Annotated in this window: 53 protein-coding genes, 2 tRNA genes and 1 pseudogene (1 of these 56 running past the window's edge); 21 read left to right on the top strand and 35 right to left on the bottom strand. The window is 57.3% G+C overall.

Going from position 1 to position 56,747, the window contains the following annotated elements:
• Positions 1-383, top strand: partial view of an exodeoxyribonuclease X gene (exoX, locus tag RTE01_RS09600; protein WP_041146220.1) — the 3' portion only. The gene continues 277 nt to the left of window position 1, outside the view; 383 of the gene's 660 nt are visible here — the last part of the coding sequence; its start codon lies off the left edge, out of view; the stop codon is at positions 381-383.
• 9 nt (positions 384-392) lie between these two features.
• Here the strand turns inward: exoX and ptrB are convergent, their stop codons facing one another.
• From ptrB to RTE01_RS09585, 3 genes are all read right to left on the bottom strand, one after another.
• On the bottom strand, positions 393-2,453 hold the full coding sequence (ptrB, locus tag RTE01_RS09595) for an oligopeptidase B (protein ID WP_134526704.1): 2,061 nt from the start codon (positions 2,451-2,453) through the stop codon (positions 393-395).
• Positions 2,454-2,720: 267 nt separating this feature from the next.
• Positions 2,721-3,380: a tellurite resistance TerB family protein gene (locus RTE01_RS09590; protein ID WP_134526707.1), complete on the bottom strand. Its 660-nt coding sequence runs from the start codon at positions 3,378-3,380 to the stop codon at positions 2,721-2,723.
• A 96-nt stretch (positions 3,381-3,476) separates the two neighbouring features.
• On the bottom strand, positions 3,477-3,866 hold the full coding sequence (locus tag RTE01_RS09585) for a YebG family protein (RefSeq protein WP_141334945.1): 390 nt from the start codon (positions 3,864-3,866) through the stop codon (positions 3,477-3,479).
• Between the two features lie 138 nt (positions 3,867-4,004).
• Here RTE01_RS09585 and purT point away from each other — a divergent pair, with 138 nt between their 5' ends.
• On the top strand, positions 4,005-5,183 hold the full coding sequence (gene purT / locus RTE01_RS09580; protein ID WP_141334943.1) for a formate-dependent phosphoribosylglycinamide formyltransferase: 1,179 nt from the start codon (positions 4,005-4,007) through the stop codon (positions 5,181-5,183).
• A 51-nt stretch (positions 5,184-5,234) separates the two neighbouring features.
• Here the strand turns inward: purT and RTE01_RS09575 are convergent, their stop codons facing one another.
• The 3 genes from RTE01_RS09575 to zwf all read right to left on the bottom strand — a co-directional run bounded on the left by RTE01_RS09575 (position 5,235) and on the right by zwf (position 9,423).
• Positions 5,235-5,876 carry a bifunctional 4-hydroxy-2-oxoglutarate aldolase/2-dehydro-3-deoxy-phosphogluconate aldolase gene (locus RTE01_RS09575; protein ID WP_134526712.1) on the bottom strand — a complete coding sequence of 214 codons (642 nt, stop codon included), beginning with the start codon at positions 5,874-5,876 and terminating at the stop codon, positions 5,235-5,237.
• Between the two features lie 39 nt (positions 5,877-5,915).
• Positions 5,916-7,727: a phosphogluconate dehydratase gene (gene edd / locus RTE01_RS09570; RefSeq protein ID WP_041146226.1), complete on the bottom strand. Its 1,812-nt coding sequence runs from the start codon at positions 7,725-7,727 to the stop codon at positions 5,916-5,918.
• Positions 7,728-7,947: 220 nt separating this feature from the next.
• Positions 7,948-9,423: a glucose-6-phosphate dehydrogenase gene (zwf, locus tag RTE01_RS09565; protein WP_041146227.1), complete on the bottom strand. Its 1,476-nt coding sequence runs from the start codon at positions 9,421-9,423 to the stop codon at positions 7,948-7,950.
• A 320-nt stretch (positions 9,424-9,743) separates the two neighbouring features.
• Between zwf and RTE01_RS09555 the strand changes: the two are divergent.
• Together RTE01_RS09555 and pyk are read left to right on the top strand one after the other, a co-directional pair.
• Positions 9,744-10,648: pseudogene (locus RTE01_RS09555) on the top strand (MurR/RpiR family transcriptional regulator).
• A gap of 125 nt (positions 10,649-10,773) precedes the next feature.
• Positions 10,774-12,216 (top strand): pyruvate kinase, encoded by a 1,443-nt coding sequence (gene pyk, locus RTE01_RS09550; RefSeq protein ID WP_041146228.1) that lies wholly within the window; start codon positions 10,774-10,776, stop codon positions 12,214-12,216.
• A 101-nt stretch (positions 12,217-12,317) separates the two neighbouring features.
• Here pyk and RTE01_RS09545 read toward each other — a convergent pair whose 3' ends face one another.
• The gene (locus RTE01_RS09545; protein ID WP_041146229.1) at positions 12,318-13,652 is read right to left on the bottom strand and encodes a 2-hydroxycarboxylate transporter family protein; all 1,335 of its coding nucleotides are present in this window, start codon (positions 13,650-13,652) and stop codon (positions 12,318-12,320) included.
• A 417-nt stretch (positions 13,653-14,069) separates the two neighbouring features.
• Between RTE01_RS09545 and RTE01_RS09540 the strand changes: the two genes are divergently transcribed.
• The 3 genes from RTE01_RS09540 (at position 14,070) to dcuR (ending at position 17,576) form a co-directional block, all read left to right on the top strand.
• A complete protein-coding gene (locus RTE01_RS09540) occupies positions 14,070-15,017 on the top strand; it encodes an AEC family transporter (protein ID WP_134526715.1) in 948 nt (315 codons plus the stop codon).
• Positions 15,018-15,101: 84 nt separating this feature from the next.
• On the top strand, positions 15,102-16,787 hold the full coding sequence (locus RTE01_RS09535) for an NAD-dependent malic enzyme (RefSeq protein WP_134526718.1): 1,686 nt from the start codon (positions 15,102-15,104) through the stop codon (positions 16,785-16,787).
• Positions 16,788-16,856: 69 nt separating this feature from the next.
• A complete protein-coding gene (gene dcuR, locus RTE01_RS09530; protein ID WP_134526721.1) occupies positions 16,857-17,576 on the top strand; it encodes a two-component system response regulator DcuR in 720 nt (239 codons plus the stop codon).
• 51 nt (positions 17,577-17,627) lie between these two features.
• Here dcuR and lpxM read toward each other — a convergent pair whose 3' ends face one another.
• From lpxM to znuA, 3 genes are all read right to left on the bottom strand, one after another.
• Positions 17,628-18,602: a lauroyl-Kdo(2)-lipid IV(A) myristoyltransferase gene (lpxM, locus tag RTE01_RS09525; RefSeq protein ID WP_041146233.1), complete on the bottom strand. Its 975-nt coding sequence runs from the start codon at positions 18,600-18,602 to the stop codon at positions 17,628-17,630.
• Positions 18,603-18,730: 128 nt separating this feature from the next.
• On the bottom strand, positions 18,731-20,050 hold the full coding sequence (gene mepM, locus RTE01_RS09520) for a murein DD-endopeptidase MepM (protein ID WP_141334940.1): 1,320 nt from the start codon (positions 20,048-20,050) through the stop codon (positions 18,731-18,733).
• A gap of 15 nt (positions 20,051-20,065) precedes the next feature.
• Positions 20,066-21,010: a zinc ABC transporter substrate-binding protein ZnuA gene (znuA, locus tag RTE01_RS09515; RefSeq protein ID WP_041146235.1), complete on the bottom strand. Its 945-nt coding sequence runs from the start codon at positions 21,008-21,010 to the stop codon at positions 20,066-20,068.
• A gap of 78 nt (positions 21,011-21,088) precedes the next feature.
• Between znuA and znuC the strand changes: the two genes are divergently transcribed.
• Complete coding sequence (gene znuC / locus RTE01_RS09510; RefSeq protein ID WP_041146236.1) at positions 21,089-21,841, top strand: zinc ABC transporter ATP-binding protein ZnuC; 753 nt, start codon at positions 21,089-21,091, stop codon at positions 21,839-21,841.
• Complete coding sequence (znuB, locus tag RTE01_RS09505; protein ID WP_041146237.1) at positions 21,841-22,626, top strand: zinc ABC transporter permease subunit ZnuB; 786 nt, start codon at positions 21,841-21,843, stop codon at positions 22,624-22,626. Before znuC ends, znuB begins: the two co-directional genes overlap by 1 nt.
• A 60-nt stretch (positions 22,627-22,686) precedes the next feature.
• On the opposite strand, the gene ruvB is transcribed toward znuB, so the two are convergent.
• From ruvB to aspS, 6 genes are all read right to left on the bottom strand, one after another.
• On the bottom strand, positions 22,687-23,697 hold the full coding sequence (ruvB, locus tag RTE01_RS09500; protein WP_041146238.1) for a Holliday junction branch migration DNA helicase RuvB: 1,011 nt from the start codon (positions 23,695-23,697) through the stop codon (positions 22,687-22,689).
• Positions 23,698-23,705: 8 nt separating this feature from the next.
• Positions 23,706-24,317 (bottom strand): Holliday junction branch migration protein RuvA, encoded by a 612-nt coding sequence (gene ruvA, locus RTE01_RS09495; protein WP_041146239.1) that lies wholly within the window; start codon positions 24,315-24,317, stop codon positions 23,706-23,708.
• An 80-nt stretch (positions 24,318-24,397) separates the two neighbouring features.
• Positions 24,398-24,919 (bottom strand): crossover junction endodeoxyribonuclease RuvC, encoded by a 522-nt coding sequence (ruvC, locus tag RTE01_RS09490; protein ID WP_041146240.1) that lies wholly within the window; start codon positions 24,917-24,919, stop codon positions 24,398-24,400.
• A 154-nt stretch (positions 24,920-25,073) separates the two neighbouring features.
• Positions 25,074-25,814, bottom strand: a complete 741-nt coding sequence (locus RTE01_RS09485) for a YebC/PmpR family DNA-binding transcriptional regulator (RefSeq protein ID WP_041146241.1) — start codon at positions 25,812-25,814, stop codon at positions 25,074-25,076.
• Between the two features lie 61 nt (positions 25,815-25,875).
• Positions 25,876-26,319, bottom strand: coding sequence for a dihydroneopterin triphosphate diphosphatase (gene nudB, locus RTE01_RS09480; RefSeq protein ID WP_041146242.1), 444 nt, complete (start codon positions 26,317-26,319; stop codon positions 25,876-25,878).
• A 1-nt stretch (position 26,320) separates the two neighbouring features.
• Positions 26,321-28,108, bottom strand: coding sequence for an aspartate--tRNA ligase (aspS, locus tag RTE01_RS09475; RefSeq protein WP_076947323.1), 1,788 nt, complete (start codon positions 28,106-28,108; stop codon positions 26,321-26,323).
• A gap of 265 nt (positions 28,109-28,373) precedes the next feature.
• Here aspS and RTE01_RS09470 point away from each other — a divergent pair, with 265 nt between their 5' ends.
• Genes RTE01_RS09470 through cmoB form a run of 5 tightly spaced genes read left to right on the top strand, consistent with a single transcriptional unit; the run spans position 28,374 to position 31,988 of the window.
• Positions 28,374-28,940 (top strand): hydrolase, encoded by a 567-nt coding sequence (locus RTE01_RS09470; RefSeq protein WP_041146244.1) that lies wholly within the window; start codon positions 28,374-28,376, stop codon positions 28,938-28,940.
• The gene (locus RTE01_RS09465) at positions 28,937-29,755 is read left to right on the top strand and encodes a DUF72 domain-containing protein (RefSeq protein WP_115192379.1); all 819 of its coding nucleotides are present in this window, start codon (positions 28,937-28,939) and stop codon (positions 29,753-29,755) included. Before RTE01_RS09470 ends, RTE01_RS09465 begins: the two co-directional genes overlap by 4 nt.
• 53 nt (positions 29,756-29,808) lie before the next feature.
• The gene (locus RTE01_RS09460) at positions 29,809-30,204 is read left to right on the top strand and encodes an MAPEG family protein (RefSeq protein WP_041146246.1); all 396 of its coding nucleotides are present in this window, start codon (positions 29,809-29,811) and stop codon (positions 30,202-30,204) included.
• A 39-nt stretch (positions 30,205-30,243) separates the two neighbouring features.
• Complete coding sequence (cmoA, locus tag RTE01_RS09455) at positions 30,244-30,987, top strand: carboxy-S-adenosyl-L-methionine synthase CmoA (protein ID WP_115192378.1); 744 nt, start codon at positions 30,244-30,246, stop codon at positions 30,985-30,987.
• The gene (gene cmoB, locus RTE01_RS09450) at positions 30,984-31,988 is read left to right on the top strand and encodes a tRNA 5-methoxyuridine(34)/uridine 5-oxyacetic acid(34) synthase CmoB (protein ID WP_134526724.1); all 1,005 of its coding nucleotides are present in this window, start codon (positions 30,984-30,986) and stop codon (positions 31,986-31,988) included. The genes cmoA and cmoB overlap by 4 nt, the downstream gene beginning before the upstream one ends.
• 196 nt (positions 31,989-32,184) lie before the next feature.
• Here the strand turns inward: cmoB and cutC are convergent, their stop codons facing one another.
• Complete coding sequence (gene cutC, locus RTE01_RS09445) at positions 32,185-32,919, bottom strand: copper homeostasis protein CutC (protein WP_134526727.1); 735 nt, start codon at positions 32,917-32,919, stop codon at positions 32,185-32,187.
• Between the two features lie 76 nt (positions 32,920-32,995).
• Positions 32,996-33,565, bottom strand: a complete 570-nt coding sequence (locus tag RTE01_RS09440) for a VOC family protein (RefSeq protein WP_041146250.1) — start codon at positions 33,563-33,565, stop codon at positions 32,996-32,998.
• A gap of 229 nt (positions 33,566-33,794) precedes the next feature.
• On the opposite strand from RTE01_RS09440, the gene argS reads away from it, so the two are divergent.
• Complete coding sequence (gene argS, locus RTE01_RS09435) at positions 33,795-35,528, top strand: arginine--tRNA ligase (RefSeq protein ID WP_041146251.1); 1,734 nt, start codon at positions 33,795-33,797, stop codon at positions 35,526-35,528.
• 96 nt (positions 35,529-35,624) lie between these two features.
• On the opposite strand, the gene bglB is transcribed toward argS, so the two are convergent.
• The 3 genes from bglB to RTE01_RS26145 all read right to left on the bottom strand — a co-directional run bounded on the left by bglB (position 35,625) and on the right by RTE01_RS26145 (position 38,634).
• A complete protein-coding gene (bglB, locus tag RTE01_RS09430) occupies positions 35,625-36,764 on the bottom strand; it encodes a beta-galactosidase BglB (RefSeq protein ID WP_141334938.1) in 1,140 nt (379 codons plus the stop codon).
• A 4-nt stretch (positions 36,765-36,768) separates the two neighbouring features.
• Positions 36,769-38,352: an MFS transporter gene (locus tag RTE01_RS09425; RefSeq protein WP_041146253.1), complete on the bottom strand. Its 1,584-nt coding sequence runs from the start codon at positions 38,350-38,352 to the stop codon at positions 36,769-36,771.
• A 111-nt stretch (positions 38,353-38,463) separates the two neighbouring features.
• Positions 38,464-38,634, bottom strand: a complete 171-nt coding sequence (locus RTE01_RS26145; protein WP_155397521.1) for a hypothetical protein — start codon at positions 38,632-38,634, stop codon at positions 38,464-38,466.
• Between the two features lie 78 nt (positions 38,635-38,712).
• On the opposite strand from RTE01_RS26145, the gene uspC reads away from it, so the two are divergent.
• A complete protein-coding gene (gene uspC / locus RTE01_RS09420; RefSeq protein ID WP_045859253.1) occupies positions 38,713-39,141 on the top strand; it encodes a universal stress protein UspC in 429 nt (142 codons plus the stop codon).
• A gap of 27 nt (positions 39,142-39,168) precedes the next feature.
• Here uspC and otsA read toward each other — a convergent pair whose 3' ends face one another.
• From otsA to RTE01_RS09395, 5 genes are all read right to left on the bottom strand, one after another.
• Complete coding sequence (gene otsA / locus RTE01_RS09415) at positions 39,169-40,593, bottom strand: alpha,alpha-trehalose-phosphate synthase (RefSeq protein ID WP_041146255.1); 1,425 nt, start codon at positions 40,591-40,593, stop codon at positions 39,169-39,171.
• Positions 40,568-41,371 (bottom strand): trehalose-phosphatase, encoded by an 804-nt coding sequence (gene otsB / locus RTE01_RS09410; RefSeq protein WP_115192373.1) that lies wholly within the window; start codon positions 41,369-41,371, stop codon positions 40,568-40,570. The genes otsA and otsB overlap by 26 nt, the downstream gene beginning before the upstream one ends.
• Positions 41,372-41,530: 159 nt before the next feature.
• Complete coding sequence (gene araH / locus RTE01_RS09405) at positions 41,531-42,511, bottom strand: L-arabinose ABC transporter permease AraH (protein ID WP_041146257.1); 981 nt, start codon at positions 42,509-42,511, stop codon at positions 41,531-41,533.
• Positions 42,512-42,526: 15 nt separating this feature from the next.
• The gene (gene araG, locus RTE01_RS09400) at positions 42,527-44,041 is read right to left on the bottom strand and encodes an L-arabinose ABC transporter ATP-binding protein AraG (RefSeq protein ID WP_134526730.1); all 1,515 of its coding nucleotides are present in this window, start codon (positions 44,039-44,041) and stop codon (positions 42,527-42,529) included.
• Positions 44,042-44,101: 60 nt separating this feature from the next.
• Positions 44,102-45,082, bottom strand: coding sequence for an arabinose ABC transporter substrate-binding protein (locus RTE01_RS09395; RefSeq protein ID WP_041146259.1), 981 nt, complete (start codon positions 45,080-45,082; stop codon positions 44,102-44,104).
• Positions 45,083-46,003: 921 nt separating this feature from the next.
• Here RTE01_RS09395 and RTE01_RS09390 point away from each other — a divergent pair.
• Both RTE01_RS09390 and RTE01_RS09385 read left to right on the top strand, forming a co-directional pair.
• Positions 46,004-46,507, top strand: coding sequence for a non-heme ferritin-like protein (locus tag RTE01_RS09390; RefSeq protein ID WP_123551619.1), 504 nt, complete (start codon positions 46,004-46,006; stop codon positions 46,505-46,507).
• A gap of 457 nt (positions 46,508-46,964) precedes the next feature.
• Positions 46,965-48,482 (top strand): MFS transporter, encoded by a 1,518-nt coding sequence (locus tag RTE01_RS09385; RefSeq protein WP_041146261.1) that lies wholly within the window; start codon positions 46,965-46,967, stop codon positions 48,480-48,482.
• 38 nt (positions 48,483-48,520) lie between these two features.
• On the opposite strand, the gene RTE01_RS09380 is transcribed toward RTE01_RS09385, so the two are convergent.
• On the bottom strand, positions 48,521-48,772 hold the full coding sequence (locus RTE01_RS09380) for a DUF2766 family protein (protein WP_041146262.1): 252 nt from the start codon (positions 48,770-48,772) through the stop codon (positions 48,521-48,523).
• 79 nt (positions 48,773-48,851) lie between these two features.
• The gene (gene azuC, locus RTE01_RS09375; RefSeq protein ID WP_113771133.1) at positions 48,852-48,935 is read right to left on the bottom strand and encodes a stress response protein AzuC; all 84 of its coding nucleotides are present in this window, start codon (positions 48,933-48,935) and stop codon (positions 48,852-48,854) included.
• Positions 48,936-49,134: 199 nt separating this feature from the next.
• Here azuC and RTE01_RS09370 point away from each other — a divergent pair, with 199 nt between their 5' ends.
• Positions 49,135-50,556, top strand: a complete 1,422-nt coding sequence (locus RTE01_RS09370) for an MFS transporter (protein WP_041146263.1) — start codon at positions 49,135-49,137, stop codon at positions 50,554-50,556.
• 38 nt (positions 50,557-50,594) lie between these two features.
• Here the strand turns inward: RTE01_RS09370 and RTE01_RS09365 are convergent, their stop codons facing one another.
• Complete coding sequence (locus RTE01_RS09365) at positions 50,595-51,233, bottom strand: RpiB/LacA/LacB family sugar-phosphate isomerase (protein ID WP_041146264.1); 639 nt, start codon at positions 51,231-51,233, stop codon at positions 50,595-50,597.
• A gap of 435 nt (positions 51,234-51,668) precedes the next feature.
• On the opposite strand from RTE01_RS09365, the gene ftnA reads away from it, so the two are divergent.
• Positions 51,669-52,166 carry a non-heme ferritin gene (gene ftnA / locus RTE01_RS09360; RefSeq protein WP_041146265.1) on the top strand — a complete coding sequence of 166 codons (498 nt, stop codon included), beginning with the start codon at positions 51,669-51,671 and terminating at the stop codon, positions 52,164-52,166.
• A 36-nt stretch (positions 52,167-52,202) separates the two neighbouring features.
• On the opposite strand, the gene RTE01_RS09355 is transcribed toward ftnA, so the two are convergent.
• The gene (locus tag RTE01_RS09355; RefSeq protein ID WP_134526733.1) at positions 52,203-52,442 is read right to left on the bottom strand and encodes a YecH family metal-binding protein; all 240 of its coding nucleotides are present in this window, start codon (positions 52,440-52,442) and stop codon (positions 52,203-52,205) included.
• A gap of 192 nt (positions 52,443-52,634) precedes the next feature.
• Here RTE01_RS09355 and tyrP point away from each other — a divergent pair, with 192 nt between their 5' ends.
• The gene (gene tyrP, locus RTE01_RS09350; protein ID WP_041146267.1) at positions 52,635-53,846 is read left to right on the top strand and encodes a tyrosine transporter TyrP; all 1,212 of its coding nucleotides are present in this window, start codon (positions 52,635-52,637) and stop codon (positions 53,844-53,846) included.
• A 29-nt stretch (positions 53,847-53,875) separates the two neighbouring features.
• Here the strand turns inward: tyrP and RTE01_RS09345 are convergent, their stop codons facing one another.
• The 5 genes from RTE01_RS09345 to RTE01_RS09325 all read right to left on the bottom strand — a co-directional run bounded on the left by RTE01_RS09345 (position 53,876) and on the right by RTE01_RS09325 (position 56,707).
• Complete coding sequence (locus RTE01_RS09345; RefSeq protein ID WP_041147683.1) at positions 53,876-54,544, bottom strand: YecA/YgfB family protein; 669 nt, start codon at positions 54,542-54,544, stop codon at positions 53,876-53,878.
• A gap of 86 nt (positions 54,545-54,630) precedes the next feature.
• On the bottom strand, positions 54,631-55,206 hold the full coding sequence (locus RTE01_RS09340; RefSeq protein WP_041146268.1) for a DUF805 domain-containing protein: 576 nt from the start codon (positions 55,204-55,206) through the stop codon (positions 54,631-54,633).
• Positions 55,207-55,393: 187 nt separating this feature from the next.
• Positions 55,394-56,329, bottom strand: coding sequence for a metallophosphoesterase (locus RTE01_RS09335; protein WP_134526736.1), 936 nt, complete (start codon positions 56,327-56,329; stop codon positions 55,394-55,396).
• A 205-nt stretch (positions 56,330-56,534) separates the two neighbouring features.
• Positions 56,535-56,620 (bottom strand) — tRNA-Leu (locus RTE01_RS09330).
• A 13-nt stretch (positions 56,621-56,633) separates the two neighbouring features.
• Positions 56,634-56,707: transfer RNA gene (locus RTE01_RS09325), tRNA-Cys, on the bottom strand.
• Between the last annotated feature and the right edge of the window lie 40 nt (positions 56,708-56,747).

The following is a 56,747-nucleotide window of genomic DNA, read 5'->3' as shown; positions in this document are numbered from 1 at the left end:
ACGGCGACTGGATTTGCACCATGAAGCTGGCGCGCCGCCTGTGGCCGGGGATTAAATACAGCAACATGGGGCTTTATAAGTCGCGCAAGCTGAACGTCGCCACGCCCGCCGGCCTGCACCACCACCGCGCGCTGTATGACTGCTATATCACCGCCGCGCTGCTGCTTGATATTATCAACGTCTCCGGCTGGTCGCCTGACGATATGGCGACCATCACCGGCCGTCCGGCGCTGTTGACCACCTTTACCTTTGGTAAGTATCGCGGCAAGCCGGTGGCGGAAGTGGCGGAAAACGATCCGGGCTATCTTCGCTGGCTGTTCAACAATCTGGATCGGATGAGCCCCGAGCTGCGCTTAACCCTCAAACACTATCTCGGGGACTAAGCGCCGGTCCTAGACGTCGGCCTGGCCTGGCAGCGTGCCCTGCGCCAGGCCTATCAGAAACGCGTACTCGAGAGCCACGCCCTCATAGCTTTTAAAACGCCCCGATTTCCCGCCGTGCCCTGAGTCCATATCGGTACACAGCAGCAGCAGATTATCGTTCGTCTTCAGCTCACGCAGCTTCGCGACCCATTTTGCCGGTTCCCAGTACTGCACCTGGGAGTCGTGTAGCCCGGTGGTCACCAGCATATGCGGATAGGCCTGAGCCGTTACGTTATCGTAGGGGCTGTAGCCCTTCATATAGCGATAATAGGTCTCATCCTGCGGGTTGCCCCACTCTTCAAACTCCCCGGTCGTTAGCGGAATGGACTCGTCGAGCATGGTGGTGAGCACGTCAACAAAGGGGACCTGCGCCACCACGCCGTGAAACAGCTCCGGGCGCTGGTTGATGGCCACGCCCATTAGCATTCCACCGGCGCTGCCGCCCATACCGTAGCACAGCTGCGGGTCGCCGTAGCCCTGCTCGATCAGCGCATCGCAGACGTCGAGGTAATCGTTGAAGGTATTGTTCTTACAAAGAAACTTGCCGTCTTCGTACCACTGCTGCCCCAGCTCGCCGCCGCCGCGCACGTGGGCGATGGCGAAAACGAAGCCGCGGTCGAGCAGGCTCAGGCGACTGGCGCTGAAATCCGCATCCTCGCTGGCGCCGTAGGACCCGTAGGCGTAGACCAGCAGCGGGCTGGCGCCGTGGCGGAAATATTCGTGTCGGTAGACCAGCGAGACCGGAACCTCAACGCCGTCACGGGCCTGAATCCACAGATGCTCGCTGCGGTAATGGCTGGCATCGAAACCTTTGACCTCCTGCTGCTTGAGAACGCGGCGTTCACCGGTATCCATATCCAGCTCAAACAGCGTATCCGGCGTGGTCATCGAGGAGTAGCCGTAGCGTAAGCGCGCGGTTTCCGGCTCCGGATTATAGGCAAGCCAGGTGACGTAGGCCGGGTCATCAAAGGCAATCCCCACCACTTCCCAGGTCTTGCGGTTGATCTGCCGCAGGCTGGTAAGCCCGTGCTGACGCTCCTCCACCACCAGCCAGTCGGTAAACAGGGTAAAGCCTTCCAGCATCACGTCATCACGCGGCGGGATCAGAGCCTGCCACTGCTGCTCGTCGCGCTGATGCGTGCGGTAGAGGCCGAAGTTTTTGCCTTCCCGATTTGAGCGCAGGTAGAACGCGTGCTGATAGTGATCGAGGCTGTATTCATGATCTTTGCGCCGCGGCAGAAAGCACACCGGCTCGGCGTCGGGCATTTCAGCATTCAGCAGCCGCACTTCGCTGGTGGTCGCGCTGGCAAGGTAGATAACCACGAACTGCTGCGAGGTGGTCTTGTGCACGCTGACGTAAAAGGTTTCATCCTGCTCTTCGTACACCAGCACGTCCACATCCGTCGGGGTGCCGACGGTATGTCGCCAGACCTGATACGGCAGCAGCGTGGTGGGGTGTTTACGGACGTACCACAGCGTGCATGAATCGTTGCTCCAGGCGAATTCCGGGGAGACGTTCTCCAGCACTTCGGGATACCAGCTGCCGTCGGAGAGGTTGCACAAACGCAGGCTGTACTGCCGCCGGGAGAGGTAATCTTCCGCCAGCGCCATCAGCGCGTTGTCCGGGGAGATCCCCAGCCCGCCGAGAGTGTAGAACTCGCTTTTCGCCGCGCGCTGATTGCTATCGAGCAGCAGATCCCACGGGTCCCACTCCTCTTTCAGCACCGACTGGCGCTGGTAAATGGCGTATTCGCAGCCCGGCTCATAGACCTGACGATAGCGATAGCCATTTTTACTGTAAGGCGCGGAGACTTCGCGCTGGGGGATGCGATCGATGATCTCCTTCAGCACCCGGTCCTGCAGGCTGCGCTGGGTCTCCATCACCGCTTTTCCGTAGGCATTCTCCTCGCGCAGATACTCCAGAACCGCCGGCTGCGCGCGCTCGTCATCACGTAGCCAGAAGTAGTTATCAATACGCGTATCGCCATGTAAGGCCATAGCGTGGGGGATCCGTTTCGCTTTTGGTAGCATCTCTTTGTTCTTCTTCGGCTTAATTTATGCGCACAACGTTAATCGACGCGCGTCCGGACGGCAAGACAAGAAATCTTCCCGGCATCAATCGCTCTGTCCGAAGGGTTGAAAACGGCCACGGCGCTGTGACGCCCGGCCGCGGGGCAACCGCGGGTGAGATAACGCCGGAGAGAGAGTCATCTCCGGCCTGCGCGAGGTCAGGCCAGGAGATGACTGGTATATAAAGGGTGGCAAAAGTCGCCGGCGATGCAAGCGGAACGTGATGATTTAAGAGGAAAGAGCCTGCTTTTGTGCCTGAATATCCTGTTCGATCTCAGCGCGTACCTCCGCAGGGATCTTCAGCGCTTCGCCCAGCGCGTTGAGGTAGCTGCGCTCCATAAAGTGGTCGATATCAATCACCGCGCAGCTCAGATAGTAGACCTCCAGCGCGTCCTGCTCGCTGCTGATGCCCTGCGCCAGCCGCTGCGGATCGAGGGGCTGGGTGAGCGCGCGATCGATAAGCACCCGTCCCTGCACGTCGATATTGGCCGCGCGCAGCTGCTCTTCGATACTCGCCCGCTCGTTTTCATCAATATGCCCGTCGCTTTTGGCCGCAAAAACCAGCGCCTGAATCAGCCGCTCGCTGCGGGCATCAGGCTCAGGTGCAGCCGGAACCAGCCCGGCCGGCTGTGGCGAAGCGGCGCGCATCTTCTGCTGATACTTGTTCCACAGCACGCTTCCTGCCACCGCGCCGCCGCCAACCAGCAGCGCGCTGGTGCCGTATTTCGCCAGCAGCTTACGCGACGATTTACTGGCGACCAGCAGCCCCGCCAGGCCGCCCAGCGCGCCAGGCAGCAGCAGATTTTTACCGCCAGAGCGATCGTCAGATGAAGAAGATTGACCCTGCTGACCCAGCAGAGACTGAAGTTGATTAAGCCAGTTAGCCATAATTTCCTCGTTGCACAATAGGCGATGTCATCAGCCTAAACGACGAGATGTCAGGAAATGTTATCCATGGCTAAAGATGCGCAAATTCCGGGTGGCTCAGGCCGCTTTCGCCTTGCGCGGTTTGGCCACCGCTTTTTCCGCCGCGCCGTCGTCTATGCCGTCGTCCGCGCGGGCGCTGATGGCGTCATCGCTGGCGTCAGACGACGCCTGCTCTTCGTCATCCCCCTGCCCGGCGGCGTGCTCTTCCGCTTCGGGGAGTTTTCCGGACTTCATAATGTGATGTAAGGTGTCTTTACGCTCTGCCAGCCACATCGCCATTTCGTCACGCTGGGCTTCATCAAGCGTTAGCGGGCAGTCTACCAGCCAGTCGTTAAGGACCTCGGCAAGATCGAGCATTTTGTCGTAAGCATCGGCCTCTTTTTTGCTGGTAAAAGACATTTTTTCCTCACCTTCGCGAATCACCACATATTTGATTTCAACCGCCATTGTGCAGCCCCTTCTTTATACTGTGTTTATATACAGTATATCAAATTTAGGGCCAGGACTCAACTCACACGCATAAAGACAGACGCAAACGTTTTCGTTTATACTGCGGCGCATGTTTTTTTACTGCGGAAGAGAGTCATGACTGTATTAGGCACAGCGCTGCGCCCTGCGGCGACGCGAGTTATGCTGTTAGGTTCCGGCGAGCTGGGTAAGGAAGTCGCCATCGAGTGTCAACGTCTGGGCATTGAGACCATCGCCGTCGATCGCTACCCTGACGCGCCGGCCATGCAGGTTGCGCACCGTTCGCATGTCGTTAACATGCTGCACGGCGATGCCCTGCGCGCCCTAATTGAACAAGAAAAACCCGACTTTATCGTGCCGGAAATTGAAGCCATCGCCACCGATACGCTGGTCGAGCTGGAGCAGTGTGGGCAAAAAGTCGTTCCCACCGCGCGGGCCGCAAAGCTAACCATGAACCGCGAAGGCATTCGCCGCCTGGCCGCTGAAGAGCTGCAGCTCCCAACCTCATCCTATCGTTTTGCCGACAGTGAAGCCGCCTTTAACGACGCGGTGAGCGAAATTGGCCTGCCGTGTATCGTCAAGCCGGTGATGAGCTCTTCCGGCAAAGGACAAAGCTTTATCCGCCGTCACGAACAGCTGGCCGAAGCGTGGCAGTACGCCCAGCAGGGCGGCCGCGCCGGCGCAGGTCGCGTTATTGTCGAGGGCGTAGTGAACTTCGATTTTGAAATCACCCTGCTCACCGTCAGCGCGATCGACGGCGTGCACTTCTGCGCCCCGGTCGGCCACCGTCAGGAAGACGGCGACTACCGCGAATCCTGGCAACCCCAGCAGATGAGCGAGCTGGCGCTGGCGCGCGCGCAGGAGATTGCCCGCAACGTGGTGCTGGCGCTCGGCGGCTACGGCCTGTTCGGCGTCGAGCTGTTCGTGTGCGGTGATGAGGTGATTTTTAGCGAAGTCTCGCCGCGTCCGCACGATACCGGAATGGTCACGCTCATTTCGCAGGATCTGTCGGAGTTCGCCCTCCACGTCCGCGCCTTCCTCGGCCTGCCGGTAGGGGCGATTCGCCAGTATGGCCCGGCGGCTTCGGCGGTGATCCTGCCGCAGCTCACCAGCCGCGACGTCACCTTCGGCAACCTGCAGGCCGCGGTCGGCGCGGGCCTGCAGGTGCGCCTGTTCGGTAAGCCAGAAATTGACGGCTCCCGTCGCCTGGGCGTCACGCTGGCGGTGGCGGAGAGCGTGGATGAGGCGGTGGCGCGCGCCAAAGCCGCGGCGTCAGCGGTGGTGGTTGAGGGATAAAAAAAACCCGGTAGCGTTGCCGCTTACCGGGTCAGAACTGAGGCGCGAAAATTACTTCGCGCCTTCTACCGCTTCACGAGCCAGAGTGGTGATGCGGTCGTAATCGCCTGCTTCCAGCGCATCCGCCGGTACCAGCCATGAACCACCGATACACAGGACGCTGTTCAGCGCCAGGTAGTCGCGGTAGTTAGCCGGAGAGATCCCGCCGGTCGGGCAGAAACGAATGTGGGCGAACGGACCACCAATCGCCTGCAGCGCCTTCACGCCGCCGTTGGCTTCAGCCGGGAAGAATTTAAACTCTTTCAGGCCGTACTGAATGCCCAGCATCAGCTCGGATACGGTGCTGATACCCGGGATCAGTGGAATCGTCCCCTCTTCCGTTGCCGCCTTGAGCAGAGAATCGGTCAGGCCCGGGCTGATCGCAAACTGCGCTCCCGCCTCGGTCACTTCTTTCAGCTGTGCCGCGTTAGTTACGGTACCGGCGCCGACAATCGCGTCCGGGACTTCTTTAGCGATAGCGCGGATGGCATCCAGCGCGCATTCGGTGCGCAGGGTCACTTCCAGTACGCGTACGCCGCCTGCAACCAGCGCTTTTGCCATCGGCACGGCGTGTTCCAGCTTTTTCACCACGATCACCGGGACAACCGGGCCGGAGGTGAGGATTGCTTCTGCAGTTGTTTTCCAGTTTTTCATCAGAGTTTCTCTCTCGCCAGATCTACAAATTGTATGGTCTTAAAAAGTGATGCAGGTTGCGCCCTGTTCGGCTCCGGAGAGTTTCTCCCGCAGCGCAGAGAACATTTCACGACCGGTCCCGACGCGCGAACCGCTCAGGTCAGGAATATGCGGCTGCCGCGCGGCCAGTTCGGCATCGTCCACCAGCAGCGTCAGCTCGCCGGTCTGGCCGTTGACGCGGATGATATCGCCATCGCGGACCTTCGCCAGCAGCCCGCCGTCGTAGGCTTCAGGCGTGACGTGGATGGCTGACGGAACTTTGCCTGATGCGCCAGAGAGTCGCCCATCGGTGACTAGCGCTATTTTGAAACGGCGGTCCAATAATACACCAAGTGGCGGCATAAGTTTATGTAATTCTGGCATGCCGTTCGCTTTTGGCCCCTGATGACGAACCACCACCACGCAATCTTTGTCCAGCATCCCGGCCTCAAAAGCAGGCAGCACGTCGTGCTGGCTCTCAAAAATAACCGCCGGTGCTTCGATAACCTGGTTTTCCACCGGCACCGCCGAGGTTTTCATCACCGCGCGGCCAAGGTTACCGCTCAGGACTTTGGTGCCGCCGTGGCGAGAGAACGGCTTGTCGAAGGTCGCGATAACCTGGTCGTCGAGCGGCGCGCTTGCCCCTTCACGCCAGTCCAGCTCGCCGTTGTTCAGCCATGGCTCCATGGTGTAATGCGACAGCCCAAAGCCGGCCACGGTGTTGACATCTTCGTGCAGCAGCCCGCCTTTCAGCAGTTCGCGGATCAGCACCGGCACGCCGCCTGCAGCCTGGAAGTGGTTGATATCCGCCGGACCGTTCGGATAGAGGCGCGCCAGCAGCGGCACCACGTCCGACAGATCGGAGAAGTCATCCCAGTTGATGATGATGCCCGCGGCGCGCGCCATGGCCACCAGGTGCATCGTATGGTTTGTTGAGCCGCCGGTCGCCAGCAGCGCCACGATGCCGTTAACCACCACTTTCTCGTCGAACATTTTGCCCAGCGGCATCCACTCGTTGCCGTTGCCGGTCAGGCGGGTGACCTGGCGCGCGGCGGCGACGGTCAGCGCTTCGCGCAGTTCGGCATCCGGATGCACGAACGAGGAGCCCGGGAGCTGCATGCCCATAAACTCCACCACCATCTGGTTGGTGTTAGCCGTGCCGTAGAACGTACAGGTGCCCGGCGCGTGGTAAGAGGCGGCTTCGGACTCCAGCAGCGCCATGCGATCGACCTTACCTTCAGCGTACAGCTGGCGAATACGCACCTTCTCTTTATTCGCCAAACCGCTGGCCATCGGGCCGGACGGAATGAAGACGGACGGCAGATGACCAAAGGAGAGCGCAGCCATCGTCAGGCCGGGGACGATTTTGTCGCAGACGCCAAGATACAGCGCGCCGTCGAACATATTGTGCGACAGGCCGATGGCCGCAGACATGGCGATCACTTCGCGGCTCAGCAGCGAGAGCTCCATGCCGTCCTGCCCCTGCGTGACCCCGTCGCACATCGCCGGCACGCCGCCGGCAACCTGGCCAACCGCGTTCACCGAATGCAGCGCCTTGCGGATGATATTTGGATAGGACTCATAGGGCTGATGCGCGGACAGCATGTCGTTATAGGAGGTGATGATGGCAATATTGTTACGCAGCATGCTCTTCAGCGAGGCTTTATCATCCGACTGACAGGCAGCAAAACCGTGGGCCAGATTACCGCACGCCAGCTGGGCGCGATGGACGGTATCCGTTTTGGCCTGGTTAATCCGTGCGAGGTAGGCAGCACGGGTATCGCGCGACCGTTCGATAATGCGATTTGTTACCCGTAACATTGTCGAATTCATAAAGGCTCCTAAAAATTTATCTGTCCGGCCGCGGCATTTTTACGATGTCAGAAGATGTAAAAGGCACCAATGCTGCAGCTCAGAGGCAAAATGTCTGCCCGCAGTGTAATAAAAAAAGCTCCGGGGGTGAATCCTCCCGGAGCTTAAAAGATTATAAATTATGCGACTTTCTGCGTCAGATCATGTTACCGGTAAAATAACACCTCCGGATAACGAGCGCTTACTCGAATTCGTTCCACGAACGCCCGTCACGGGTGATCATCGCCACCGAGGCAACCGGTCCCCAGGTCCCCGCCTGATAAGGCTTCGGCGCATCGCGGTCGGCGGCCCAGGCTTCGGTAATGGAGTCAACCCACTTCCACGCCTCTTCCACCTCATCCCGGCGCACGAACAGCGCCTGGATCCCACGCATGGTTTCCAGCAGCAGACGCTCGTAGGCGTCGGCGAGGTGCGTTTGATTGAAGGTTTCCGAGTAGCTCAGATCCAGCTTGGTGATCTGCAGATTATGCTTGTGGTCAAGGCCCGGCACTTTGTTGAGCACCTGGATATCGACGCCTTCATCCGGCTGCAGGCGAATGGTCAGCTTGTTCTGCGGCAGCTCCTGCCAGTTCTCTTTGAACAGGTTCAGCTCCGGCGTCTTGAAGTAAACCACGACTTCAGAGCATTTGGTTGGCAGACGTTTACCGGTACGCAGGTAGAACGGTACGCCGGCCCAGCGCCAGTTGTCGATATCAACGCGGATCGCCACGAAGGTTTCGGTATTGCTGGATTTGTTCGCGCCCTCTTCTTCAAGGTAGCCCGGCACTTTTTTACCCTGTGCAAAGCCCGCGGTGTACTGGCCGCGTACCGTTTTCTCACGCACGTTGGCGCGATCGATACGACGCAGCGACTTCAGGACCTTAACTTTCTCATCGCGGATGCTATCTGCGCTGAGGTCCGACGGCGGGGACATGGCTATCATGCACAGGATCTGCAGCAGGTGGTTCTGGATCATGTCGCGCATCTGCCCGGCCTGATCGAAGTAGCCCCAGCGTCCTTCAATACCCACCTCTTCCGCTACGGTTATCTCAACGTGATCGATGGTGCGGCAGTCCCAGTTATTGACGAACAGGGAGTTGGCGAAGCGCAGCGCCAGCAGGTTGAGGACCGTTTCTTTACCGAGATAGTGGTCGATACGATAAACCTGGCACTCTTCAAAGAATTCACCGACCTGGTCGTTGATCTCGCGGGAGGTGTCAAGAGAGGTTCCCAGCGGTTTTTCCATCACCACGCGCGCCGGCTTAGCGTTCAGCTTCGCTTCGCCAAGGCCTTTGCAGATGGCGCCAAAGGTGCTTGGCGGCATGGCAAAGTAGTTGATGGTGACGCGATTTTTCTGGTCGAGCATTTTGCCCAGACGGGTAAAAGCTTTGGTGTCGTTAACATCAAGATTGCAGAACTCCAGGCGCCCGCTCAGGGTATCCCACAGCGCTTCATCAATCTTTTCCTTCATGAAGGTTTCCAGCGCTTCACGAACTACCTTGGTGTAAGCATCTTTATCCCAGTCAGCGCGTCCGACCCCGATGATGCGGGTATCCGGGTTGATCTGGCCAGCCTTCTCAAGCTGATACAGGGAAGGCAACAATTTACGACGCGCCAGGTCACCCTTCGCGCCGAAAATGACCAGATCGCATGCCTGGGCCGTTTGCGTTACCGCCATGTCATTCTCCTCAGTTGATAGTCTGGTGCTTATGCCAGGCTATAATTTGTAATTTTCTTACACTGCACTGTACTGTGTTTACGATTTTCCCGAAAGCCTCGGCCCCCCTTTCCAGGCGCTAAACCGCACGAGGAGAAAACTTCAGGCGACAATTTGGGCAGACGGCTAATATTGTTCGTTGTTTCGACCGGTTATCAGTTAATAAAATACGACTCTGATCATGTAATGAAAAAAAACAACATTTTTTTAGGTCATTCCTCCCCGCTGACGATTGCGGAGGGGTATATTCTTGCTAAAACGCCTGATGATTTCACCCATTAATGAAATCGCTTCCATTGATGAGCGCCTTGTTACCATGAATATGCTGGAAAAAATTCAGTCCCGGCTGGAACACCTTAGCAAATCCGAACGCAAAGTGGCCGAGGTCATTCTTGCGGAGCCCGCGCAGGCCATCCACTCAAGCATTGCCGCGCTCGCCCTGGAAGCCGGCGTCAGTGAACCCACCGTCAACCGCTTTTGCCGCAGCCTTGAAACCCGCGGCTTCCCTGATTTTAAACTGCATCTGGCGCAAAGTCTGGCGCACGGCACCCTCTATGTTAACCGCAATGTCGATGAAGACGACAGCGTAGAGTCTTACACCGGAAAAATTTTCGAGTCCGCGATGGCCAGTTTAGATCAGGTCCACCATTCTCTCGATATGTCCGCGGTTAATCGTGCCGTCGATCTTTTAACCCAGGCGAAAAAAATCGCCTTCTTCGGCCTCGGCTCCTCGGCCGCCGTGGCCCATGACGCGATGAATAAATTTTTTCGCTTCAACGTGCCGGTTATCTACTCCGATGACATTGTCCTGCAACGCATGAGCTGTATGAACTGCAATGATGATGACGTGGTGGTGATAATTTCCCACACCGGCAGAACGAAAAGTCAGGTTGAGCTGGCGCAGCTGGCCCGTGAAAACGATGCCATGGTTATCGCAATCACCTCGGCGGGAACGCCGCTGGCGCGCGAAGCAACGCTCTCCATTACGCTTGATGTTCCCGAAGATACCGATATTTATATGCCGATGGTCTCGCGCCTCGCCCAGCTGACCCTCATCGACGTGCTGGCTACCGGCTTTACCCTGCGCCGCGGCGCAAAATTCAGAGATAACTTGAAGAGGGTCAAGGAAGCGTTGAAAGAATCGCGTTTTGATAAAGAACTGCCCGTACACAGCGACAACCCATAAAACCAGATAATAAGTAGTGACCCATTACACCTTCGGTTACGTTTCAGCATAGCAATTTTACCGGCTGGCACGACCGATTCCATGTTCACGCAACACCAAAGTTGTTTTAGTCAACGGAGTATTACATGTCCAGAAGGCTTCGCAGAACCAAAATCGTTACCACCTTAGGCCCGGCAACCGACCGCGACAACAACCTGGAAAAGGTTATCGCTGCAGGCGCTAACGTCGTACGTATGAACTTCTCTCACGGTACCCCGGAAGATCATCAGATTCGCGCGGATAAAGTCCGCGTCATCGCGGCCAGACTGGGCCGCCACGTGGCCATCCTCGGCGACCTGCAGGGGCCGAAAATTCGCGTATCGACCTTCAAAGAAGGCAAAATTTTCCTCAATATCGGCGATAAATTCCTGCTGGACGCCGAGCTTGGCAAAGGCGAAGGCGACAAGGAAAAAGTCGGTATTGACTATAAAGGGCTGCCGGCGGACGTCGTGCCTGGCGATATCCTGCTGCTTGACGATGGCCGCGTTCAGCTGAAAGTGCTGGAAGTTCAGGGTCTGAAGGTCTTCACCGAAGTCACCGTCGGCGGACCGCTGTCCAACAATAAGGGCATCAACAAGCTGGGCGGTGGCCTCTCCGCCGAAGCGCTGACCGAAAAAGACAAAGCCGACATCCTCACCGCAGCAAAAATTGGCGTCGACTATCTGGCCGTCTCCTTCCCGCGCTGTGGGGAAGATCTGAACTACGCTCGCCGCCTGGCGCGTGAAGCGGGCTGCGACGCGAAGATCGTGGCGAAAGTGGAACGTGCGGAAGCCGTTTGCGATCAGGACGCGATGGACGACGTTATTCTCGCCTCCGACGTCGTAATGGTCGCCCGTGGCGATCTGGGCGTCGAGATCGGCGATCCGGAGCTGGTGGGTATTCAGAAGGCCCTGATCCGCCGCGCCCGTCAGCTGAATCGCTCGGTCATCACCGCCACCCAGATGATGGAGTCGATGATCACCAACCCGATGCCGACTCGTGCAGAAGTCATGGACGTAGCCAACGCCGTGCTGGACGGCACCGATGCGGTGATGCTTTCTGCTGAAACCGCAGCCGGCCAGTATCCGTCTGAAACCGTTGCTGCTATGGCCCGCGTCTGCCTCGGCGCGGAAAAAATCCCTAGCCTCAACGTCTCCAAACACCGTCTGGACATTCAGTTCGACAACGTGGAAGAAGCGATTGCCATGTCGGCGATGTATGCCGCGAACCACCTGAAAGGTGTAACCGCTATCATCACCATGACCGAATCCGGCCGCACCGCGCTGATGACCTCGCGCATCAGCTCCGGCCTGCCGATTTTTGCCCTCTCCCGTCATGAGCGTACTCTCAACCTGACCGCGCTGTACCGCGGCGTGACGCCGGTTCATTTTGACAGCACCAACGATGGCGTTGCCGCCGCTCACGATGCGGTAAACCTGCTGCGTGATAAAGGCTATCTGGTCTCTGGCGACCTCGTTATCGTCACCCAGGGCGACGTGATGAGCACCATCGGTAGCACCAACACCACGCGTATCCTGACCGTCGAATAAGCCATCGCGCTACCGACCCCGCGTACTACATACCTGCCGGCATAACGTCGGCAGGTATTTTTTTATCCCGGCTGTGCGCGGGCGCTCGCCGGGCAAAGGCATCACACCACCCAGTTCATCAGCAGCGTGGCGGCAATCACCGTCGAGGCCCCGCCGATACGGGTCGCAATCTGTGCAAACGGCATCAGCGACATTCGGTTAGAGGCAGACAGGATCGCAACGTCTCCGGTCCCGCCGAGGCCGCTATGGCAGCTGGTGACGATCGCCGCTTCCACGGGGTACATATTGAGGCGCGAGGCAATAAAGAACCCGCTCAGCGCCATGGCGATAACAATCGACCCGCACACCACCACGTAGCCGACGGAGAATACCGCGACCACGCTTTCCAGCGGCACGTACAGCATCCCAAGCCCGATCATCAGCGGCCACACCAGCGCCGCGGAGACAAATTTGTAGCAGCTGTAGGCACCGACCTCCATCGCCGCCGGGATCGCTTTGGTATATTTACAAATGACGGCAGCAAGGATCATCAGCACCGGGCCGGGAATATGCACCAGCTTCTCCAATAGCCCGCCGACGATGAAAAAGGCGCAAATCATCAGCAGCCCGCCGCCCATCAGCTGAAAGTCGGTTTGCTGCGGGCCCTGGGCCTGAGTGAAGACGCTGTTATCCTCATGGCTGCGGATCAGCATCCCGCTTCCGGACAGCTCGGGGCGACGAACGCCCAGCCTCGCCAGTACTCCGGCGCAAATAATCGCAAAGATGTTGCCGACGACCGCCGCCGGAGCCAGCTGCGCAACGTAGACGTCGGGGGTTTGCCCAAGGATCGCCGAATAGGCCAGCGAAAGCGGGAGAATGCCCTCGCCGATCCCTCCGCCGATGATCGGCACGATAATAAAGAAAAAGGTGTGGTACAGGCTGTAGCCAAACAGCGTCCCCACCAGCAGGCCGGTGAGGATGGCGACAACCGTCCCGACAACCAGCGGGACAAACATTCTGACCATCCCCTGAATCAGGATCACCCGATTCATCCCCAGGATGCTGCCCACCACCAGGCAGGCAATAACGAAATAAAGCAGATTGGCTTCTTTCATCAACAGATGCACCGTCGCCAGGGTGTGCGGGGCAAACATTTCGAAATAGACCAGCGCCGAAGGCACCATCAGACACAGTATCGCCGGGCCACCGATATCTTTCAGTATCGGGACCATGCGGCCGATTTTGGCAAACGCAAAGCCCAGGGTCATAATCACCGCCAGGCCACCGATCATATTTTTGGGCAATACGTTGGCGTAGGCGGCAACGGCCACAACGATCGCTATACCGACGAACAGCACCAGCGGAACGGACCCCACTTCCGCATTCCCCAGAATTCTGAGCGCGGGTCGGGCAGGCAGTGAATTTTCAATAGGATGATTTAGTGAATTATTTTCCATCTTTCACCTGACTTTTTATAAATAGCTATGTAGGGGCACAAATAACAGCAATGTTATTCAACCAGAATAAAATGAGAATAAAATAGTACACGAGCGTATTGAGCCTAAAAAAAGTAGCACAGCCATTGAACATAAAAAAGCCATGCGCCATTTTTCGTGGTGGTTTTGTGATTGACCTTGAATCTCAACTTTAAGTAATTTAAGTCGGCCTTTTGTAATTAAAATTATTGCCGTGGATATTTTTAACCGCCCTTAATGAAAACATCAGGTTACCGTCCATTGTATATTTGTAAGTAAAGTCCTCGGCGTAAAAGTATTTAAAGAAAACAGACTGTGATTTCTATCACCCTGCGGCATACGAGGGATTGTTAGATTAAAAAAACAGTAGCCGTAGACCATACTTTATCAGGACACCCTATGCCTTCACTATTATTACAATCACTGTTCCCGCTGGTGTTTATCATGCTGCTCGGATGGATCAGCGGCAAGCTCGGCTATACCCGTCGAGAAGATGCCACGGTTTTAGCGACCGTGGTTATTCGCTTCGCCCTGCCCTTTCATCTCTTTATTGGTGCCTTAAACACCAACCCCGATAAAATTAAAAACTTTACTTTTATGGCGGTGCTGGTTATTGGCCTGATGGGCTCTTATTTTCTGACCCTGCTGCTTTCACGCTACGTGTTCCGCCACGATATCAAGACCAGCGCGATCCAGTCCCTGGTCTGCTCGTTCCCCGACATGGCCTATTTTGGCGCGCCGGTGCTGGCGGTGCTTATCGGGCCGGAAGGCTTCCTTGGCGTGCTGATCGGTAATCTCATCACCAGCGTGTTTATGATCCCGCTGACGATTATCCTTATTCGCCTCGGCGATAAAAACGCCGCGCCGCAGGGGTCGGAGCTGAACCCCGTCATGCTGATATGGCAAAACCTGATGAAGGCGGTCAGAAACCCGATTGTCTGGATCCCAATATTAGGCGTCCTGTTAAGCCTTGCCGGAATAAAACTGCCGCACCTTCTGAGCTCCCCGATTGAAATGGTCGGTAAAATTGCCGGCGGCCTCTCCCTGTTTGCCCTCGGCCTGCTATTTTACGGCGAACGCCCGGCGTTTAATCGCCAAATATGTACCAATATTGGAATTAAAAATCTGATCCAACCGGGAATGATGGCGGCGGCCGGGCTGGCTCTGGGCCTGAGCCATAGCCTAATGCAGCAGGTTATTATTATCGGCGCCACCCCATCCGCAATTGCCGCAGGAATGTTTGCCCTGCGCAGCGATACCTATATTGAATCAGCATCCTCATCGATTTTAATCGGCACCGCTCTCGGCGTGGTGACGGAGGGCATAATGATCTATTTAATTTCCTAAATTATGCCCGGCGGTCTCTGCGCTATTACTTAGCTATAAATTTTTGATCGGCATTTTTGCATAATATATATTCAGGAGTAACCCATGTTAAACCAGGACACTATTTACACTCCCTATAACGGCTCCGTATTACTGGAAAACCCGTTACTTAATAAAGGGCTGGCATTTACCGACGGCGAACGCGATGCCTTTGGCCTGCACGGTTTTCTGCCGCAAAAGGTGGAAACGATTGAGGAGCAAACGGCAAGAGCCTGGGAACAGTTTTGTCAGTTTAAACGCGATATTTCACGCCACGTCTATCTGCGCAATATTCAGGATACTAACGAGACCTTGTTTTATAACGTTCTGCGCACGCATATGACCGATACCCTGCCGATCGTCTATACCCCGACGGTCGGCGAGGCCTGTGAACACTTTTCGGAAATTTATCGCCGCGCCAGGGGCCTGTTTATTTCCTGGCCGGACCGCCACCAAATTGATGAGATGCTGCAAAGCTTCTCGCGCAACGATATCCGCGTCATCGTGGTCACCGACGGCGAGCGCATTCTCGGCCTCGGTGACCAGGGCGTTGGCGGGATGGGGATCCCGATTGGCAAACTTTCGCTCTACACCGCCTGCGGCGGTATTCATCCGGCCTCTACCCTGCCGATCATGCTCGACGTTGGCACCAACAACGCGCAGCTGATCGACAATCCGCTCTATATGGGCTGGCGCCACCCGCGCATCGACGACGACAGCTACCTCGAGTTTATGGATATGTTTATTGAAGCGGTGAAGCGCCGCTGGCCTGACGTGCTGCTGCAGTTCGAAGATTTTGCCCAAAAGAACGCCACCCGCCTCCTGCAGCGCTATCGCGATCGGCTGTGCTGCTTCAACGATGATATTCAGGGTACTGCCGCCGTGACAACGGGTACCCTCATCGCGGCCGCCCAGGCGGCCGGCAGCCGCTTATGCGATCAGCGCGTGGTCTTTTTAGGCAGCGGCTCCGCGGGCTGCGGTATCGCGGAAAAGATCGTGGCGATGATGGTCGATGACGGGCTGTCCGAGCACGAGGCCCGCGGCCGGGTATTTATGGTCGATCGCTGCGGCCTGCTGACGGACGCGATCCCCGCGCTGCTCGATTTCCAGCAAAAGCTGGTCACCCCCCGACACAGCATTGCCCACTGGGAGGTCGACACCGGCCCCGTCTCGCTGCTCGACGTTGTGCGCCATGCGCATCCGACGGTACTGATCGGCGTTTCAGGGCAGCCCGGTCTGTTCAGCGAAGAGATTGTCAAAGAGATGCACCGGCACTGCGCCCGCCCGATTATCATGCCGCTCTCGAACCCAACCTCTCGCGCCGAGGCCCAGCCAGCGGATCTGATCGCCTGGACAGAGGGCGCCGCGCTGGTCGCCACCGGCAGCCCCTTTGCCCCGGTGGTTTACGCGGGTAAAACCTACGATATTGCCCAATGCAATAACGCCTATATCTTCCCCGGCCTCGGGCTCGGCGTGCTGGCCGGCAAGGTCGAGCGGATAACGGAAAAGATGCTCACCGCCGCAAGCCGCACCCTGGCCGCTCACTCCCCGCTGGCAGCGGCGGAAAGCGGCGGGCTGCTGCCGCCGGTGGCGGAGATCGAGACGATATCGCGCGCCATTGCCCTGGCTATCGCGAAGGTCGCCCAGCAGGAGGGCGTGGCGCCGCAGCTCAGCGAAGAACAGCTGCTTGCCCGCATCGAACAAACCTACTGGCAGGCGCGCTACACCGCCTATAAACGCTCATCGTTCTGAAAAAACGGGTCCGGCTGGTAATGTGATATCCGGGAGGCAGATAGCCTCCCGGCCTTAAGAGAGGCCTGCGTGATAAATGTCCTTATTATCGATGACGATCCGATGGTCGCTGAGCTAAACCGCCTGTTTCTCAGCCGGCTTAGCGGCTTTTGCTGCTGCGGCATCGCCCCGACCCTCAGTGAAGCGCAGCGCATCATCAGCGAACGGCCGCAGGGCATTGACCTGATCCTGCTCGATGTTTACATGCATAAGGAAAACGGGCTGGACCTGCTGCCAGCGCTGCGCCGGTCGGCGCATGATATTGACGTCATCATGATCACCTCCGCCGCCGACGCGCTCACCGTGCAGAGCGCAATGCGCTACGGGGTGGTGGATTACCTCATCAAGCCCTTCCAGTTCTCCCGCTTTGAAGAGGCGCTGATCGCCTGGAGCCACAAGCGTAGCCAGCGCCACACCACTTCTTGTTACCAGCAGTCGGACATTGACGACCTGCTCAATCACGCTTCGCGGCAGCGCACGGAGAGCCGTCGCCTGCCAAAAGGGCTGACCGCCGAAACGCTGCGCACGGTGTGTCGCTGGATAGGCGCGCATCCTGAAGCCGAGTTTTCAACCAATGAGCTGGCGGCGCAGCTGGATATTTCCCGGGTATCCTGTCGCAAGTATCTGCTCTGGCTGGCGCAGATCGATATTCTACACACCAGCAACCACTACGGCGCCACGGGGAGGCCGGAGTATCGCTATCGGCTGGTTGTGGAACATGACTCACTGCTCAAACAATTTAGCCACTGACGCGCCGGCGTGCAGTGGCTAAATAATCGTTACCTTGAGCGACAGGCGGCGCTATTTTTTCTTCGGAAAGAGCTCTTTGCGCTTATAGGGTTCGATTTCGCCGGGTTTTCGGGTCTTCAGCAGCTTGAGGATCCAGGTGTACTGCTCGGTATGCGGCTTGACGAAAATTTCCACCTCTTCGTTCATCCGCCGGGCAATCGTATTGTCATCGGCCTCCAGCAGGTCGTCCATCGGCGGGCGTACCAGCACCGTCAGACGATGGGTTTTGCCATCATAGACCGGGAACAGCGGAACCACCCGCGCCCGACAGACCTTCATCAGGCGGCCGATAGCCGGCAGCGTGGCTTTGTAGGTGGCAAAGAAATCCACGAACTCGCTGTGCTCGGCGCCGTGATCCTGATCGGGCAGATAGTAGCCCCAGTAGCCCTGACGCACCGACTGGATAAACGGCTTGATGCCGTCATTGCGCGCGTGCATGCGCCCGCCAAAGCGGCGGCGGACGGTATTCCACACGTAATCGAATACCGGATTGCCCTGATTATGGAACATCGCCGCCATTTTTTGTCCGCCGGACGCCATCAGCATGGCCGGGATATCCACGCCCCAGGCGTGCGGCACCAGGAAGATCACCTTCTCGTTATTACGCTGCATCTCGTCGATGATCTCTTTTCCCTGCCAGTCGACGCGGGAAAGAATGCGCTGCGGATCGCGCAGGCCCAGCTCTGCCATCATGACCATCGCCTGAGGCGCAGAGGCGTACATCTCATCAATAATCGCTTCGCGCTCCTGCTCGCTCTTTTCCGGGAAACAGTACAGCAGGTTTATCTGCGCGCGGCGGCGCGAGCTTTTGGCCAGCCTGCCGACAAAGCGCCCCAGCTTACCGAGAACCGGATCGCGGAACGACGGGGGCGTCAGCGCAATCCCCGCAAAGGCAATAACGCCCAGCCACGCGCCCCAGTAGCGCGGGAGTAAAAAGGATTTCTCAAATTTTGGAATAAACTCAATATTATTTTTTTTCGTTTCCATGCCCGATCCGCAAAAATGGTGCTGAATAAAGATAAGGAGATACTTAAGGCTATAGTTTAGCGACACGTTGGGGAAGGTACAAAAGAAAAAGCCGGCGCGCGCTGGCACCGGCTTTTAATAACAGCGCGTTAGTCGAATCGCAGCTGCGGCATGACTTCTTTCACCTGCGCCAGATAATCCGTGCGGTCGGAACCGCTCAGCCCTTCCGTACGCGGTAGTTTCGCCGTCAGCGGGTTGACCGCCTGCTGGTTAATCCATACTTCATAATGCAGATGTGGCCCGGTAGAGCGGCCGGTATTGCCCGACAGCGCAAGGCGGTCACCGCGCTTCACCTTCTGCCCGGGTTTCACCAGCAGCTTACGCAGGTGCATATAGCGGGTGGTGTAGGTACGGCCGTGGCGCACGGCAACGTAGTACCCCGCCGCGCCGCTGCGTTTGGCCACCACCACCTCGCCGTCACCGACGGAAAGTACCGGCGTGCCCTGCGGCATCGCGAAGTCTACGCCGCGGTGTGGCGCGACGCGCCCGGTCACCGGATTGAGGCGACGCGGGTTAAAGTTTGACGATACGCGGAACTGGCGCGCGGTGGGGAAGCGCATAAAGCCCTTCGCCAGGCCGGTACCGTTACGATCGTAGAACTTGCCGTCTTCGGCACGGATGGCGTAGTAATCCTTGCCGTCTGAACGTAAACGCACGCCCAGCAGCTGGCTCTGCTCCCGCTTGCCGTTAAGCATTTCGCGCGACATCAGCACCGAGAACTCGTCGCCCTTTTTCAGCTTGCGGAAGTCCATCTGCCACTGCATGGCTTTAATAACCGCGCTGACTTCGGTACTGGTAAGGCCCGCGTTACGCGCGCTGGAGACGAAGCTGCCGCCAACGGTGCCTTTCAGCACGTTGTTGACCCAGTCCCCTTCCTGCAGCTCGCTGCTCATCTTGAAGCCATTACCCACGCGATTATAGGTGCGGGTTTCGCGACGGGACATTTCCCAGGTCAGGCTTTGCAGATCGCCATCCGCCGTCAGGCTCCATGAGAGCTGTTGGCCAATCTTAAGGTTGCGCAGCTCTTTATCAGCGGTCGATAAAAGGGAGATATCGCCCATTTCGATTCCGTACTGATTGAGGATGCTGCTGAGCGTATCGCCGGTTGATACGACGTACTCATGGCCACCTGAATCGCCGTCGGCCTTATCGTCCAGCTCGTCCTGAGGGATAGCTTCTTCCTCCTGCGCGGCCTGATCGATAGGTTCAGAGGCTTCCGGCAGCAGGGAACGGATTTCGCTTTTTTCCAGCTCAATCGTTCTGACGATAGGGGCTGATTCGTGGTGGTAGATGTACGGCCGCCAGACGGCGACCGCTAAGGTTAGAACGCTCAACGACCCCAGCATTACGCGGTGAGGTCGTGGCAAATTGTTAAATGCCTGAGTGACAGCGCGGGCTATCTGTTGCACGTATTCACTTCCTCGTTAATCTCCTTTCAGGCAGCTCGAATACTGGTTCGCCAGCTGGTTCAGGAACTGCGGATAACTTTCTTTACCCAGCTTAATTCCTGTACCCAGCGGATCGAGGGTTCCCATGCGCACGGAGGTACCTCTGGCAACAGCTTCTATAACGGCTGGCCTGAACTGTGGCTCAGCAAAAACGCAGGTCGCTTTTTGCTCAACCAGCTGTGTTCTGATTTCGTGTAAACGCTGCGCACCAGGCTGAATTTCAGGGTTGACGGTGAAATGACCAAGCGATGTCAGACCGTAGTGTTTTTCAAAGTAGCCGTAGGCGTCATGAAAAACGAAATACCCTTTTCCTTGCAGCGGTGCCAGCTCGTGACTCACCTGTTTATCGGTCGAGGCTAATTTTGCCTCAAACTCCTTCAGGTTAGCGTCAAGTTTGGCTCGACTCTGCGGCATAAGTTCCAATAATTTATCGTGGATTGCAACCGCCGAAAGCCGCGCTATCTCTGGGGATAACCACAGATGCATGTTGTATACGCCGTGATGGTGATCGTCGTCACTTTTTCCACCTGCAGCGTGATCGTGGCCGTCGTGGTCATCGTCGTCATCCGCGCCTTTCATGAGCAGCGGTTTCACGCCGTCAAGCTGGGCGATCGTCACCTTTTTGTTTGGCGCAATGCTTTGCGTTGACTTATCCATAAAGGCTTCCATCTCCGGGCCAATCCACACCACTAAGTCTGCGTTCTGTAAGCGTTTTGCATCTGAAGGGCGCAGAGAATAGTCGTGCTCGGAGGCGCCATCTGGCAGCAGCACCTGGGTGTCGGTGACCCCGTCAGCGATAGCGGAAGCGATAAAGCCAAGAGGTTTCATTGAGGCAACCACGGCGGCATTCGCCGCGGAGGTCTGGGTGAACAAAAAAACGGCGCTAAGTCCAGCGCAAAGAAGCGTATTTTTATGTAACATAATGCGTCTAATCGTCGTAATGAATGAGAAAGATGTGATATTATAACATTCACTAGCTTGTGCAACCCTTAATTTGACATGACAAATCTTGTAACTTTGCAAAACGTCTCGGTGGCCTTCGGCCAGCGACGCGTGCTGTCTGACATTTCGCTCACGCTTAAGCCAGGCAAAATTTTGACCTTACTCGGCCCGAACGGCGCCGGTAAATCCACGCTTGTACGGGTCGTTCTCGGACTGGTAGCACCAACTGACGGTGTTATCAAACGAGAGGGAAAGCTGCGCATTGGCTATGTTCCACAAAAATTACACCTCGATGCCACGATGCCGCTCACCGTCAGCCGCTTTTTACGCCTGCGTCCGCAGACGCGTAAGCAGGATATTCTGCCGGCGCTGAAGCGTGTCCAGGCCGGACATCTTATCGATGCCCCGATGCAGAAACTCTCCGGAGGCGAAACGCAGCGCGTGCTGCTCGCGCGGGCGCTGTTAAATCAGCCGCAGCTGCTGGTGCTTGATGAGCCGACGCAGGGCGTCGACGTCAACGGCCAGGTGGCGCTGTATGACCTGATCAACCAGCTGCGCCAGGAGCTTAACTGCTCGGTGCTGATGGTCTCCCACGACCTGCACCTGGTGATGGCGAAAACCGATGAAGTGTTGTGCCTGAATCAGCATATCTGCTGCTCCGGCACGCCGGAAGTGGTCTCGATGCACCCGCAGTTTATCTCGATGTTCGGCCAGCGCGGCGCGGAACAGCTGGGTATTTATCGTCACCATCATAATCACCGCCACGACCTGCAGGGGCGGATTGTACTGCGTCGGGGAAATGACCGCTGATGATTGAACTACTGTTACCCGGCTGGCTGGCCGGGGTGATGCTCGCCTGCGCCGCCGGCCCGCTGGGCTCGTTTGTTGTCTGGCGCCGGATGTCCTATTTTGGCGATACCCTCGCCCACGCCTCGCTGCTCGGCGTCGCTTTTGGCCTGCTGCTCAACGTCAACCCCTTCTACGCCGTTATCGCCATCACGCTGCTGCTGGCGGCAGGGCTGGTATGGCTGGAGAAGCGCCCTCACCTCGCCATTGATACGCTGCTGGGGATTATGGCCCACAGCGCGCTGTCGCTGGGCCTGGTGGTGGTCAGCCTGATGTCGAACGTCCGCGTCGACCTGATGGCCTACCTGTTTGGCGATCTGCTGGCGGTAACGCCGGAGGACCTGATCTCAATCGCCATTGGTGTGGCAATTGTGCTGGCCATTTTGCTCTGGCAGTGGCGCAACCTGCTGTCGATGACGATCAGTCCCGACCTGGCGTTTGTTGACGGCGTGAAGCTGCAGCGGGTGAAGCTGCTGCTGATGCTGGTCACCGCCCTGACTATCGGCGTGGCGATGAAGTTTGTCGGGGCGCTGATCATTACCTCGCTGCTGATCATCCCCGCCGCCACGGCGCGCCGCTTTGCGCGTACGCCGGAGCAGATGGCGGCTATCGCGGTTGGCATCGGGGCGATCGCGGTAACCGGTGGACTGACCTTCTCGGCGTTCTACGACACGCCGGCCGGCCCGTCGGTGGTGCTGTGCGCTGCGGTGCTGTTTATCTTCAGCATGATGAAGAAAGCGGCCGCCTGAGCACTCTGACTCTTCTTCCGGTAGCGCTGCGCTGAGCAGGGCTACCGGCTCAGCGCCTGGTTAGGGCATTTCCGGCGGCTTGATGCCGAAGTGGTTCCAGGCGCGGACCGTCGCCATGCGCCCCCGCGGCGTTCGCTGCAGGAAGCCCTGCTGGATAAGATACGGCTCCAGCACGTCTTCAATGGTTTCACGCTCTTCGCCAATGGCCGCCGCCAGGTTATCCAGGCCGACCGGGCCACCAAAGAATTTATCGATCACCGCCAGCAGCAGCTTGCGGTCCATATAATCAAATCCTTCGGCGTCAACGTTAAGCATATCCAGCGCCTGGGCGGCGATGTCGAGAGAGATGCTGCCGTCATGGCGCACTTCCGCGAAGTCGCGCACCCGCCGCAGCAGGCGGTTGGCAATACGCGGGGTACCACGCGCGCGACGCGCCACTTCCAGCGCGCCCTCTTCGCTCATCTCCAGCCCCATAAAGCGGGCGCTGCGGCTCACAATGTGCTGCAGATCGGCAATCTGATAAAACTCCAGCCGCTGGACGATGCCGAAGCGGTCGCGCAGCGGCGAGGTTAACGAACCGGCCCGCGTGGTCGCGCCAATCAGGGTGAACGGCGGCAGATCGATTTTTATCGAACGCGCCGCGGGCCCTTCCCCAATCATGATATCCAGCTGGTAGTCCTCCATCGCCGGATAGAGCACCTCTTCCACCACCGGCGACAGGCGGTGAATTTCATCGATAAACAGCACGTCGTGGGGTTCAAGGTTGGTCAGCATCGCCGCCAGGTCACCGGCTTTTTCCAGCACCGGCCCGGAGGTGGTGCGCAGGTTGACGCCCATCTCATTGGCGACGATGTTGGCCAGCGTCGTTTTTCCCAGCCCCGGCGGGCCAAAGATCAGCAGATGGTCGAGCGCGTCTCCGCGCAGCTTGGCCGCCTGGATAAAGATCTCCATTTGCGAGCGCACCTGCGGCTGGCCCACGTACTCTGCCAGTAGTTTAGGGCGGATTGCGCGATCGACCGTCTCTTCAAACCCGGTGCTGTCTGCCGATACCAGCCTGTCTGCTTCAATCATCCCTTACCTCACAACGCGGCGCGCAGCGCTTCGCGGATTAGCGTTTCACTGTTGGCATCCGGACGGGCGATTTTACTCACCATTCGGCTGGCCTCCTGAGGTTTATAGCCCAGCGCCACCAGGGCGGCAACCGCTTCCTGCTCGGCATCATCGCTGGACGGGCCGGAGGGCGATGTCAGCACCAGGTCGTCGGCCGGGGTAAACAGATCGCCGTGTAATCCCTTGAAGCGGTCCTTCATTTCGACGATCAGGCGATCGGCGGTTTTCTTACCAATCCCCGGAAGCTTAACCAGCGCCGCGGCCTCTTCGCGCTCGACGGCGTTAACGAACTGCTGCGCCGACATGCCGGAAAGGATCGCCAGCGCCAGCTTCGGCCCTACGCCGTTGGTCTTAACCAGCTCGCGGAACAGCGTACGCTCCTGTTTGTTATTAAAACCAAACAGCAGCTGCGCGTCTTCGCGAACCACAAAATGGGTAAATACGACCGCCTCTTTGCCCACTTCCGGCAGTTCGTAAAAGCAGGTCATAGGCATATGCACTTCATAGCCAACGCCTCCCGTTTCCAGTAATACCAGCGGGGGTTGTTTTTCGAGAACGATGCCTCTGAGTCTGCCTATCACATGCTGCTCCTGCGTTAAGGGCTAAAGTATCTGCCGGTATCATAAAAAAAGGCTGGATAAATATCCAGCCTGATTTGACGTTATCGCAAGCGTCCGCGCGCCAGGTTTAGCCGACTATCGCCTATCTGCGTCGCGTTCTGACTCACGTGGCAGTGGGTAATCGCAATGGCCAACGCATCCGCCGCATCCGCCTGCGGGTTAGCCGCCAGCTTCAGCAGGGTGCGCACCATATGCTGCACCTGGCTTTTTTCCGCGCTGCCGATGCCGACCACGGTTTGCTTGACCTGCCTCGCGGCGTACTCAAAGACCGGAAGATCCTGATTGGTCGCCGCGACGATAGCCACCCCGCGCGCCTGCCCCAGCTTCAGCGCCGAGTCGGCGTTTTTCGCCATAAACACCTGTTCAATCGCGAAATAGTCCGGCTGAAACTGGGTGATAATTTCCGTCACGCCCGCGTAGATCAGCTTCAGCCGCGACGGCAGATCATCCACCTTAGTGCGAATGCATCCGCTGCCAAGATAGCTTAACTGCCGCCCGACCTGGCGGATAACGCCATAGCCGGTAATGCGCGAACCCGGGTCAATACCGAGAATAATAGCCATCACGCATCTCCGGTAATCACTAAGCCCTGAGACCCTAAATATTTCAGTTCACAGCCAGGCGGCCACTCAGCGCATCCCCGGGAGCGTAGATTCACTACGTAACCGGGGTAAGCGAGGAGAGCCAACGCCGCTGTGGGCTGAAAGATTACGGGAATCACAGCGTTGCGGCGACCTCATCAGAGATCTCGCCGTTATGATAAACTTCCTGCACGTCGTCGCAATCTTCCAGCATATCGATCAGACGCAGCAGCTTCGGCGCGGTCTCCGCATCCATATCGGCTTTCGTCGACGGGATCATGGAGACTTCGGCCGCGTCAGCTTTCAGGCCAGCCGCTTCCAGCGCGTCGCGTACGGCGCCCATCTCTTCCCACGCGGTGTAGACGTCAATCGCGCCGTCGTCATAGGTCACAACGTCTTCCGCACCCGCTTCCAGAGCCGCTTCCATAATCACGTCTTCGTCGCCAGCTTCGAAGGAGATCACCCCTTTTTTGCTGAACAGATAGGCCACCGAGCCGTCGGTGCCGAGGTTACCGCCGGTTTTGGTGAAGGCGTGACGCACTTCGGCAACGGTACGGTTACGGTTGTCGCTCAGGCACTCAACCATCACCGCCGTGCCGCCTGGGCCGTAACCTTCATAAATGATGGTTTCCATGTTCGCGTCATCATCGCCGCCTACGCCACGGGCGATAGCGCGGTTCAGGGTATCGCGGGTCATGTTGTTGGACAGCGCTTTATCAATCGCTGCGCGCAGACGCGGGTTAGAAGCCGCATCGCCGCCGCCTAAACGCGCGGCGGTGACCAGCTCGCGAATAATTTTAGTGAAGATCTTACCGCGTTTGGCATCCTGTGCCGCTTTGCGGTGCTTGGTGTTGGCCCACTTACTATGACCTGCCATAAAAAACTCTCCAAAAATGCCGTTTTCCCGAAGCCTTCTGACCAGCAGGAGGCGGGGAATATTAGTTGGCGTTAATTACAAATTCTTCAATCGCCTGCCGGTTACTCCACGACTTGGTCAACGCGGCGGCTTCCGTCGCGGCAACCCAGCGGTAATCCAGATGTTCGGTAAACACAATCTGGCGTTCATGAGGGAGCGCAAGGCGGAACCAAAATTCCGTATTGCGCTCAACGCCCGGCGCATAGCGATGACGTAAATGAGAAAAGATCTCGAACTCCACCGTACGCTGACAGTCAATTAAGGCCAGATGCTCATCGGCAACATCTATTGCGACCTCTTCCTTTACTTCGCGCGCGGCGGCTTGCAGCGCGGTTTCCCCCTCTTCCAGGCTGCCGGTTACCGACTGCCAGAAAGCGGAATCATCGCGCCGCTGCAGCATCAGCACCCGCTTTGTATCTTCGGCATAAATCACCACCAGTACAGAAACGGGGAGCTTGAATGACATCTTACTTATTCTCCGCAGACTCTTTTGTCTCTTTCGCCACAACCTGAATACCTAATTCACCCAGCGAGGTCGGATTGGCGAAGCTCGGTGCTTCGGTCATCAGACAGGCGGCGGCGGTTGTTTTCGGGAAAGCGATAACGTCGCGGATGTTATCGGTGCCGGTCAGCAGCATCGTCAGACGGTCAAGGCCGAATGCGAGGCCCGCGTGCGGCGGCGTACCGTATTTCAACGCATCCAGCAGGAAGCCAAACTTCTCACGCTGCTCCTGCTCGTTGATCCCGAGGATGCCGAACACGGTCTGCTGCATTTCACCGCTGTGAATACGCACCGAGCCGCCGCCGACTTCGTAACCGTTAATGACCATATCGTAGGCGTTGGCAATCGCCGTTTCCGGCGCGGCTTTCAGCTCGTCCGCGGTCATATCGCGCGGAGAGGTGAACGGGTGGTGCATCGCGGTCAGGCCGCCTTCGCCATCGTCTTCAAACATCGGGAAGTCGATAACCCACAGCGGCGCCCACTTGGTTTCGTCGGTGATGCTTAAGTCTTTACCCAGCTTCAGGCGCAGCGCGCCCAGGGCATCGGCAACCACTTTCTTATTATCAGCGCCGAAGAAAATCATATCGCCGTCCTGGGCTGCGGTGCGCTCAAGAATAGCTTCGACGATTTCCGCGTTGAGGAATTTAGCAACCGGGCTGTTGATGCCTTCGAGGCCTTTTGCGCGCTCGTTGACCTTCATATACGCCAGGCCTTTGGCGCCGTATATCTGCACGAACTTGCCGTACTCATCGATTTGCTTACGGGTCAGCGCCGCGCCGCCCGGCACGCGCAGTGCGGCAACGCGACCTTTGGCATCATTTGCCGGGCCGGAGAAGACGGCAAATTCAACCGCTTTCACCAGGTCAGCAATATCCACCAGCTCCAGCGGGTTGCGCAGGTCCGGCTTATCGGAACCGTAGCGACGCTCGGCCTCGGCAAAGGTCATGATCGGGAACTCGCCCAGATCCACGCCCTTCACGTTCAGCCAAAGCTCGTGAACCAGCGCTTCCATCACTTCGCGCACCTGCGGTGCGGTCATGAAGGAGGTTTCCACGTCGATCTGGGTGAATTCCGGCTGGCGGTCGGCGCGCAGGTCTTCATCACGGAAGCATTTCACGATCTGATAGTAGCGGTCGAAGCCGGACATCATCAGCAGCTGTTTGAAGAGCTGAGGAGACTGCGGCAGCGCGTAGAACTTGCCTTTATGAACGCGGCTCGGAACCAGATAGTCGCGCGCGCCTTCCGGCGTGGCCTTGGTCAGCATCGGGGTTTCGATATCGAGGAAACCGTGCTCGTCCATAAAACGACGGACCAGGCTGGTGATTTTTGCCCGCGTTTTCAGACGCTGGGCCATTTCCGGACGACGCAGATCCAGATAGCGGTATTTCAGTCGCGCTTCTTCGGTGTTGACGTGGTTAGAATCCAGCGGCAGCGCTTCTGAGCGGTTGATGATGGTCAGATCGGAAGCCAGCACTTCGATGGCGCCGGTGGCCATATCGCTGTTGACGTTTTTTTCGTCACGCGCACGCACGGTGCCCGTCACCTGGATACAGAACTCATTACGCAGTTCGGAGGCCAGCTTTAATGCATCCGCACGTTCCGGATCGAAAAACACCTGTACGATGCCTTCGCGGTCACGCATATCAATGAAGATAAGGCTACCAAGATCACGACGACGGTTGACCCAACCACACAGAGTCACCTGCTGCCCCACGTGGGACAGACGCAGCTGCCCGCAATATTCTGTACGCATGAGATATCCCTTAACTTAGCCACTGGCGGATTGTTGCCTGCTCTGCAGGCCACGAAGTTGCGGCTTTAGCTGAATGTCACAACTGAATGAAAAAAGGCGGCTATTATACTGGAAATTCTGCCGCACGATAAGCCCGACGCAGTTTGTACGTTGCTTTGCTGCGCGCTTATTGGCTACGCTCACAAAAATTAACAAAATTTGTTACCCTGGAGCGTGAATGGCAACGGTATTGTAACGGCCAAACTACAGAAGATACGGGGATACTATGCCAGAACTCAATGCGAAAAAAACGGCGCTTGTGGTCATCGACCTGCAGGAAGGCATTTTGCCGTTCGCCGGCGGCCCACACCGCGCCGATGAAGTGGTCGCTCGCGCCGCTCGTCTGGCGGAGAAATGCCGTCAGCAGGGCTCGCCGGTCATCATGGTCCGCGTCGGCTGGTCTGCCGACTTTGGCGAAGCGCTAAAACAGCCGGTTGATGCGCAGACAGGGGCGCATGCGCTGCCGGATAACTGGTGGACCTGGCCGCTTGCGCTGGGCAAACAGGATAGCGATATCGAAGTCACCAAGCGCCAGTGGGGCGCCTTTTACGGCACCGACCTCGAACTGCAGCTGCGCCGCCGCGGTATCGACACCATTATTCTGTGCGGTATCTCAACCAATATTGGCGTTGAATCTACCGCGCGCAACGCCTGGGAGCTGGGCTTCAATCTGCTGATCGCCGAGGACGCCTGCAGCGCGGCCTCCGCCGAGCAGCACCAGGGCAGCATGACGAATATCTTCCCGCGCATTGCCCGCGTGCGCAGCACTGAGGACATTCTCGCCGCGCTATGATCTATATCGGGCTCCCGCAATGGTCGCATCCGAAATGGGCGCGCCTTGGCATAACCAGTCTGGAACAGTACGCTCAGCACTTTAACTGCGTAGAGGGGAATACGACCCTCTACGCGTTGCCTAAAGCCGAGATAGTGGCCCGCTGGTTCGAGCAAACCCACGACGACTTCCGCTTCTGCTTTAAGTTTCCGGCCACCATTTCTCATCAGGCGGCGCTGCGCAACTGCGGCGATTTAAGCCGTGAGTTTTTTACCCGGCTCGCGCCGCTGGAAACGCGTATCGGCCAGTACTGGCTGCAGCTGCCTGCGACCTTCGGTCCGCGCGACCTCCCCGCCCTGTGGCAGTTTCTCGACGCGCTGCCCGACGGCTTCACCTACGGCGTAGAGGTACGGCATCCGGCCTTTTTTGCCAAGGGTGACGACGAGCAGCAGCTCAACCGTGGGCTGCACCAGCGCGCCGTTAACCGGGTGATCCTCGATAGCCGTCCGGTGCACAGCGTTACCGCCCGCAGCCCGGCCGCGCTCGACGCGCAGCGTAAAAAGCCCCGGCTCCCGGTCCACGCGGTGGTCACCGCGCATCATCCGCTGGTTCGCTTCATCGGCAGCGACGATATGGCGCAGAACCACGAGCTGTTTCGCATCTGGCTGCAGACGCTGCCGAAGTGGAGCCAATCGACCACGCCCTACCTGTTCCTGCATACGCCGGATATCGCCCACGCGCCTGCGCTGGTCGACACCCTGTGGGCCGATTTACGCGCGGTGCTGCCCGACGTCGGCCCGGCACCGTCAATTCCTCAGCAGACCTCTCTTTTCTGATATCCTGCTATGATAGTCGGAGCCATCTGACACAGTGAAAGGGAGTTTTTTGTATGGTCAGCGCGCTGTATGCCGTCCTGGGTGCGTTATTGTTAATCAAGTTTTCTTTTGACGTCGTACGCCTGCGCACGCAGTACCACGTCGGATACGGCGACGGCGGCTTTAGCGAGCTACAGGTCGCTATCCGCGTGCACGGCAATGCGGTTGAATATCTGCCGATCGGGCTTATCCTGCTGCTGTTTGTCGAGATGAACGGCGCGCAAAACTGGATGGTGCATCTCGGCGGTATCCTGCTCATCGCCGGCCGGCTGATGCACTCTTACGGTTTCCATCACCGGCTCTACAGCTGGCGTCGTTCCGGCATGAGCGCCACCTGGTGCGCGCTGGTGCTGATGGTGCTCGCTAACCTGTGGTATATGCCCTGGGAGTTGGTTTTCTCCTTACATTAGCGCACAATACGCCGTTTTCGTTTTTTCGGGTTTAACCTTATGTCTCACCGCGATACCCTTTTTTCCGCGCCGATCGCCAGCCTCGGCGACTGGACCTTTGATGAACGGGTTGCTGAAGTCTTCCCGGATATGATCCAGCGCTCCGTTCCTGGCTACTCCAACATTATTTCGATGATTGGCATGCTGGCCGAGCGTTTTGTGCAGCCTGATACCCAGGTCTACGATCTCGGCTGCTCCCTTGGCGCTGCCACGCTCTCGATACGGCGTAATATTTCCCACGCCGGCTGCCGGATTGTGGCCGTGGATAACTCCCCGGCGATGGTTGAGCGCTGCCGTCGCCATATCGACGCCTACAAGGCGCCGACGCCGGTTGAGGTGGTGGAAGGCGATATTCGCCACGTCTCCATCGAAAACGCCTCAATGGTGGTGCTCAATTTCACCATTCAGTTCCTTGAGCCCGACGAACGCCAGGCGATTCTGGATAAGGTCTATCAGGGGCTGAACCCGGGCGGCGCGCTGGTGCTGTCGGAAAAATTCAGCTTTGAAGACGCCAGCGTCGGCGAACTGCTGTTTAACATGCATCACGACTTTAAGCGCGCCAACGGCTACAGCGAGCTGGAAATCAGCCAGAAGCGCAGCATGCTGGAAAACGTTATGCTCACCGATTCGGTAGAAACCCATAAAGCACGGCTGCGCAAGGCCGGATTCGAACACGCCGAACTGTGGTTCCAGTGCTTTAACTTTGGCTCGCTGGTGGCGGTGAAGTCCGGGGAAACAGCATGATCGATTTCAGCAATCTTTATCAGCGTATCGCCAAAGGTCCGCTATCCCACTGGCTGGAGACGCTGCCCGCTCAGGTTGCCGCCTGGCAGCGCGAGGCCCTGCACGGTAAGTACCGTGAATGGGAGCGGGCCGTTGAGTTTCTCCCCGAGCTTTCGCCCTATCGTCTCGACCTGCTGCACAGCGTGACCGCAGAAAGCGAAGTCCCCCTGAGCGAAGGCCATCGGCTGCGGATTGAAAACCTGCTGCGCAACCTGATGCCGTGGCGCAAAGGCCCGTGGTCGCTGTATGGCGTGGATATCGACACCGAATGGCGTTCGGACTGGAAGTGGGATCGCGTTCTGCCGCATCTTTCCGATTTGACCGGCCGGACGATCCTCGACGTCGGCTGCGGCAGCGGCTATCACATGTGGCGGATGATCGGCGCAGGCGCTCATCTGGCGGTGGGTATCGACCCTACGCAGCTGTTTTTATGCCAGTTTGAAGCGGTGCGCAAGCTGCTGGGCAACGACCAGCGCGCCCATCTGCTGCCGCTGGGCATTGAGCAGCTGCCGGCGCTGAACGCCTTTGATACCGTATTTTCAATGGGCGTGCTGTACCATCGCCGCTCCCCACTCGACCATCTGTGGCAGCTCAAAGATCAGCTGGTTGAAGGCGGCGAGCTGGTGCTGGAGACGCTGGTTGTTGAAGGTGACGAAAATACCGTGCTGGTACCGGGCGATCGCTACGCGCAGATGCGCAACGTCTACTTTATTCCTTCGGCGGCTGCGCTGAAAATGTGGCTGGAAAAATGCGGTTTTGTCGACGTGCGGATCGTTGACGTCTGCGTGACCAGTACCGAAGAGCAGCGCCGCACCGAATGGATGACCACCGAATCGCTGGCGGATTTCCTCGATCCGAACGACAGCAGCAAAACCCTCGAAGGCTATCCCGCACCGCTGCGCGCGGTGATTATCGCCACCAGGCCTGAAACCCAGCAGTCGCTGGCAAAAAAAGCGCGCTAACGCCGCCCGGGCATCGCGCCCCGGCGATCGGTCGCGAAATTTTGCATAAAAAAAGGCCCCTGTTGAAATTGCAGGGGCCTGGTACGGGCAATCATCATATTGGGCGACATGATGTGCAGCAAAAAACGGTTTTCTCTCTCTGCCCGCAGCCGTTGTGCTGACCAGCCCGCAGGCTGCGCGCAAACAACGCGGGCACTCAGGCGGAAATAATGCTCTTCATTTCCGCCACCGCTGCGCCGTTAACGGCATAGCGTGAATATTCATCTGCTTCGGCATCCGTAGACATCGACAGCCTGGAATTACGAAAGCGCATCGGCGAAGGCAGCCACTGGCCGGCGGAGCTGTGCACTTCTTTTACGCCGGCTTCGAGGAACTGAGACAGGTTTGCTGCTCGCACCCCTGCTCCGGCCATAATGATTGGAGTATCGCCCAGGGCAATAAGTTCCAAAATTAATGAAATACCTTTTTCTGCGCTCGCCTGCTGACCGGATGTTAGGATCCGCGCAACGCCTAATTCAGCCAGGGCAGCGTAGGCCTGATGCGGGTTTGCGCACATATCGAAAGCCCGGTGGAAGGTAACCGACAGCGGTCCCGCCGCGGCCATAATTTTACGCATCCGCGCGGTATCAACCCGGCCGTCGGCGTCCAGAACGCCAATCACGAGGCCCGGAAAACCCAGTTCTCGAACCGTCGCCACGTCGTCGAGCATCGCCGCAAACTCGCCCTCGGTATAGCAAAAATCACCGCCGCGCGGGCGAATAATCGGATGCACCGGGATAGTCAGGGTCCTGCGGGCCGTTTTGAGCACGCCCAGCGACGGCGTTAGCCCTCCCTCCTGCGGCGCGGCGCACAGTTCGATGCGATCTGCACCGCGTCGCTGCGCCTCTTCGGCGCACTCCGTGCTGTAACAGCATACTTCCAGTAGCGTCATTCCATTCTCCATTCACGCCGCGGGCAACACAGCATGTCACGATTTTTCGGTTCAGAAACCGCGTAGCTTCACACTGTTACGCATCCGTTTTTTCACTAGCGATAATTTGCTCGATGGACCACGGGTGAAACTTGATCGTCACGCTCCCGTCCGTCACCGCCAGCGTCGGATTTGCCAGGCGTTCGTGCTGCCCTTTCGGCGAGCTGGTTTTGACGAATATCCCCGGCTGGCTGAGGCCGTCGTCGGAGAGCAGCGCCAGCGCGCGGGCATTAAGCGTTTCCGGCTCGCCGGCGAGCACAATCTCAACGTGCTCCCAGCCCTCGTGCGGGTAGCGCTTTTCCCCGGGCCACGGCAGCTCAACCACGCTAAAGCGCCAGTGCGCCACGATCACAGGTTCATCCAGCTTAAACAGGCAGATAGGCCGACCGTTAATGGTGTTTTCTGAGAGCAGCGTGCCGCACTGCTCAAGCCCGAGCCGCCAGCGCGCCGCGGTTGTATTCTGATGACAGCGCAGAGAGATGTGGTCCGCAGACAGGGGCGCAATATCCAGCCCGAGCCGCGCGGCCAGCTGGCCTAACGCCTCGGTGAAGCGCGGCAGATCCGCGGTAATATCCTGAAGTTCATCAATTTGCTGCCAGTTCGCCATTCTTGACCTCGACGCTCGCTAAAGGGGCTAATTTATCGCGTTTCCCGGCGGCGACCAACCTGCAATCTTCTTTATCCTGTCCGCGCTGGTTATTCGTTAAGCACGCCGCCCGGCAACGCGCGCGCAGGGCTGACGCAGGGGTGCAAATGCAGTATACTCCTGCCCTAATTTGTCCACATTCCGGCGCCACCCAGCAGGGGTTACGGCGCCTTAAAAGTAAGGTATTCCGGTGAATATTCAGGCTCTTCTCTCAGAAAAAGTCAGCCACGCCCTGATCGCGGCAGGCGCCCCTGCCGATTGCGAACCGCAGGTCCGCCAGTCAGCAAAAATCCAGTTCGGTGACTATCAGGCCAACGGCGTGATGGCAGTCGCTAAAAAACTGGGTATGGCACCGCGACAACTGGCAGAGCAGGTGCTGTCTCATCTCGATCTGAACGGCATTGCCAACAAGGTCGAAATCGCCGGGCCTGGCTTCATCAATATTTTCCTCGACCCGGCGTTTTTAGCCGCCAACGTTAGCCAGGCGCTGTCCGCAGAGCGCCTTGGCGTTGCCCAGCCGCAGGCGCAGACTATCGTCGTCGACTATTCAGCACCTAACGTGGCAAAAGAGATGCACGTCGGCCACCTGCGCTCCACCATCATTGGTGACGCCGCGGTTCGTACCCTCGAGTTCCTCGGCCACAAGGTGATTCGCGCTAACCACGTCGGCGACTGGGGCACCCAGTTTGGGATGCTGATCGCCTGGCTCGAAAAGCAGCAGCAGGAAAATGCCGGCGAAATGGCGCTGGCGGACCTCGAAGGCTTTTACCGTGAAGCGAAAAAGCACTACGACGAAGACGAAGCCTTCGCCGAGCGCGCGCGCAGCTACGTGGTTAAACTGCAGGGCGGCGACGAGTACTTCCGCCAGATGTGGCGCCAGCTGGTCGACATTACCATGTCGCAAAACCAGATTACCTATGACCGCCTGAACGTGACCCTGACTCGCGACGACGTAATGGGTGAAAGCCTGTACAACCCGATGCTGCCGGGTATCGTTGCCGATCTGAAAGCACAGGGCCTGGCCGTTGAGAGCGAAGGCGCCACCGTAGTATTCCTTGATGAGTACAAAAACAAGGAAGGCGAACCGATGGGCGTTATCATCCAGAAAAAGGATGGCGGCTATCTCTACACCACCACCGATATCGCCTGCGCAAAATACCGTTACGAAACCCTGCACGCCGATCGCGTGCTCTACTACATCGATTCCCGCCAGCACCAGCACCTGATGCAGGCGTGGACCATCGTGCGTAAAGCGGGCTACGTGCCGGGTTCCGTCCCGCTGGAGCACCATATGTTTGGCATGATGCTCGGTAAAGACGGTAAGCCGTTTAAAACCCGCGCCGGCGGTACCGTGAAGCTTGCCGACCTGCTGGACGAAGCGCTGGAACGCGCGCGTCGCCTGGTTGCCGAGAAAAACCCGGATATGCCTGCCGACGAGCTGGAGAAGCTGGCTAACGCGGTCGGTATCGGGGCGGTAAAATATGCGGATCTGTCCAAGAACCGTACCACCGACTACATCTTCGACTGGGACAACATGCTGGCGTTTGAAGGCAACACCGCGCCTTACATGCAGTATGCCTATACCCGCGTGCTGTCGGTGTTCCGTAAAGCGGAGATTGACGAGCGCGCGCTGGCCGCGGCGCCGGTCATCATCACCGAAGATCGCGAAGCGCAGCTGGCCGCACGTCTGCTGCAGTTTGAAGAGACGCTGACCGTCGTTGCGCGCGAAGGGACCCCGCACGTCATGTGCGCCTACCTGTACGATCTGGCCGGCCTGTTCTCCGGCTTCTACGAGCACTGCCCGATCCTCTCCGCGGAGAGCGAAGAGACGCGCAACAGCCGCCTGAAGCTGGCGCAGCTGACCGCCAAAACCCTGAAGACCGGTCTGGATACCTTAGGTATTGAAACCGTCGAGCGGATGTAATACCGCTCTGATAAACGATAAAGAAACCGGCTTATGCCGGTTTCTTTTTTTGCGCCCTCCTCCGGCCGCGCGGCGCAGAGCCGGTAAAGTTCGCCGTCAGAAATACCGGCGCAGATATTCCGTCATGCACAGGATCGCCATCGCCTGCCCGTAGGGCATCGAGGTGAGCGGGATCTGGCGATAGAAGTCGAGATTCGAGCCCATTCCGGTGCCGAACGAGGTTTGCAGCAGCTCCCCCTGCGAGGAGATATTTTGCACGATCCCGCGCATGGCCTTCTCCGCGACGCGCTCATACTCCCGGCTCACGTAGCGTTTACGTACCGCCTTCAGGATACCGTAGGCAAAGCCGGCGGTTGCCGACGCCTCAAGATACGAATCCGGATCGTCCAGCAGCGTATGCCACAGACCGCTCTCGTGCTGGCACTCTGCCAGCGCCGCAATTTGCGCATTCAGCACCTGAAGCAGATAGCGCCGCACCGCGCTGTGCTCGGGGAGGTCCACCAGCTCGAGAAAGTCCGGGATCGCCATCGTCAGCCAGCTGTTGCCGCGCGCCCAGCGGGCCCGAGCGAAATTATGCTGGCCCTCATAGCTCCAGCCGTGGAACCACAGCCCGCTCTCCCGGTCCATCAGGTTCTGCACGTGGAGTAAAAACTGGTATGTCGCCTCTTCCACATACTGCGGCCGGTTGAGTAATTTGCCGATTTTCGCCAGCGGCAGCACGGTCATCATCAGCGTGTCATCCCACATCTGCTGGTGGTTCTCCTCCGCCAGGGTGATGTGCTGCATCCCGCCGTGACGGGTGCGCGGCATCTCGTGCATTGCCCATTCGGCCCAGCTGTCGAGCCACGGCAAATACTCCTGCCTGCCGGTCTCCTCATAGCGCCAGGCCAGGGTCAGGAATGGCGCCATGGTGTTGACGTTTTTGCTGGTCGCGCCTTCAGCGAAGCGGTCCGCAAACCAGCTGTCGATAATATCGCGCATCGCGATATCTCCGGTCTGCTGATAATACTGATAGATACCGTATAAACCGACGCCGTGGGTCCACTCCCAGCCGGCCCACCCTTTAGTATCAATGACCCGCCCATCGTCCAGCCGTAGCAGAAACGCGCCCGTTTCATCCTGAATATTGACCAGATTGTCGGTCACTTTCTCGATAAGCGCCTGCAATTCGTTGCGCGCAATAAAGTGCTCCGGCTGACGCAGTAAAGGACTCTGTTTAACAGGCCAAACCTTCATATTATTAACCTCTGTTCAATGTCGAATTCATTTCAGCACCCTGCCTGAGGGACGGCGCGGCAGGCTTATTACGATTCAGATAGCCAATGTTGTTATTTCCCCACAGGCATGCGTAAGGCATACCGGCCAGCATCTCCACCACCGCCCGATCCTCGGCGCGGGCAAGCTCCGGCTGCGCCCGACCCGATTGGCGCATTTTGCGCGTTTCGGCCTGCAGCACGCCGTGGGTCTCGAGGTTGAGCTTAAAGCGCAGGGAGACGAGGAACCCGCAGGCCAGCACCACCAGCGTGCCCACGCTCAGAATGAGCAGGATGGTATGGCTGACCTCATCGGGCTGCGTTTTCTGCCCGGAGACAAAGCCGGAGAGCTGCATAATGATGCCCACCAGCATTACCGCTCCCGCCTGAGAGGCCTTGCGGGTCAGCGTCATGATGCCGGCGAAAATGCCCTCCCGACGCTGGCCGGTGATCGCCTCATCGACGTCGGCAATATAGGTGTAGGTGTTCCACGGAACATAGTTGATCCCACCGCGGCCGAGGCCGGCAATGGCGGAAACCAGCAGCAGCAGCGAATAAACGTCGCTCAGCCCGGCGTAGTAAAGCAGCGCATAGGAGAGCGAGCCGAGGCCAAACAGGATAACCACCATCCGATAGGACGGCGCCGGCCCAAAGCGGATGCACAGCGGGATCATGGCAATGACCGCAATAAACTGGAAGATGGCCATGGTGCCGAGCAGGTTGGATGCCACTGCGGCTTCCTGCATCAGCACAAAGACGACGTAGTAGGTGAAGACGGCGTTAAATACGTCCTGAGCAATATAGCCGCCAAGATACATGCCCAGATGCTGGCGGAAGATTTTAATGCGCAGCGTCGAGGTGAGCTCGATAAACAGACGATTGAGGCTCTGCGCCAGCGAGAGATTACGCTTCTCCTCCTCGGCCCGCAGCGCCGTCTCCGACCACGCTTCGCGCGCACGCTCCCAGGTAAAGAACCAGACGAACGTCAGCATCACCGCGCAGAGGACCGAGAACACCAGGCTTGCGTAAAAGAAGGAGACCGCATTGTCCTTACCAAAGTGGGTAAGCAGCACGCCCGGCAGGAATGAGGCGAGGATTGCCGACATTTGCGCCATCGAAATACGCGCCCCGGAGAATTTCGTTTTCTGTTTAAAATCATCGGTCATTTCCGGGACCAGGGTTTCGTACGGCACCAGAATCATGGTGTAGACAATATCAAACAGCAGATAGGTGAGGAGGTAGTACCAGAACCCCATATCGCCTACCCACATCATTGAGTAGCTGAATACGCAGGGGATACCCAGCAGGATAAAAAACTTTCGTCTGCCGAAGCGTTTGCCGAGCCGGGTGGTGCCAAAGTTATCGGTCAGGAAGCCCATCAGCGGGCTAATTACCGCATCCAGCACCCTGGCGGTGGCAAAGATAAGGGTTGCCTGAATCGGAGACAGGCCGCAAAAGGTGGTGTAAAAATAGAGCAGCCATGCTGCGGTGAGCGCCGTGGTTCCCGCGCCGAGGAAATCGCCCGATCCATAGGCAAGATAATTAGCCAAACCGATTTTACGTGTTTTCATCGCCGTAAATCCTGTGTCGTTATTTTTAGTGAACTCCGACAATCTTTCTGGCCAGGCCAAAAGGGAGTAGGTACCTGGCTACAGTAAAAGGATGGAAACGGGGTTACCTTTTCATTTTTGCCAGCCCTGACCCGGCAATGGCAAAAACGCAAAGAGAGGGTGAACGCGCATCACCGATTTATAAAACAGCTTTTCTTTTATGGCAAAACTAAAGACCATTTTTGCGAGGAGGCTGCCAAAATCGCTATTTCGCGCCCCGCGCAACGGCGGGCTTTGCAGCAAACAATAGCCCTTGCGGGAACAGGGAAATCGGAGTAAAGAAAAGAAGAAGGGTTATTTTGCGTATCTTAAGGAGGCTTGATGCCCTACTCACATCTGCTTGTAGCCGTTGCCCCAACGCCGGAAAGTCGGACGCTTATCAACAAGGCGGTCTCTATCGCGCGCCCGCTTGAGGCCAAAATTAGCCTGATAACGCTGGCAACGGACCCGGAAATGTATAATCAGTTTGCGGCGCCGATGTTAGAGAACCTGCGGGATCTGATGTATGAAGAAACCCGCGGCTTTCTCAACGGACTGGCTCAGGATGCCGGCTATCCGATTGAAAAAATCACCATCGCCAGCGGCGAACTTGGCCATCACGTGAAGGATTTTTGCCAGCAGCATCGGGTGGATCTGGTGATTTGCGGCAACCACAACCACAGCCTGTTTTCCCGCGCCACCTGCTCGGCTAAAAGTATCGTCGGCAGCAGCGGCGTTGACGTGCTGCTGGTATCGCTGGAGAAAGGCTAGCGCCGAAGCGCCAGCCTGAGGGCCGAACTAGGCCAGTTTGGGGAAGGTCGCCACCTTACGCTGCAGGTGACTCTCCTCATTTCTCGCTTCTATCCGCTTTAGGTCGGCGATAAACCGCTCCTGCCAGCGGTGGATATCATTGTCCTTGACCACCGCCAGCATCGCCGAGTGGCGCGCGATACGTTCGGCCAGCGGCATGGTGAGCGCGGTGTCCAACGCCGCGGCGACCTCATCGCGATCGTAGGGATTGACGATGAGCGCCGTCGGCAGCTCGTTTGCCGCGCCGGCAAACTGCGACAGCACCAGAACGCCGGGGTTCTGCGGATCCTGGGCGGCAACAAACTCCTTCGCCACCAGATTCATCCCATCGCGCAGCGGCGTCACCAGCCCAACGTCGGAATAGCGGAAGATTTTCATCAGCAGCTTGCGTTCAAAATGCTGATTCAAATAGTAGAGCGGCGTCCAGCCCAGCTGACCATACTGGCCGTTAATGCGCCCGGCGGCGGTTTCCAGCTGGTGACGGATATCCTGGTAGGCCTGGACATCACCGCGCGAGGTCGGGGCAATCTGGGTGTAGCGAATCTTGCCGTGATGCTGGGGATATTTCTCCAGCAAGGCCTCATAGGCCAGGAAGCGCTCCGGCAGCCCTTTCGAGTAGTCCAGCCGCTCTACGGAAAAGATATTCTGCACGCTCTTAAGTTCGCTTTTGAGCTGCGCCAGCTTCGGCGGCAGCGGCCCTTTTGCGCTACGCGCGATCTCATCGGGGTCGATGCCAATCGGGTAGACCTCGGTCTGGAACGGTTTGCCCCAGGCGACATGAGCGTTTCCGCTCCGGGTGGTCAGGCGGGTCTGCACCGCGATGCAGTCAAGAAACGCCTGCCGGTCGCTCTCGGTCTGGAAGCCCAGCAGATCGTAGTCGCAGAGCTGTTCAAGCAGCTCGGCGTGCGGCGGCAGCGCGTTAAATATTTCCGGGGTCGGGAAGGGAATATGTAAAAAGAAGCCGACCCGATTATTAACCCCGCGCTGGCGCAGCTCGTGCGCCAGGGGCAGCAGATGATAATCGTGGATCCACACGATGTCGTCCGGCTCAATCAGCGGCAGCAGCTTATCCGCCAGCGTCGCATTTACGCGCTGATAGCCCTCCCAGGCTTCGCGCTGAAAATCGACCAGATCGAGACGATAGTGAAACGCGGGCCACAGCACCGCGTTGGAAAAGCGGTTGTAGTACTCGTCGTGGTCCTGCTCGCTAAGGTTAAAGGAGGCCCAGGTAATGTTTCCCTGAGTGACCTTTTTCAACGGCTGACTATCGTCGCCAATTTCCCCGCTCCAGCCGAACCACAGCCCACCGGCCGCTTTTAAGGCCCCCATAATCCCCACGGCCAGGCCACCGGCGCTGGCCTTTTTATCATCCGGGGGAGCAATACGATTAGATACTACGACTAAGCGACTCATAGCCATCTCTCCTGTCGGTTAGCGCGTCTGGTTGATGTCCATTATTCGCAATATTATTTAGCCACTGGTGCACCGCCGAGACGTCCGGCAAACGCCAGCGCGCCTGGGTGTCGCCGCTGCCGACTTTTACCGAAACGCCGCCCAGCTGGTTAACGATGCCAAAACCCGCTTCATCGGTTAAGTCGTCACCGACAAATACCGGCCTGCGCCCCGCGAACGGCGCCTCCTGCATAAAGGCGGCGATCGCCTCGCCTTTGTTCACGCCGCGCGGTTTTATCTCGACCACGCACTTGCCCAGCTGCAGCGCCAGCAGCGGATAGCTCTTCACCACCTCCTGGGCCAGCGTCAGCACCGCGCTTTGATGCTGCGGCGCCTGACGGTAGTGCAGCGCAAAAGCCATCCCTTTATGCTCAAGCTCACAGCCTGGCAACGCCTCAAGCGCCAGCGCCAGCCGCCCGTGAAGCTCCTTCTGCAGCGCATCCGGTAGGGAAACGATATGCGTATTCCCATTGATATCACGGCGCTCAGCTCCGTGGACACCGGCCAGCGGCAGCCGGTGAGGACGGGTAAGCTCATCGAGCTCAGCCATTGAGCGCCCTGAAATCAATGCCACCGCCCCACTCTGCTGCTGCACGAGCTGCCGCAGCGCCTGAAGCGCGTTAACCGGGATAACAACCTGATCGGGATGAGGTTTGATATCGGCAAGAGTACCGTCGAGGTCAAAGAAAAATGCGCAATTTTCGGTTGGTACAGGCGGTACAGATATCTGGTCAGCCACCCTGAATTCCTCCTTTCATGGCCAGCGTTTCGCTGGCTGTTAACGAATTGTTAGCCATGTAAGTATAGACAGTGTGACGGAGCTCGCCATTTTTGATAGTTATCACCAGCGCAGCGGGCGCCGGTGATATTCCAGGATTAAACTGAAAGGTTGGAGTATTTACACGCTACGCTTTGCCTTCTGCTTGTAGCGATCGAAGATAACCGCCGCCAGCAGGATCACGCCGCGCACCACGTACTGCGAGAAAGGCGAGATATTGAGCAGGTTCATCGCATTCTCGACGGTGCCGAGGATCAGGATCCCGGCGATCACGTACGAAATCTTGCCGATCCCCCCTTTTAGCGACACGCCGCCCAGCACGCAGGCGGAGATCACAATCAGCTCATAGCCAATCGAGGTCATCGGCTGACCGCTGGTCATTCGCGATGCCAGAATAATCCCCGCCGCAGCAGAAACCAGACCGGAGATAACGAAGATAATAATCTTGGTGCGCACGACCGGCACCCCTGCCAGACGCGCCGCCTCTTCGTTGCCGCCGATTGCCAGAGTATTACGGCCAAAGGTGGTTTTGTTCAGCAGCAGACCAAAGATTATCAGGCAGCCCACGGTCAGCCAAATCGGCGCCGGCAGGCCGAACCAGTTGGCGTAGCCGAGGGTGAAGAAGCGCTCATCTTCAATGCCCACCGCTTTGCCATCGGAGATAATATAGGCCAGCCCGCGCACAATCTGCATCGTCGCAAGGGTGGTTATCAGGGCGTTGATTTTCAGCCGGGCGATAACAAAACCGTTGACCAGGCCGCTTAGCGCCCCCAGCAGCAGGCCGGCGGCAATGCCGATCCACATGCTTTCGGTGAGGTTGATGACCACCGCGGTCGTCACGCCCGCGCAGGCGATAACCGACGCAACCGAGAGATCGAAATCGCCGGATGCCAGGCAAAACAGCATCCCGCAGGCCACCATTCCGGACATCGAAATCGCCAGCCCGAGGCCTTTCATATTGATGAAAGAGGCAAAGTTCGGCACAAAAATCACGCAGCCGATAAACAGCACGGCAAAGACGACCAGCATTCCAAACTGATCCCAGATACGGGCAAAGCTGAAGGCGGATCGACGGGTATTTGAGGTGGTAACAGAGGACATCATAGACTCCTTTACTCAGGCGACCGCCTGGCTCACTTTTGGCATCGCAAGGCTTAACGCCTGCTGTTCATTCGCATCTTCATGCAGCAGCTCACCCGCCACTTCCCCTTCGCGCATCACGACGATGCGGTCCGCAACGCCAAGCACTTCGGGTAAATCGCTGGAGGCAAAGACGACGGCCACGCCGGATGCCGCCAGCGCGTAGATGACGTTGTAAATTTCATGCTTGGCTCCGACGTCTATCCCGCGAGTCGGCTCATCGAGCAGGATCACCTTCATCTCCTCGGAGAGCCAGCGCCCCAAAATCGCCTTCTGCTGATTACCGCCGGAGAGGTTCATAATCAGCTGCTCGGGTCCCGGCGTTTTAATATTAAGGGACTGAATATGGCGGTCGGCGTTCTGCGCCTCCCAGCCGTTGTTAATCAGGCAGCCGGCGTGAATATGCTTACGTCGGGCGCTGATGTTGATATTGTCGCGCACCGAGTGCACCGGAATAATGCCTTCGGCTTTGCGATCCTCCGGACACAGCATCATCCCGGCCTGTATGGCCTGCGCCGGTTTCCGAATATCGATAGCTTCCCCGTCGATGTAGACCTGGCCGCCGGTGATGCGGGTTCCGCCAAACAGACCCTTCATCAGCTCGCTGCGCCCGGCGCCCACCAGGCCAAAGAGGCCGACGATTTCTCCGCTGCGCACCGCCAGGCTCACCGGCGTTCTTACGCCCGGCGCTTTTACCTGATCCAGGCGCAGGCGCTCGCTGCCGTACTCGCGCGGCTTCCAGCCGTAGACGTCCCCTAAATCGCGCCCCACCATCGCCTGCACCAGCGCATCGTGGCTTACCGTCTGCATATCGTCGAAGGTGCGCACATAGCGGCCATCCTTGAATACGGTGATCGCGTCGCTCAGGGCAAAGATCTCCTCCATGCGGTGCGAGACGTAAATAATGACCCGCCCCTCCTCACGCAGCTCGCGAATAACCCGGAACAGGTTGTCGATTTCACGGGCAGAAAGGGAGCTGGTCGGCTCGTCAAAGGCGATGACCTTGGCGTTGCGCGTCAGCGCCTTGGCGATCTCCACCATCTGCCATTGGCCGATGGAGAGGTACTTCAGCGGCGTTTGCGGATCGATATCCAGCCCCAGATGCTCCAGCTGCAGCCGCGCTTCGTAGTTAAGAAGCTTGCGGTCCACCATGCCGTATTTGTGCGGAAGCTGGCCGAGGTAGATATTTTCCGCGACGGTCATTTCCGGTATCAGGTGCAGCTCCTGGTAAATAATGGCGATCCCGGCGTTAAGCGCCTCGGTGGTGTTGCTAAACGCCATCTGCTGGCCGCGCACCTTCAGGCTGCCCGCGGTCGGTATATAGTTGCCGCTGAGGATCTTCAGCAGCGTGGATTTCCCGGCGCCGTTTTCTCCCATCAGGGCGTGAACCTGGCCGGCATAGCAGTCAAAGCTAATATCGGACAGCGCTTTAACGCCCGGGAAAGTCATGGTGATGCCGCGAAATGAGAGATAAGGGGTAGACTGTTGCATAACGACTCCGCTCTACTGCGCTCAGCCTCCCGCCGCTGCGGGAGGCATGGTTAGCAGGCCTTATAGCCCTTTTTTCGCCAGCTCTTCTTTGAAGTTATCGCGGGTAATCAACACCACGTCGGTGACCGCCGTGAACTTCGGCGGTTCGGCGCCCTTGGTTACCCAGTTGTAGAGCATCTCGCTGGTTTTGTAGCCGTGAATATCCGGGCTCGGCAGCAGAGAGCCGTAGAAGCCGGTGGCCTGCGCCTTGGAGAGCTCGTTGACCGCATCCACGCCGTTAATACCGATACCGATCACATCCGGAGCCTTGAAGCCCTGCCCTTCGGTTGCGCGAACGCCGCCCAGGACGGTGTTATCGTTCATCCCGACGATCAGCCAGTGTTTGACCTGCGGGTGCTGGACCAGCATCGAGTTGCCGGCATCGAAGGCGCCGGGGATATCGTTGGATTTCGTCGGCACGCGGTAGATCTGTTTATCCGGGAAGCCGGCGGCTTTCAGCGCATCCAGCGAACCGGTGGTGCGGCGACGCGCGGTATCGAGCTCATCGGCGGTAATCGCCATCACCCCGGTATCCTTCACGTCCCAGCCGCGTTTTTGCATCTCTTTATAGAGCTCCTGGCCCTGACGAGCGCCAATCTCGCTGGCCGCCATCATCACCAGCGGAACGCTCTCCATCGGTTTGCCTTTGGCGTTGACGAACTGATCGTCGACGGTGATCACCTTCATGTCATAGCCGCGAGCTTTGGCGACAATCGCCGCTCCGAGCTTCGGATCCGGCGTACAAATAACAAACCCCTTCGCGCCGCTGGCGGCCAGGCTGTCGATCGCGTTAAGCGTTTTTTCACCGTCCGGAACGGCGATTTTAATCACCTCAAAACCTAAATCTTTGCCGGCCTTATCGGCAAATTTCCATTCGGTTTGAAACCACGGCTCTTCCGGCTGCTTGACCAGAAAACCGAGCTTAAGCGTTTCCGCCATAGCTGATTGTGACATAACCGCAGCGAGACCGATCGCCGCCAGCGCTTTAGTAAATTTGTGCATGGTAAACTCCAGCTTAAATTCGCTTTTATGTAGGGAAACATCGGGTCTAAAAATTTTTATCAGACTTAAAACAAGGTATTAGAAAAATCTCATCCAACGATGCCGTTGTTGAAATAGTAATAGCCGGAAATCAATTCTCCATACGAGAGCATTATCACATCGCGGAATTACAGTAATTGAGTGCATAAATTCAGCGAAAAATGACATAAAAAAAGCGCTAATTGTCTGACAATTAGCGCAGGCATAAGCCGTATTATCCATATCACCAGCAGAGTTATCCCTGTGACGCATTTAGCGCAGCGCGCCCGGCATGCGGACCCGCAATCGGCGCTAGCGGTTGCCCTCCCCCTGGCCCCCTCCTCCCGGCGATGCCAGGCACTATGCCCGACATCACGCTTTATTGACACAATCGTCATCGCCCTGAAATATTATTTCCCGGCAGTCAGCCGTAAAAATTAAAAAATGATCCAGCGCAATGTTGCGCCAGCAGAATCGTGACAATTAAATGCTGCTGTTAAACATACGACGCGTTTATTTTAATTAAGCGCTGCTCATGTAAACATCATACAACTACGTAATATGAGTGAAGGTTTTGATAAGACTGATGAATACAACGATAAAAATAAAATATAATCAAGGCGTTAAATGACATTCAATTTAATGAAAATGCTAATCAATGGCCTGCTATCAGCGGATGGTGTAACTAAACGTAAATCCCTCCGGTTAAGAGTTTTCTTAAGTAAATTCTGAGAGTATTCTATATTTGTGGACATCGGAAATATCATTTCCGGCCACTCATGGAGAGCGCGGAATTATATTATTCCGCCAGTAAAGTTTCGTGTGAAGGTCTCGTAATGAAGCTGTTGGGGGCGAAAGCTCTTAACCCGCGAAGGCCCCCTTCCAGATTAATAAGGATATTTTATGGTAGTTGCAGGAATGGCTCAAAAGCTGAATAACCAGATGAATCTTGAGTTCCGCGCGTCGAACTCGTATCTGCATCTGAGCGAGTGGTGCGCACAGCAGCGCCTGAACGGCTCCGCGACGTTTCTCCGCACCCAGGCGCAGTCCAGCGTCACGCTGATGATGCGGGTGTTCGAATTTATGAAAAAGGGCGGCGAGTGGCCTATCGTGAAGGCCGAAGGCACCTATCATCAGGAGTGCAGCTCCCTCGAGGATCTGTTTACCCAGACTCTTGCCGACTATGAACAGCGCAGCAGCCTGCTCGCCGGTCTGGCAGAAGAAGCTAAAGCGCAAAGCGATGATTCCACCTGGCGCTTTTTGACCCTCTTAGAGAAAGAGCAGCAGCAGGACGGCATGCTCCTGCAAACCGTTCTCGATGAAGTGCGTAGCGCCGATAAAGCCGGTCTTTGTCTGCAGCAAACCGACCGCCGTCTGATGGATCTGGTGGCGCAGCAGCGCCATTAATCCGGCTTAGACAAACGCCGCATCAGCCGCGCCTTCAGGCTGGCTAAAGTCAGCGGCAACCACCGCTCCAGGGCACCGTTCAGGCTATTAATGAAAGGTGCCCGATAATTCACCTCCCGCTGCGTTCCGCCAGCGCCCTTGCCAGTCTCGTCTGAGAGCCCAGCGACCAGCCTTGGGCATCGCTTCAGGCCTCCTCGCACATAGCCCACACGCTCCCCCGCCCTGATATTTTGGCGCTCCGCAGCCGTTTGTTATTCCTAAAAAGCATTAAAAACTTTTAAGCCGATCGCATTACTGCGCAGCTAAATCGCCTGACCGATGATTAGTGACGGGGATCACTTTCTAAACCGTGAGTTAATAATATAAAAACACTGTTTCAAAAATTTAAAACAAGAGGTTTATATTAATGGCAAGATACGCGGCTTCAGCCTCGCAAGGGCTGCAGGGAAGACCGATTTTGTTACGCCATCAGCTCGCCTACGGTGGCGGCAACTTACTGGGGAGCGGCGCGCTGGCAATCAGCGGCGCCTGGTTACTCTATTTTTACACGACATTTTGCGGGCTGACGCTGATCGAGGCCTCGTTAATTTTCTCGATCGCCAGCATTATCGACGCCATCAGCAACCCGTTAATGGGCTATCTTACGGATAACTTCGGTAAAACCCGGCTCGGCAAGCGCTTTGGCCGGCGGCGCTTCTTTTTGCTCATCGGCATTCCGCTGATGATGTTTTATCCGCTGCTATGGGTAGAGGGTCTCGGCTTTTGGTACTACCTCAGCACCTACGTGATCTTCGAAATCATTTATACCTCAATCATGGTGCCTTACGAAACGTTGGCCACCGAAATGACCGACGATTTCTCATTACGTTCTAAGCTCACCGGTTACAAAGCCATTTTTGGCAAGCTGGCAAACTTCCTCGCGGCCTTTATTCCGGGCCAGTTCATCCTGCTGTACGGCAAGGATTCCGCCACCCCGTTCTTCCTGACCGGCCTGACCTACGGCATCATTCTGATCGTCGCTATCTCCTGCCTGTGGTACTGCAGCTGGGAGCGTCCGCGGGAAGAGGAGAGCAGCGTCAGCGAAAAGAGAGGGCTGCTCAATACGCTGCTGCTGCTGGCTAAAGATATGCGCTCGACCTTTTATTTACGCGTCTTCCGCAAACATCTCGGCATGTACCTGTGTGGCTTCGGCGCGGAATGGCTGTTCGCCTCCATCTTTACCTATTTTGTTATCTTCGTTCTGCAGCACGATCCGGCGATGGTTGCCGGGCTGAACAGCCTGAACTCAATTCTGCAGCTGGTCTCTACCGCGCTGTTCATCGGCCTGTGCGTGAAAAAAGGCTTCAGCAAACCCTATATCCTCGCGCTGAGCGTGGTTATCTTCTCGGTACTGCTCTACACCTCGCTGTGGTTTTTCCATCTACCGGCGCACCTCGCTACCGTGCTGATGTTCGGGATCACCGTCCTGTTTGGCCTCGGAACCGGCGGCGTGTATTACATCCCGTGGACCGTTTATACCTTCCTTGCCGATGTGGATGAGATTTACACCGGCCGCCGTCGCGAGGGAATTTATGCTGGCGCCATGACCTTCTCCGGGAAAATACTGCGCTCGATCATCGTCTTCACCATGGGGGCTATTCTCAGCTTCTACGGCTTCCAGTCGAAGGCGCACACCCAGCCGGAAAGCGCGGTTACGGCGATTGCCGTGGTGTTCTGTAGCGGAGTGGTGCTGCTGGCTCTGGCCGCGATCGTCTTCAGCAAGCAGATGAAGCTGGATCGCAAAGCCCATATGGTGGTCTTACAGGAGGTTGCGCGGATTAAAGCGGGAGGCAAAATCGGCGATATCGCGCCGGAGGTACGGGTTGTCGTTGAGGATCTCGTCGGCCATCGCTACGAAGAGTGCTGGGGTAACAGCAAGCTGTTTAGGGGTGAAGAGGCGACCCCGGCCCGTTCCGCAGTCTCCCACCAGGCCTGATGGATACCCCGCCACCACGTGTGGCGGGGTAAAACCAATTAGTGGGCTTCGCTTTGCGGGGTGAACTTCAGCTCAATCAGGGCAATCGCTTTTTGCACCGCACGCATCGTAACCGGGTCGGACGATGAAGGATGGCTTGAAAAATCAATCGCTTTAAGCTGAGTTGCCATCTTTTCGCGCACCTCTACAGGGGCGATAACGTCAATGACATCGAGGATCTGTTTGATAACCAGCTGACAGGCAACCACGTCGGAAACCAGCTCGTCTTGTTCGGTAAGGTGTTGAGACATTTTTTACTCCTTTTTGCAGGAGCGTAATAGTACCCTAAATCAGCTGAGATAAAAAAACCTGCCGCAGCAGGTTTTTTTATCAGAACATGCCGGCCGGCGGCACATCTTTGAAGGTCTTGCAGTAGGTGTCAAAAATGCTTTTCAGGATCTTGCGCAGCTTCATGGCGTCACTCCGTTTTTGTTATGCAGGTGTTAATGCTTGTCCGACTATAATATGACCGCTATCACAAAAATCAATTTAAATGTGCGCCAAATCACAAAAATAATTGCAGACTGAATTTTAAATTTAACAAAAAGCGAACGGAGCCGGAGCGTTCCCCCCTCTCCTGCCCGCGATCTCAGCAGGCTATGGCAACAACATAATGACGACAAACATCTCCGCCCGGGAAGACCGGGCGTTCTCGGCGCCAGCGCTGCTGGTCGCCGGGGCCTTTTTTATGGAGTTTCTCGACGGAACGGTGATCGCCACCGCGCTACCGGACATGGCGCAAGATTTTGGCGTGGCGGCGGTGGATCTCAATATCGGGATCAGCGCCTATCTGATTACGCTGGCGGTATTGATCCCGGCCAGCGGCTGGATAGCCGATCGTTTCGGCGCGCGCAGGGTCTTCACCCTCGCGCTGGCGATTTTTACCCTTGCCTCGGTGTTTTGCGGCCTTTCCAGCAATGTCGATACCTTCGTTGCGATGCGTATTCTGCAGGGAATGGGCGGCGCGCTGATGGTCCCGGTCGGCCGTCTGGCGGTACTGCGTACCACCCCGAAGCACCAGCTGATTAAGGCCATTGCGACGCTGACCTGGCCCGCGCTGGTGGCGCCGATTATTGGCCCGCCGCTCGGCGGCTTTATTACCAGCTACGCCAGCTGGCACTGGATTTTCTTTATTAACGTCCCGCTGGGTCTCGCGGCGATGGCGCTGTCGCTGCGCATTATTCCCGATATTCGCGAAGAGGAGCGGCGCCCGTTCGACCTTCCCGGCTTCCTGGCCACTTCGGTTGCCATGGTCAGCCTGGTCAGCGCCATGGAGATCCTCGGCGATAACCGGCCCGAGGGCTGGAAGACCCTGGCGCTGCTGGGACTTGGGATCGGCTGCATGCTCTTCTCCCTGCGCCACTTCCGCCGCGCCGCCTGGCCTATGGTACGCCTCGATGCGCTGCAGGTCCCCACATTCAGGGTCACCATGTACGGCGGCTCGCTATTTCGCGCCTCCATCAGCGCCGTGCCTTTCCTGCTGCCGCTGCTGTTCCAGGTGGGATTCGGCATGGATCCGTTCCACTCGGGGCTGCTGGTGCTCGCCGTGTTCGTCGGTAACTTCACGATTAAACCCGCCACCACGCCGCTTATCCGCTGGCTCGGCTTTCGCCGCCTGCTGCTGATTAACGGCGCGCTCAACGTTCTGTCGCTGCTGGCCTGCGCATTTTTGACTCCGCAAACGCCGGTGTGGTTAATCCTGCTGATCCTGTTCCTCGGCGGCGTTTTCCGATCGATTCAGTTCACCGGCATCAGCACACTGGCCTTTGCCGATGTGCCCTCCCCGCAGATGAGCTACGCCAACACCTTGTTCAGCACCGCGTCGCAGCTGGCGGTTGGCTTAGGGATAACGCTTGGCGCGATAGGTATTCGTATTGGGGAAAAACTGAGCGAATGGCTAAGCCTGTCGACGCTGCCCGGCATCAGCTTTCGACTCTCATTTGTGTTTATTGCGCTGATTTGTCTGGTGGGAATGGTGGATAGCCTGAAGCTGAAGGCGGATGCCGGAAGCAGCGTGTCGAACAAGGAAGCGTAGGCGAAAGTAAGGCCAGCCGCGGCTGGCCTTACCGATGATTAACCGACGATGTGGCGAACGAAGGCTTCGATCTCTTTGTCCTGGCAATTCTCGAAAAAGCACTGCTGGAAGCGCGGACCTGAGACGGCGGTTTTAACCAGTTCCGGGTCGATAGCGCGCAGCGTGTCGAGGTAATTCTCTTTCACCACCGCCGCTTTCACCGTATTCAGAATACCGGCATTGCGCACCTGCGGCTCTTTACGCTCCGGCGGATAGCCTTCCCCGTTGCGGCCGGTGAACGCTTTTTCGAAAATAAAGCGCACGTTCAGCTCTGCGCCCCAGCCGAAACCTTTTGCAAACGGCAGAGAGAGCGCGTTGCCGTTGTTGATCTGGGCAAACAGGAAAGCGTCGGCAGGATCGATACAGTAGCCGCACACCACGCCCGGATGGATATTCAAAGACATCAGCGCGCCCTGGCCGGTGCCGCAGCCGGTGACCACGAAGTCCACCGCTTTGGAATTCAGCAGAATGCTGGCCATGATGCCCAGATGAATATAGGTCAGGTGATGATCGTGCTCATCGCTCATACCCACGTTGTAAACCGGGAAGCCTTTCTCGTCGGCAACGGCGTTGAGCTCGTTGAGGATGATGGCATTTTTGTTTGCCTGGCTGTTTTCCATCATCAGTGCAATTTTCATGCTTTACTCTCCTGAATGCTTTGCGGGTACTTCCGCGATAGGTCGTTAACGTTGGTATGACATTACTACTTAACAAACGCACTTTCAAATTTTATGAAAAGTTGTTTTATAAATTACGTAGCGCTTCACACTTTTGCCCTCCAACCCCGTCCCCCGCACTTTGCGCCTCCGCCTCCCTACCGCTCCCCGATCGGCAAAATCCGCGCGAGGCCCTCAGCCGCTCGTCATTCGGATGCGCATATTTATCCGGCCCGGCGCTATTTATTAAATATCAATTAAAACCATTCTCATTAATTATTATATTGCCAATGCGTTTTATTCCCATTTGCATTTTTAATAAATGAAGTTTTTAATTTACTTTTTGCAAATAAATAAATAACAAATTATAGTGAGCGCACAATAATCTTAATTACCTATATTTTCGGAGCGCGCGCTATGCTGAAAACAGAAATGATCGATAAGCTCAATGAGCAAATGAACCTTGAACTCTATTCTTCTTTGCTTTATCAGCAAATGAGCGCGTGGTGCAGCTATCATAGCTTCGAAGGTGCGGCGGCGTTTCTTCGTCGTCACGCTCAGGAAGAGATGACCCATATGCAGCGCCTGTTCGACTACCTGACCGACACCGGCAGCCTGCCTTGCATCAACGCCATTGCCTCGCCGTTTGCCGAGTACGCGTCGCTGGATGAACTGTTCCGCGTTACCTACGAACACGAACAGCTGATTACGCAGCAAATTAACGCCCTGGCCCACGCCGCGATGTCTGCACAGGATTATCCGACCTTTAATTTCCTGCAGTGGTATGTTGCCGAGCAGCACGAAGAAGAGAAACTGTTTAAATCCGTTATTGATAAACTGACCCTCGCCGGTAAAAGCGGCGAAGGTCTGTACTTTATTGATAAAGAGCTGGCAACGCTCGATACGCAGAAATAATTATACCGGCGGCGATGCTGCGGCATTGTCGCCCGGTTAATGCTGACAAATTTTGCTTTCGCTGGTATTAAACCCGGCGTCTGCGGCAATAAACTTGCCTTTCTTCTGTAGAAATCTCACCAGCTCCCCAGCGGTTAGATTTTCCGCCGAACAGGTGTGAAAACGGGCCTCGTCGCCAAAGCGAGCGACTATCGCCGCTTCCAGACTGGCAACGCTGTAGGGTTCGCCCGAAGCGATCATCATCTGCAGTACTTCATGACCGTGAATAGATTGCATAACTCCTCCTGTAAAGCCTCCACGATAAGCCACCTTATGGCTTCAGGCTTTGCGCCAGCGCAGCATTAGCGCGGCTCTCAGGCTGTAAACATTTACTGACAAGCACTGTAACCCTCATTTGACGAATCTGCCGATTTCACATACTCTGCGCGACATATTTTATTGTTAATTCCTTCATGGATAGAGAGAAACGTGAAGAACCGCACTCTAGGTAGTATTTTAATCGTGGCAGGGACCACTATTGGCGCAGGGATGCTGGCCATGCCTCTGGCATCCGCTGGGGTTGGTTTCGGCGTCACGCTCGGGCTGCTGATCGCCCTGTGGGCTTTGATGTGCTATACCGCGCTGCTGCTGCTGGAGGTCTATCAGCACGTACCGGCGGACATGGGGCTGGGCTCGCTCGCCGCCCGCTACCTCGGGCGCTACGGACAGTGGGTCACCGGTTGTTGCATGCTGTTCCTGATGTACGCCCTGACCGCCGCCTACATCAGCGGTGCGGGAGAGCTATTGGCCTCCAGCCTGAACCAGTGGCTGCAGTGGGATCTTCCGCCGGCAGGCGGGGTGCTGCTGTTTACCGGCATTGGCGGGGCGGTGGTTTGCCTCGGGACCTCGCTGGTCGATCTGTTCAACCGCTTTTTATTCAGCGCCAAGATTATTTTTCTCGCCATTATGCTGGCCCTGCTGCTGCCGCACATTCATCAGATAAACCTGCTGACCCTACCGCTTCAGCAGGGGCTGGCGCTCTCGGCGATCCCGGTTATCTTTACCTCTTTTGGTTTTCACGGCAGCGTGCCGAGCATCGTCAGCTACCTTAACGGCGATATTCGTAAGCTGCGGCGGGTGTTTATCATCGGCAGCTTTATCCCACTGGTAGCCTATATTTTCTGGCAGCTGGCGACGCTGGGCAGCATTAGCTCTCCGACCTTTGCCGCCCTTCTGGGACAGCACGCGGGCCTGAACGGCCTGCTGGAAGCTATCAGAGAGGTCGTCGCCTCACCGCACGTTGAGCTGGCGGTGCATCTGTTTGCCGATCTGGCGCTGGCCACGTCGTTCCTCGGCGTCGCGTTGGGATTGTTCGATTATCTCGCCGACCTGTTTCAGCGTAAAAATACGCCGGGCGGGCGCGTGCAAAGCGGCGTCATCACCTTTGTGCCGCCGCTGGCCTTCTCGCTGTTCTACCCTCGCGGCTTCGTCATGGCGCTGGGCTATGCGGGCGTTGCCCTCGCCGTGCTGGCGCTGATGCTGCCTGCGCTGCTGGTCATGAAGAGTCGTCAGCAGCATCCTCACGCGACGTGGCGGGTTATCGGCGGAACGCCGGCGCTGTGGCTGGTCCTGCTGTGCGGTATCGCTATCGTGTTGATTCAGTTTTGTATCGCGATCGGCGTGTTACCTGCCGTCGGATAAAAGAGTAAGGGGCCTGTCGGCCCCTTATTTTATTTCGCTAAGCAGCACTGCTTATATTTCTTACCGCTGCCGCACGGGCAGGGATCGTTACGTCCAACTTTGGCATCATTTCTGATCGGCTGCGGCACCTCTGCCGGCTGCGCATGCTCCGTCCAGTATTGATAAAGCGCGAGCGCCGCGGGTTTAATACGCTCTACGCTGGCGAGAAAATCATCGACAGAGAGCGCTTCAACCGCCGGGAACTGCGCTTCCGTCCCGTGCAAAGCGATGATATCGAGCTCGGCCTGCAGCTCCGCCGGTAAAGCGGGCCAGCTGCCCAGGCCGACGCCGCGCATATAGCCAAAGCACCACTCGCCAACGATAGTCAGCTCCTGGCCTTCCTCTTCCCGCGTGCCAAACAGCGGCTCGAACTGCTCCGGATAATCGTCCAGGCGCTCGGCAACATCGCTCATATGCTGCAGGGTGAGGTTAACGAAGCGGTCGCGCTCGCGATCGTTGGCCCAGCGCGGTACGTTGTCGGCACCGCCCCAGATAGCCAGCAGCCACTGGGCGGGCTCAATCTCGGCTGGCCCGGAGAGGATCGCCGTCAGCAGGCCATCAAGCTCGGAGACATCAAGGATGGCGCCGTCGGTGGCGTATTTCGACAGGATATCGTCCAACCATTCAAGTTCGCTTTCGTTCAGGGGTCCGGTTTTCATAAACAGGCTCGTCGTCTTAGAAAAATGGCGCATACAGTAGCGGAAATGCCGGGAGAAAACCACCCGGCGCGGCCATTCTGCGCGGGTTAAATATCCTTAATAATGCTTGAGCGCATCGTTTCATATTCACTTTCGCTGATCGTACCGTCATCGCGCATCTTTGTTGCCTGGGCCAGGCGCTCTCTGACATCTTCGGCGGAAGAAACCGGAGCGCTCTGCGCGCCGGGAGGTGCGCTGTCGCCGTTATCCTGCTGAACGTCGCCAAAGCGGTTAACCCCGTCGGTGCCTCGGGCAAACAGTAGCCAGATAGACATCGCCAGCGACATGATTCCGCCAGCAACCATCAGCCATACCCATACCGCCGCCCCACCGTCTTCTACGGTGCCGGCAACGCCAATCAGGCCGATAATCAGGATCAGGAAAGGCGCCAGCAGCCACCAGCCGGATTTGTTCAGATCGTGCAGGCGTCGTACCGCCACCGCGATACCTGGAATAATAATAATCAGGCTAAACAGCCCGCCGATAACCGGGATCAGCCCCAGTACCGCGGACAGCACAAAGTTAGCGACGGTAAATACGGCGTACTCTTTACGCGCCGAGCGGCCGCGAAAGGTGGCATATTTGCGAAAACAGTTCCCGTAGCTTTCAAGCAACGTGGCCATAAGATCCCTCATTAAAAATAATTATTATTGCCGTGACGGCATAGTGTCCCAAAGGCGGTTTATCCGGCCGCAGGCGCGCGCCGGAGCGCTATTTTACCGCAGTTTGCCCGAAATGTGCCGGAGAAAACTGAGGGCTTGACCGCCGGAGGGCATCACTATAGCTCTGTCCTTAAGCGGAATATCAGCCTCAAACGCTGACGAAGCGCCCGTTTGTCATCTCCGTCTCGCCGGCGTCATAAATCCACGCCCGCAGCGGATGGCTCGCTTTTGCCGCATTATAGTCAACGCACACGACCCGCTCGCTCAGCGCCGCCGGTTCGCCAGATAGGGTGTAGTGCCCAACGACCACCGGAACCTCGGGCAAAACGTAAGCACTTTTTTCCAGCGCGATATCCGGGATGCTGCTAACCATCTCGGGCTGAACCTGGGCAATCTGCCGGTAGGTTGTTGCCTCGTTAAGCCACCAGCGGATGCGAATATGGCGCCGCTCGATCCCGGTTTTATCCTCGAAGCTGTAGCCCGCAGGCAGCGCCAGCTCTGGCCCCTTGAGTATCGTCTCCAGCAGGTGGAACAGGACGTGCTGTTTATCGAAGGCGTGTACCCAGCTCTCCGGCTTTAGCCGGTTCTCTTCGTCGAGCCACGGGCGAAGCCGGGCGATAGCGCGCTCGTCCCAGCACGCGTGCACCGCACGGATATCGCCAAAATCAACGAACAGCGGCAGGGTTTTAAACCACTCGACCCACAGCAGGTGTCGAGCGCTGTCTTCCGTGACGTCGTTAAGGAAGGCCTGATGCTGACGGCGGTTATTCGCCGTATGCGGGCGCAGGGGCTGAGCCGTCTGCGGATGGCACATCAGCCAGCCAACGGCGTTAAATTCATGATTGCCCATCAGGCAAATGGCGCGCCCCGCGGCAACCTCTCCCCTCACCTGCTCCAGCACCGACGAATGGTCGATGTGGCTCGCCGGCTGATTATCAATAAGATCGCCGACAAAAATCAGCAGACTGCGATCCCGCTCCTCCCTGGATCGCAGATGAGCCAGCAGGGCGGAAAGCTTGCCGTACTGGCCATGAATATCACCAATAAATATTTTGCGGCTCTTAGTCTGGCCTGAAGCGGGCATCAGAATTCCTTGTGCTTTTTAGTAAGTGCGGGCTTACGAATAGTAACAGGGTTGCCGGGCGAAGCCCCGCGCGACAAGGGAACCGGCTGAAAGGAAGGATAATATGATGAAGTGATACTATGAATGGCGTACTGCAGACATGAAAAAACCACCCGTAGGTGGTTTCACGACACTGCTTATCATTGATTTTATTCAATAATCCCAATGGTACCCGGAACGAGACTTGAACTCGTACAGCCTATGGCCGAGGGATTTTAAATCCCTTGTGTCTACCGATTCCACCATCCGGGCTCGGGATGTAAATTGGAGGCGCGTTCCGGAGTCGAACCGGACTAGACGGATTTGCAATCCGCTACATAACCGCTTTGCTAACGCGCCTTTGATGCTGCAACACCCGCAACTGCCGATGTTTTTAAAC

Source organism: Klebsiella terrigena (genome assembly GCF_006539725.1).
In the GTDB taxonomy this organism is placed as follows: Bacteria; Pseudomonadota; Gammaproteobacteria; order Enterobacterales; family Enterobacteriaceae; genus Klebsiella; species Klebsiella terrigena.
The sequence above is the reverse complement of the archived record's forward strand: the minus strand, read 5'-3'. Positions and strand labels throughout refer to the sequence as shown.

Excerpts from the sequence above, each read along its gene's own strand:
- RTE01_RS09395 (WP_041146259.1), bottom strand. The coding sequence starts at position 45,082 with ATGCACAAATTTACTAAAGCGCTGGCGGCGATCGGTCTCGCTGCGGTT.
- araG (WP_134526730.1), bottom strand. The coding sequence starts at position 44,041 with ATGCAACAGTCTACCCCTTATCTCTCATTTCGCGGCATCACCATGACT.
- zwf (WP_041146227.1), bottom strand. The coding sequence starts at position 9,423 with ATGGCGGTAACGCAAACGGCCCAGGCATGCGATCTGGTCATTTTCGGC.
- bglB (WP_141334938.1), bottom strand. The coding sequence starts at position 36,764 with ATGAAGGTTTGGCCTGTTAAACAGAGTCCTTTACTGCGTCAGCCGGAG.
- lpxM (WP_041146233.1), bottom strand. The coding sequence starts at position 18,602 with ATGGAAACGAAAAAAAATAATATTGAGTTTATTCCAAAATTTGAGAAA.
- RTE01_RS09460 (WP_041146246.1), top strand. The coding sequence starts at position 29,809 with ATGGTCAGCGCGCTGTATGCCGTCCTGGGTGCGTTATTGTTAATCAAG.
- RTE01_RS09540 (WP_134526715.1), top strand. The coding sequence starts at position 14,070 with ATGCCTTCACTATTATTACAATCACTGTTCCCGCTGGTGTTTATCATG.
- RTE01_RS09545 (WP_041146229.1), bottom strand. The coding sequence starts at position 13,652 with ATGGAAAATAATTCACTAAATCATCCTATTGAAAATTCACTGCCTGCC.
- ptrB (WP_134526704.1), bottom strand. The coding sequence starts at position 2,453 with ATGCTACCAAAAGCGAAACGGATCCCCCACGCTATGGCCTTACATGGC.
- RTE01_RS09370 (WP_041146263.1), top strand. The coding sequence starts at position 49,135 with ATGACGACAAACATCTCCGCCCGGGAAGACCGGGCGTTCTCGGCGCCA.
- znuA (WP_041146235.1), bottom strand. The coding sequence starts at position 21,010 with ATGTTACATAAAAATACGCTTCTTTGCGCTGGACTTAGCGCCGTTTTT.
- znuC (WP_041146236.1), top strand. The coding sequence starts at position 21,089 with ATGACAAATCTTGTAACTTTGCAAAACGTCTCGGTGGCCTTCGGCCAG.
- RTE01_RS09340 (WP_041146268.1), bottom strand. The coding sequence starts at position 55,206 with ATGGCCACGTTGCTTGAAAGCTACGGGAACTGTTTTCGCAAATATGCC.
- RTE01_RS09345 (WP_041147683.1), bottom strand. The coding sequence starts at position 54,544 with ATGAAAACCGGACCCCTGAACGAAAGCGAACTTGAATGGTTGGACGAT.
- RTE01_RS09425 (WP_041146253.1), bottom strand. The coding sequence starts at position 38,352 with ATGAAAACACGTAAAATCGGTTTGGCTAATTATCTTGCCTATGGATCG.
- RTE01_RS09355 (WP_134526733.1), bottom strand. The coding sequence starts at position 52,442 with ATGCAATCTATTCACGGTCATGAAGTACTGCAGATGATGATCGCTTCG.
- RTE01_RS09390 (WP_123551619.1), top strand. The coding sequence starts at position 46,004 with ATGGTAGTTGCAGGAATGGCTCAAAAGCTGAATAACCAGATGAATCTT.
- cmoB (WP_134526724.1), top strand. The coding sequence starts at position 30,984 with ATGATCGATTTCAGCAATCTTTATCAGCGTATCGCCAAAGGTCCGCTA.
- RTE01_RS09365 (WP_041146264.1), bottom strand. The coding sequence starts at position 51,233 with ATGAAAATTGCACTGATGATGGAAAACAGCCAGGCAAACAAAAATGCC.
- RTE01_RS09440 (WP_041146250.1), bottom strand. The coding sequence starts at position 33,565 with ATGGCGAACTGGCAGCAAATTGATGAACTTCAGGATATTACCGCGGAT.
- purT (WP_141334943.1), top strand. The coding sequence starts at position 4,005 with ATGACTGTATTAGGCACAGCGCTGCGCCCTGCGGCGACGCGAGTTATG.
- znuB (WP_041146237.1), top strand. The coding sequence starts at position 21,841 with ATGATTGAACTACTGTTACCCGGCTGGCTGGCCGGGGTGATGCTCGCC.
- ruvC (WP_041146240.1), bottom strand. The coding sequence starts at position 24,919 with ATGGCTATTATTCTCGGTATTGACCCGGGTTCGCGCATTACCGGCTAT.
- RTE01_RS09585 (WP_141334945.1), bottom strand. The coding sequence starts at position 3,866 with ATGGCGGTTGAAATCAAATATGTGGTGATTCGCGAAGGTGAGGAAAAA.
- RTE01_RS09470 (WP_041146244.1), top strand. The coding sequence starts at position 28,374 with ATGCCAGAACTCAATGCGAAAAAAACGGCGCTTGTGGTCATCGACCTG.
- nudB (WP_041146242.1), bottom strand. The coding sequence starts at position 26,319 with ATGTCATTCAAGCTCCCCGTTTCTGTACTGGTGGTGATTTATGCCGAA.
- uspC (WP_045859253.1), top strand. The coding sequence starts at position 38,713 with ATGCCCTACTCACATCTGCTTGTAGCCGTTGCCCCAACGCCGGAAAGT.
- aspS (WP_076947323.1), bottom strand. The coding sequence starts at position 28,108 with ATGCGTACAGAATATTGCGGGCAGCTGCGTCTGTCCCACGTGGGGCAG.
- cutC (WP_134526727.1), bottom strand. The coding sequence starts at position 32,919 with ATGACGCTACTGGAAGTATGCTGTTACAGCACGGAGTGCGCCGAAGAG.
- cmoA (WP_115192378.1), top strand. The coding sequence starts at position 30,244 with ATGTCTCACCGCGATACCCTTTTTTCCGCGCCGATCGCCAGCCTCGGC.
- RTE01_RS09590 (WP_134526707.1), bottom strand. The coding sequence starts at position 3,380 with ATGGCTAACTGGCTTAATCAACTTCAGTCTCTGCTGGGTCAGCAGGGT.
- edd (WP_041146226.1), bottom strand. The coding sequence starts at position 7,727 with ATGAATTCGACAATGTTACGGGTAACAAATCGCATTATCGAACGGTCG.
- RTE01_RS09485 (WP_041146241.1), bottom strand. The coding sequence starts at position 25,814 with ATGGCAGGTCATAGTAAGTGGGCCAACACCAAGCACCGCAAAGCGGCA.
- ruvB (WP_041146238.1), bottom strand. The coding sequence starts at position 23,697 with ATGATTGAAGCAGACAGGCTGGTATCGGCAGACAGCACCGGGTTTGAA.
- RTE01_RS09380 (WP_041146262.1), bottom strand. The coding sequence starts at position 48,772 with ATGTCTCAACACCTTACCGAACAAGACGAGCTGGTTTCCGACGTGGTT.
- RTE01_RS09535 (WP_134526718.1), top strand. The coding sequence starts at position 15,102 with ATGTTAAACCAGGACACTATTTACACTCCCTATAACGGCTCCGTATTA.
- otsA (WP_041146255.1), bottom strand. The coding sequence starts at position 40,593 with ATGAGTCGCTTAGTCGTAGTATCTAATCGTATTGCTCCCCCGGATGAT.
- pyk (WP_041146228.1), top strand. The coding sequence starts at position 10,774 with ATGTCCAGAAGGCTTCGCAGAACCAAAATCGTTACCACCTTAGGCCCG.
- RTE01_RS09465 (WP_115192379.1), top strand. The coding sequence starts at position 28,937 with ATGATCTATATCGGGCTCCCGCAATGGTCGCATCCGAAATGGGCGCGC.
- araH (WP_041146257.1), bottom strand. The coding sequence starts at position 42,511 with ATGTCCTCTGTTACCACCTCAAATACCCGTCGATCCGCCTTCAGCTTT.
- ftnA (WP_041146265.1), top strand. The coding sequence starts at position 51,669 with ATGCTGAAAACAGAAATGATCGATAAGCTCAATGAGCAAATGAACCTT.
- RTE01_RS09575 (WP_134526712.1), bottom strand. The coding sequence starts at position 5,876 with ATGAAAAACTGGAAAACAACTGCAGAAGCAATCCTCACCTCCGGCCCG.
- azuC (WP_113771133.1), bottom strand. The coding sequence starts at position 48,935 with ATGAAGCTGCGCAAGATCCTGAAAAGCATTTTTGACACCTACTGCAAG.
- RTE01_RS09335 (WP_134526736.1), bottom strand. The coding sequence starts at position 56,329 with ATGCCCGCTTCAGGCCAGACTAAGAGCCGCAAAATATTTATTGGTGAT.